The following is a 56,798-nucleotide window of genomic DNA, read 5'->3' on the forward strand; positions in this document are numbered from 1 at the left end:
CTCGTGGTCGCCTTCGGCTCCATCGCCGCCTGGCAGATGACCGAGCGCGCGGCCGCAGCCGACGACGTCCTCAACCGCAGCCAGCCCCTCACCTCCGACGCGGCCGACATCTACCGCTCCCTGGCGGACGCCAACACCGCGGCAGCCAGCGGCTACCTCGCCGGCCTCCAGGAGAAGCCGGCCATGCGCGAGGGCTACGAGCGCGACATCCGCACGGCCGCCGCCAAGCTCGTCACCGCCGCCGCGAACTCCGAGTCGGGCTCCACCTCGGCGAAGACGATCGCCGAACTCAGCAGACTCCTACCGGAGTACAAGGGCCTGGTCGAGACGGCACGGGCCAACAACCGCCAGGGCTACCCCGTCGGCGGCGCCTACCTGCGCGCCGCGAACGAGATGATGCAGCAGCGGATGCTCCCCGCGGCCCAGAAGCTCCACGAGACGGAGAACGAACACCTGCGCGACGACTACGCGGACGCGAAGTCGTTCCCGTGGGCGGCCGCCGGCCTCGGCGCCCTCGCCCTGGCCGCCCTCGCCTGGGCCCAGCGCCGCAACTACCGGCGCACCAACAGGGTCCTGAACCACGGCTTGGTCACCGCCACGGCCGCCTCCACGGTCGTCCTGCTGTGGCTCGCCGTGGGACAGGTCGTGGCACGCGCCGGCCTCAACGACTCCTACGACCACGGCGTGCGCTCGCTGAACGTCCTGCACGAGGCCCGCATCGCCTCCCTCACCGCCCGCAGCGACGAGAACCTCACCCTGGTCCGCCGCGGCGCCGACACCAAGAGGCTGGCCGACGACACGGTCGTCGACGCGTACGAGTGGGGCTACGACAAGGAGATCGACGCGCTCGCCAAGGCACTCACCCGGGCCGAGGACCTCGCCGACGACACGGCGGGCAAGAAGCCCGTGCAGGACGCCAACGGCTTCATGAAGATCTGGAGGGACCGCCACGACCTGGCCCGCGACGACAACGACTCGGGCAACTACCAGGCCGCCCGCGACCGGGTCATCGGCGCCGCGGAGGAGCCCACGAGCGTGTGCTTCGACAACGTCGACAAGGCCCTGGCGACCGCGCTCGCCCACGAGCAGAACGAGTTCAGGCAGGCCGCCGGCGACGGCCGTGACTCGCTGACCGGCCTGCCGACCGGCGCCGCGGTCCTCGCGGTCCTGGGCGCGGCCGGCGCGGTCCTCGGCATCGGCCGCAGGCTGTCGGAGTACCGGTGAGAGGGGGCACGACGATGAACGCACGCTCCACGACGAACGAGGGCGACACCCCGGTCCGCCTCCGGGGCGCGGCCGGCGCATGGCGCCGGCTGCGGGCCGGCGTGCGCGGCTGGGGCGGGGTGGGCGCGATGGCCGTCGTCTGCGCTCTGGCGCTGGCCTTCGCGCTGCTGCTGCCGCTGTCCCAGGAGGGCGGCCCCGGGGACGCCTCCGGTGCGGGCCGGGGTCTCGCCCACGGCAGCCAGATGCGGGCCGAGGAGTGCGAGAACCCCGAGGACCAGTCCCTGTCGCCGTCCGGCGGCGACGGCGGGACGCCGGCCCTGGATGCCATCAAGGGCCGCAAGGACCGGCGTCTGATCGTCGGCGTCGACACCAACAGCTACCGCTGGGGCTACCTCGACCCGAACAACCCCTCCGGCGAACTGGAGGGGTTCGACATCGACCTGGTCCACCGGATCGCCGAGGACATCCTCGGCGACCGTGACGACGTGCGGTTCAAGGCGATCCCGACGAGCCGCCGGATCGAGGCGATCCAGAAGGGCGAGGTCGACATGGTGGTGCGCACCATGACGATCAACTGCGACCGCATCGGCCAAGTCGCCTTCTCCGCCCCGTACTTCGTCACCGGCCAGCAGGTCCTGGCCCCCAGGACCTCGAAGATCACCGGGTTCGACAAGACCCTGGCCGGCCGCAAGGTGTGCTCGGCGGAGGGCTCCACCGCGTACGACAGCCTCGAAGCGGGCAGGAGGAACGGCGGCCTTCCGGCCTCCACCGACATCAGCGCCACCGTCCCCAACCAGCTCGACTGCCTGGTGAAGTTGCAGCTCGGAGAGGTCGACGCGGTCGTCACGGACGGCGCGCTCGCGGCGAGTCAGGCGGCGCAGGATCCGACCGTGGAACTCAAGGGCAGCCTGTTCACGGACGAGTACTACGGCGTGGCGATGAAACTGGGCTCGGACGATCTGGTACGCCAGGTCAACCGGACCCTGGAGAACTACGTCAAGGACGGCGGCTGGGAGGCGTCGTACGAGAAGTGGCTCCACCCGACCATGGACCAGGGCGACAAGAAGTCGGCGTCGGCGACCCCTCCCGAGGCCGACTACAAGTAGCCGGCCGTCAACTGACGGACGGCTGACGGAACTCAACGCAGCGAGAGGTGATCGATGGGCGTCACGGACCCCGCCGGGCCGGTGATGGACCGGGACGAGGTGGACCGTGCGCTGGCGCGGCTCGGCGCGGAGCACGAGGCGATCGAGACCTCGCTGCTCGCCCTTCAGGACCACGCGGGCCGCAGACTTCTCGAAGGCGCCGAGCTGACGGGCGTCACCAGGGAACGCTGGACGGCCGCGGAGGCGTCGATCACGCTGCTGTGGGCGTACTTCGACGCGTACACCGACGCGTTGCGCTCCGCCCGCGAGATCCGGGCCCGTCGCCGCTGGTCCAGCCGGGACGACCTGGTGGAACTGACGGAGCTGCTGCGGGGCGAGTCGGTGACCGTCGCGGGTTCGGCGACGGCGACCGCGGCCGCCCCGACGCTCCAGGGGTCCGCGAGCAAGCTCAGCGAGCAGTTCTCACTGGTCACGCTGGTGGACCGGATGAACGAGCTGTACGCGACCTCACTGGACATGGTGGTCGCCGCGGACGCGGTGTGGTCGGCGCTGCCGGCCCGTATCGATTTACTCGCCGCGGAGCTCCAGCGCACCCGCCGCCTCGCCCACTCCGTCGGGGTGCGCCCGGGCGAGCACCCGTCGGGGGACGACCTGGAGCGCATCACTCGCACCCTCACCAACCTGCGCGCGGAGGTGGTGTCCGACCCGCTCGCGTACTGGATCCGGACGCAGGGCAGTTCGGCGCCGGGCGGCGGCAGGCCGGACACCACGGTCTACGACCGCGAGGCGCGCGCCCTGGAGGACGTACGGCGTGAGATCGACGCGGTCCTGACGGTCCGTCAGGACGCCGAGCAGCGGCTGGTCAAGTTGCGGGACGTGCTCTCCCGCGCGGACCGTACGCTCGCCGAGGCCCGCACCGCGCGCGGCGAGGTGCTGGCGAAGATCGCCGCCACGGAGGTGCCGGTCGTCAGCGGCCCGCCGACCGTGCTCCAGGAGCAGCTGGCGACGGCAGCGGAGTACCGCAGATCGGCCCAGTGGCACCGCCTGTCCCCGCTCCTGGAGTCGCTGGAGCAGAAGGCGGAGGACGAACTGCTGCGCGCCCGCGAGTCGTTGACCGCGGTCACCGCGCCCCTGGCGGTCCGCGCCGAGTTGCGCGGCCGCCTCGACGCGTACAAGGCGAAGGTCGCCCGGCACGGCCTCGCGGAGGACCCGTTCCTCATCGAGCGCTACGACGCGGCCCGCCGCATGCTGTGGAGCGCGCCCTGCGACCTGCGGGTCGCCGAGCAGGCGGTGCTGCGCTACCAGCACGCGGCGGCCGACCTGCTCGGCGGCGGCCGGGTACCGGGGCCGCGCGGGCCCGAGGATCGCGGGGGAGCATGAGGGTGAGGGGGGAGTCGTGAGTCAGGCACAGCGCACCTGTCAGCGGCCGGACTGCGACGGGGCGTACGAGGACGTGGGCGGCGGCGAGCTGTACTGCGACACCTGCGGCCTGGCCCCGGTCGTGTCGGCGTCCGGCGTGGTCGGCTCGCCGCCCACCGGGATGACCGGCGGCAAGGAAGCGCGCGGCTCGACGGGCAGCGGCAGTTCCCGCTCCACCGGCCGCGGGAGCTCCCGTACGTCGTCGCAGTCGTCGAAGTCCCGGCGCTCGGTGTCGGGACGGCTCTCGCGCTCGCTGTCGGGCCGTTCCACGGGCCGCTCGGTGTCGGTGCGCAGCTCGGGTTCGTCCACCGGATCCAGCGGGCGCGGCCGGCTCGGCGTCGGTCTGGTCCAGGTCCCGGACGTGCCGCGGCCCGATCCGCGCGCGATGGTCCTTGAGAACCCGGAGGTGCCCGAGCGCAAGCGGTTCTGCTCGCGTTCGGACTGCGGCGCGCCCGTCGGCCGGGCCCGCGGGGAGCGCCCGGGCCGCACCGAGGGATTCTGCACGAAGTGCGGGCACCCGTACTCCTTCGTCCCGAAGCTGAAGTCCGCCGACATCGTGCACGGCCAGTACGAGGTCGTGGGCTGCCTGGCGCACGGCGGGCTCGGCTGGATATATCTCGCCGTGGACCGCGCGGTCTCCGACCGCTGGGTGGTGCTCAAGGGTCTGCTGGACACCGGCGACCAGGACGCGATGGCGGCGGCGATCTCCGAGCGGCGCTTCCTCGCGGAGATCGAGCACGCCAACATCGTGCGGATCTACAACTTCGTCGAGCATCTCGACCAGCGCACCGGCTCCCTCGACGGCTACATCGTCATGGAGTACGTCGGCGGCAAGTCCCTGAAGGAGATCGCGAACGCCCGGCGCACGGAGACCGGCAGGCGCGATCCGCTGCCCGTCGAGCAGGCGTGCGCGTACGGCATCGAGGCCCTGGAGGCGCTCGGCCATCTGCACAACCGCAACCTGCTGTACTGCGACTTCAAGGTCGACAACGCCATCCAGACCGAGGATCAGCTCAAGCTGATCGACATGGGCGCGGTGCGCAGGATGGACGACGACGAGTCGGCCATCTACGGCACGGTGGGCTACCAGGCGCCGGAGGTCGCGGACGTCGGCCCGTCGGTCGCCTCCGACCTGTACACGGTCGCGCGCACCCTGGCCGTGCTGTCCTTCGACTTCCAGGGCTACACGAACGTCTACGTCGACTCGCTGCCCGATCCCGACCACATCGAGGTCTTCCGCCAGTACGAGTCCTTCTACCGCCTCCTGGTCCGCGCCACCGACCCCGACCCGGCCCGCCGCTTCGCCTCCGCGCAGGAGATGTCGGAGCAGCTGACGGGCGTGCTGCGCGAGGTCGTGTCCTTGCAGACGGGGCGCGCGCGGCCGTCGCTGTCGACGCTGTTCGGGCCCGAAGTGCGTGTGTCGGACACGGAGTTGTTCCCGAAGCTGGACGGTGAGGTCTCGCGGCTGGGGGCCCGCGTGGCACCCGCCGGCAAGCAGCTCACGGCGGGCAACGGGCAGCCGGGCGGTGCCGCCGCCTCGAGTGCCGCCGGTTCCGGCGGCATCGTCAAGCCTGCCTCCGCCTCCGTCGCGGCGCTCGCCCTGCCGGTCCCGCGGGTCGACCCGTCCGACCCCAACGCCGGTTTCCTCGCGGGTCTGATGACGACCGCGGCGGCCGAGCTGCTGGGCGCCCTCGCCGCCGCGCCCGCGCCGTCGACCGAGACCCGGCTGCGGCAGGTGCGGGCCTGGCTGGAGAACGGCGACACCGGCACCGCGCACGAGACGCTGCTGAAGCTGGAGGACGAACGGCCCGACGACTGGCGGGTGGTCTGGTACCGCGGGGTCGCCGCGCTCGTCACCGGCGACCACGAGGGCGCCGCGCTCGCGTTCGACGCCGTCTACGACGCCTTCCCGGGCGAGCCGGCCCCCAAGCTGGCCCTCGGCCTCTGTGCCGAGGTACTGGGTCAGCTGGACAACGCCGCCGAGTACTACCGCCTGGTGTGGTCCACCGACCCCAGCTACGTCAGCGCCGCCTTCGGTCTGGCGCGCGTGCAGCTGGCGACCGGTGACCGCCGCAGCGCCGTGCGGACCCTGGAGTCGGTGCCGGAGAGCTCCATCCACTACACGGCCGCACGCGTGGCGGCCGTCCGCGCCCGGCTGCGTCAACGCACCGCGATCGCCTCCGACGTACCGTTCCTGGACGACCTGACCGCCGCCGCGGGGCAGGTCGAGGCGCTCGACGCGTACGGCCTGGACCCGGCGCGCCGGGAGCAGTTGTCGACGGAAGTCCTCGGCTGCGCGCTGGACTGGATACTCTCCGGGGGCCAGGGTTCCGCCCCTGGCAGCGCCGGAGGACGGACGCTGCTCGGCAGCGGCCTGGACGAGCGGGGACTGCGTTTCGGTCTGGAGCGTTCGTACCGCATGCTGGCCCGTCTCGCACGGGGCGGCGAGGAGAGGATCGACCTGGTGGAACGTGCCAACCGTTACCGCCCCCGGACGTGGGTGTAGTTGATGTCGCAGATGCCCCAGTTGTCCGCCTGCCCGAGCTGCGAATGGCCGCTTGAGTCGGGTGACCGTTTCTGCGGTGCGTGTGGATACGACCTGTCCGCCGTGCCCGTACGGCCGGACGACCACCCCACCATCGCCCTGAACGGCTCGGTGCCGCCCCCGGCCCCGGGTGCGCCCGGCGCGGACTGGCCCGTGGCCCCCACGCCGCAAGGCCCAGCCGTCCCGGCGCCCGCGCATCTGCCGGCGGACCCGACCGGCACGGACCCCGGCGGCGCCGCGCTGCCCCCGGGCACTCCCCCGCCCCCGCAGGCACCGCCGCCGCCCGGACCGCCGCCGCCACTGGCCGGTGCTCCCGGGGCGCCGCAGCGCCACCCCGGCATCCCGGCACCGGGCGGCCCCGCCGGACCGGCCGCCCCGCTGCCGCATCCGGCCGCCGCCCCCGCCGCTCACGCCCCGACCGGCTCCCCCGTGTCCCCGGCGTCCGGCGTGCGGTTCGACCGGCCGCCGGAGCCCGACGACTACCCCTTGCAGGCGCCCGACCCGCGGGTCACGGCCGACCTGCCGACCCCGCCGGAGGGCACCAAGGTGTGCGTGGCGTGCCGTGCCGGCCGTGTCGACCACGACGGCTACTGCGAGAACTGCGGGCACGCGCAGCCCCGCGAGCGCGACCACATGGAGCAGGACGCGGGCCCCGTGGCCGCCGTCAGCGACCGGGGTCTGCGCCACCACCGCAACGAGGACGCGTTCGCCGTCTCCTGCACCGCGCTGCCCGACGGCCGGCCCGCGGTCGTGGCGATCGTCTGCGACGGCGTGTCCTCGGCCACCCGCCCGGACGACGCCTCGATGGCCGCGTCCCGGGCCGCGAGCGAGTCGCTGCTGGCCGCACTGCCGCGCGGCACCCACCCGCAGCAGGCCATGCACGACGCGATCGTCGCCGCCTCCAACGCGGTCAACGCCCTGGCCGCCGAGCCCGCCACGGCCCGCGAGCAGGCCCCCCACCAGAACGCGCCCGCCTGCACGTTCGTCGGCTCCGTGGTGACGCGCGAGCTGCTGATCGTCGGCTGGGTCGGCGACAGCCGCGCCTACTGGGTCCCGGTGGACCGCGGCACTCCCCCGGCCCGGCTCACCGAGGACGACTCCTGGGCGGCGCAGATGGTCGCCGCGGGCCTGATGAACGAGGCCGAGGCCTACGCCGACGAGCGCGCCCACGCGATCACCGGCTGGCTCGGCGCGGACGCCTACGAACTGGAGCCGCACACCGCTTCCTTCAAGCCGGACCGGCCGGGTGTGGTGGTGGTGTGCACGGACGGTCTGTGGAACTACGCGGAGGCGGCCGAGGACATGGCCGACGTCGTCCCCCTCGACGCCGCCGCGCGCCCCCTGCACAGCGCCCAGGTGCTCGTCGGTCACGCGCTCGACGGTGGGGGCCACGACAACGTAACAGTGGCCGTCCTGCCGTTCCCGGCACCCCCGATGGGGGCAGGATCGGCCTGAGGCCCTGCTGCGGGGACGGCCTCATCGGACCGGAGGGGACCGGTCCGTCGACAGCCATGACCCCACCGCGGGGTTCTTTAGGGGGATTTGAGAACGTATGGCCAACTTCTCGAAATCAAACGTGCCGCAGTTCTCGGTGGACGTGTACCAGAACGAGTACCTGCCGGAGGGCGGCCGGGACGTCAACGCGATCGTCACCGTGACCGCGACCGGCGGCGGCACGGTCGGCAGCGCGGTCGCCGCGCCCCACCTCTACTCTCCGGGGCAGGGCCCGTCCGCCGCCGTGGCGATCATGGTGGACTGCTCGGGCTCGATGGACTACCCGCCGACCAAGATGCGCAACGCCCGCGACGCCACGGCCGCGGCGATCGACACCCTGCGCGACGGCGTGCACTTCGCCGTGATCGGCGGCACGCACGTGGCCAAGGAGGTGTATCCGGGCGGCGGACGCCTCGCCGTGGCCGACGCCACCACCCGCGATCAGGCCAAGCAGGCGCTGCGCCGGCTCAGCGCGGGCGGCGGCACGGCGATCGGCACCTGGCTGCGGCTCGCCGACCGGCTGCTGTCCTCGGACGACGTCGACATCCGGCACGGCATCCTGCTCACCGACGGCCGCAATGAACACGAGTCACCGGAAGACCTCAGGGCGGCGCTCGACTCCTGCGCCGGACGCTTCACCTGTGACGCCCGCGGCGTGGGCACGGACTGGGAAGTGAAAGAAGTCACAGGGATCGCCTCGGCACTGCTCGGCAGCGCCGACATCGTCGCCGATCCGGCCGGCCTCGCCGCCGACTTCACACAGATGATGGAGACGGCGATGGGCAAGGAGGTCGCGGACGTCGCCCTGCGGCTGTGGACGCCGGTCGGCACGGCCATCAAGTTCGTCAAGCAGGTCGCGCCCACGGTCGAGGAGCTGACCGACCGGCGCACCGAGGCCGGCCCGCGCGCCGGGGACTACCCCACGGGTTCCTGGGGCGACGAGTCCCGTGACTACCACGTCTGCGTCGAGGTCCCGGCCGCGGGCCTGGGCCAGGAGATGCTCGCCGCCAGGGTCTCGCTGGTCGTACCGCAGTCCGACGGGGGCGCGCACAACTTGGGCGCACAGGGGCTGGTACGGGCCGTGTGGACCGACGACATGGTCGCCTCGACGTCGATCAACCCTCAGGTCGCCCACTACACCGGCCAGGCAGAACTGGCACAAGCCATTCAACAAGGGCTCGATCTCCGCAAAGCGGGCGATATGGATGGAGCAACGGCCAAACTGGGCCGCGCCGTTCAGCTCGCCAGCGCCTCCGGAAATGCGGATACCGCGAAACTCCTTGCGAAGGTGGTGGACGTGGTCGACGCCGCGGCGGGTACTGTGCGACTGAAGGCGAAGGTCGCGGAGGCCGACGAGATGACTCTCGAGACACGGTCCACAAAGACTGTTCGTGTAAAGAAGTGACCTAGCAGGACCCGGAAAAGATCGAGCCTGGCCCCTCGGGGTTGGAGAAATCCGGTCGAGAGCGACCGGAAAAGGAGAGGGGGAAGCGCCGACATGCCGACCTGCCCGAACGGACACCAGTCGGGTTCCGACGACTGGTGCGAGGTCTGCGGTCACCGCATGGCCGGTGCCGTACCTCCGCCCCCTCCGCCACCGCCCCCGCCCGGCGGCGGCTACGGCTTCCCGCCTCCCGGCGGCCCCGGTCCCGGCCCCGGTCCGTCCGGTGGCCCGAACATCGGTCAGCAGGGCGGCCCGCCGCCCATGCCCGGTGCACGGGAGCCGGAGCTCTGCCCGCAGTGCCGCACGCCCCGTGAGGGCGGTGCGCCGTTCTGCGAGGAGTGCCGGTGGAACTTCCTGACCAACACGGCGACGTCGTACACGCCCGCGGCCCCGCGCCCGTCGGCGCCCGGCGGTCCCGGCCTGCCGTCCCACTTCCAGCAGCAGTCGGGTCCCCCGCCGTCGTTCGGCGGCGGTGACTCGTACGAATACCAGGGCTCGCGCCCGTCCCAGGTGAACCGGCCCGCGGAACCGATCCCGCCGTTCGGCGCGGACCCGCACGGCCCGGGCGGCCCGGGCGGCCCGGGTCAGGGTCCTGGCGGTCCGGGCGGCCCCGGTCCCGGCGGCCCCGGCGGTCCGGGTGGTCCCGGCGGCTTCGGCCCCGGCGGCCCCGGCGGTCCGGGTGCCACCAACCCCGGCGCACCGGGTGGCCCCGGCGGCCCCGGCTTCCCCGGTCAGGGCCCTGGCGGTCCGGGCGGCCCCGGTCCCGGCGGCCCCGGCGGTCCTGGGATGAACGCTCCCTCCGCCTTCGGCGGCGACCCCTCGCGGCCCGGTCCGCCTCCGCCGCCCGGCCCCGGCGCGACCGGCGGTGCCCCGCAGGCGTTCCACCCGGCCGGCCCCGGCCCCTCCGCGCCGCCGGCCCCGCCCGGATTCGGGCAGGACCCGAACCGCCCGCCGCAGGGCGGCCCGTCCTTCGGCGGCGGTGACGACGACTGGGTGATCTCCCCGCCGTCGTCCGGCCCCGGCGGCCCGGGTGCCCCCGGCGCTCCCCCGCAGGGCGGCTACGGCTATCCCCAGCCCGGCGCGACCCAGGCCCCGCCGCCCGGCCCCGGCTACCAGCAGCAGCCGGCTACCTGGCTGGCGACCATCGGTCCGGACCGTGAGTACTTCATGGCGATGATGCACCGCTCCGGCCCCGAGGCCGCCGGCCTGAACCTGCCCGCGTACTCGCCCGAGCAGCAGCGCACGCTCACCGGCAACCAGGTCACCATCGGCCGCCGCCGCCACTCCACCGGCGACACCCCCGACATCGACCTCTCGGTGCCGCCGGAGGACCCGGGCGTCTCGCACCAGCACGCGGTCCTGGTCCAGCAGCCGGACGGCACCTGGGCGGTCGTCGACCAGAACTCGACGAACGGCACGACGGTGAACGGCTCCGAGGAGCCCATCCAGCCCTTCGTACCGGTACCGCTCCAGGACGGCGACCGGGTGCACGTGGGCGCCTGGACGACGATCACGATCCGGCGCGGCTAGCAGTCCACACCCGGGAGGGGTCGGTCGTACGGCGGTGCAGCCCGTACGGCCGGCCCCTTCCGGCGTTTCAGCCGGGCAGGGGCCAGGCGTACGGGCCCTCGGGGTCGTCCAGCCACGCCCACTGGTGTTCGCCGCGCACGGTGATGCCGTACCGCTCCCGCCGGGGCTGTCCCTCGTGCTCCCACAGCGTGTACGCCTCCTGCGGGTCGAGGCTGCCGCGGGTGAGGGCGAGCAGGAAGCGGAACAGTTCGTGCTCCCTGGCCCGGCGCGGCAGCCCCGCCGCCGGCGGGAGCTCCGGTTCGCTCCTGCTGCCGCCGCGCAGCGGCACGAAATAGGCGGGGGTGTGCAGGAAGCGCCCTTCCGCGTGCTCGGCGTCCTGGACGGCGAGGGTGACCAGGCCGGTGGCGAGCGGGGTCAGGATCCGGGCGTCCGGTCGGCACTGGGCGAGCCAGGCGCGCGGGATCGACGGCAGGGTGCAGGTCGCGACGATGCGGTCGAAGGGGGCGCGCTGGGGGACGCCGCGTGCGCCGTCGCCGGTGACGACGGCGGGGTGGTACCCGGCGGCGGCCAGATGCCCTCGCGCCGACTCGGTGATCTCCGGTTCCAGGTCGACGGTGGTGACGAGGCCGTCGTCGCCGAGCCGGCGGGCGAGCAGGGCGGCGTTGTAGCCGGTGCCCGCGCCGATCTCCAGGACCCGGTGGCCCTCCGCCAGCTCCAGCGCGACCAGCATCATCGCCATCAGGGACGGCTGGCTGCTGGAGGAGAGCAGTTCGCCGTCGCGCAGTCTGGTGGCCAGCGGGGTGTCGGCGTAGGCGCCGCGCACCCAGCGCTCGCGGGCGGCGGGATCCGGGCTCTGGCCCCAGCGCCGCTCGTAGCCGCCGACGACGCCGACGTAGTAGTACGGCACGAACAGATGGCGTGGCACGGCGTCGAAGACGTCCCGCCACACGGGGTCGCCGGCCCACGCCCCGCTCACGTCGATCTCACGCACCAGCGCGGCCCGCGCCGAGGTGGCGAGGTCCTCAAGGTCCCTGTCGAGAGCGTGCGCGCTCATACGTCCACTGTCCTGCGGGAAGCCGTGCGGGGCGAGCGCCTGACCGGACGATCCGGAACGGGCCGTTCGGCCAGGGGCGGCAGCCGCGACCGCTGCTCACGCTGCTTCCCGGTCGGCTGGTCCTAAGCCTTCGGTCCTCGGTCGCCGCGTCTGAGACCATGGACGACGTGAAAGAGATTCGGCGCGGCACGCTTCAGGAGCAGACCTTCTACGAGCAGGTCGGCGGGGAGGAGACCTTCCGCCGCCTCGTCCACCGCTTCTACGAGGGTGTCGCCGAGGACCCGCTGCTGCGGCCCATGTACCCCGAGGAGGACCTGGGCCCGGCCGAGGAGCGCCTGACCTTCTTCCTCATCCAGTACTGGGGCGGCCCGACGACGTACAGCGAGAACCGCGGCCACCCCCGCCTGCGGATGCGCCACGCCCCCTTCACCGTCGACCGCGCGGCGCACGACGCCTGGCTGAAGCACATGCGGGTCGCCGTCGACGAGCTGGGCCTCTCCGAGGAGCACGAGCGGACGCTGTGGAACTACCTGACGTACGCGGCGGCGTCCATGGTGAACACGGCGGGCTGAGCCTGCCGCGGGCCGAGCGACGCGGACGTCGTCCTCCTCGCCGTCCGTGACCGGCAGCGGGACGGCGCTGACGGGCCCCTCCGCCCCGGCGCCGCCGTCGTCCTCACCAGCACCGTCGGCCCGGACGCCGCCCGCACCACGGCCGCCCGCACCCTGGCCGCCCGTCTCGCGGACCTCGGCGTCCTCACGGTCGGCGCCCCCGTCGGCGGCGGCCCCCGTCCGGGCCGGCGACGGCGACCTGCTGATCGTCGTCGGCGCCGACGACAAGGCCCTCGGCCCGGCCCGCCCGGTTCTGGACCTGCCGGCGTCGGCCCTCACCGTCGTGGCGAAGAACCCCGGCGACGGACAGTGCCTGAAGGCGATCAGCCAGCTCCTCGCGGGCGTCCTGGATGTCCACCAAGCCGGCCGGCCTGGACGGGGCGAGCGGCCTGCGCACCCGGGCGGTCCTGGCGGCCGCGATGGGCGTCATCGGCTTCGGTCTGACGGCCGCGCTCTGGCCGACGGTCTGACGGCGGCCGGCCCCGCGAGCGCACTGCCCGCAGGCCGGACCGGGTGCGTCAACGGACGCTGACGTCGAGCGCGCCGAGTCCCGCACGCCGTACGGCGATCGACCCGTACGGCGTACGCAGGCGCAGCCACGCGCCCGACGAGAGCAGCGCCGGCTCCCCGCCGGCGCGCAGGAATCCCAGCGACTGGGCCGCGTGCACGGCCCGCACCGGCAGAGGGGTGTCCCCGACGGTCCGGGACCAGATCTCCCGCCCGATCCGGTCGAGTTCGGCGCGGGTGCGCCGCTCCTCCGCCAGCTCCTGTGTGCGCGACCGGAATTCGGCGACGCCCGAACCGATCATTGTCCGCAGGACGTCGGGCGCCGGCAGCCCCGGCACCGGCCGCCATCCGCCGCGCGGCGGGAGCACCCCGGCCCACGGCGGCCCGGTCACGGCATCCGGCACGACGGCGGTGGCCGCCGACTCGTCGACGGACTCCAGGAGTTCACCCGCGGAGACGGTCACATCGAGCGTGACGTCGAGTCCGTTCTCGTACGGCTTCGCCAGGCGCACCGCGCGGATCGCCAGCACCTCGAAGGACGGCGGACGGCCGAAGACGGCGAGCGCGGTGCCGGCCGCCTGGAGGCGGACGGCGGCACCGCGGTCGTAGTGCAGCAGCCGGGAGAGGAAGGCGGCGAGATCCGCCGCCTCCCCCTCGTCGGCGAGGTGGAGCACCGTCATGCGGCGACGGCCTCCTCCTCTTCGGTCCCGCCGGCTTTGCCGGCCTTGCCGGGCTCGTCGTCCATGTACTCGCGGAGGAACTCCTTCTCCTCCGCGGTGATCCGGCGCGGCCGCTCCGCCTCGAAGTCGAACGGGACGACCACCGTCGAGGCCCGGACGTAGACGACGTCGTCGTCCTTCACCTCACAGGTGATGGTGAAGGACGCGGCCCTGATCTCGGTGATCCACAGCTCTATGTCCACCGGGTGGTGCCGGTGGACGAGCTGCCTCTTGTAGTCGATCTCGTGGCGCGCCACCACCGACCCCTGCCGGAAGTCCTTCTCCGGACGGAACAGGAAGTCGATACGGGCTTCCTCCAGGTAGCGGACGAAGACCGCGTTGTTGACGTGCCCGTACGCGTCCATGTCGGACCAGCGCAGGGGGCAGCGGTAGATGTGGCGCAAGATCGATCAGCCCCGGGTCAGCTTCTTGTAGGTGGCACGGTGCGGACGGGCGGCGTCCGGGCCGAGACGCTCGATCTTGTTCTTCTCGTACGACTCGAAGTTGCCCTCGAACCAGAACCACTTGGAGTCACCCTCGTAGGCGAGGATGTGCGTGGCGACCCGGTCGAGGAACCACCGGTCGTGGGAGACGACCACGGCGCAGCCCGGGAACTCCAGCAGCGCGTTCTCCAGGCTGCTGAGGGTCTCGACGTCCAGGTCGTTGGTGGGCTCGTCGAGGAGCAGCAGGTTGCCGCCCTGCTTGAGGGTGAGCGCGAGGTTGAGACGGTTGCGCTCACCGCCGGAGAGCACACCGGCCGGCTTCTGCTGGTCGGGGCCCTTGAAGCCGAAGGCGGAGACGTACGCCCGGCTCGGCATCTCGACCTGACCGACGTTGATGTAGTCCAGCTCGTCGGAGACGACGGCCCACAGGGTCTTCTTCGGGTCGATGTTCTCGCGGCTCTGGTCGACGTACGAGATCTTGACGGTCTCGCCGACCTTGATGGCGCCCGAGTCGGGCGTCTCCAGACCCTGGATCATCTTGAACAGGGTCGTCTTGCCGGCGCCGTTCGGGCCGATGACACCGACGATGCCGTTGCGCGGCAGGGTGAAGCTGAGGTCGTCGATGAGGAGCTTCTCGCCGAAGCCCTTGCTGAGGTTGTTGACCTCGACGACGACGTTGCCCAGACGCGGGCCCGGCGGGATCTGGATCTCCTCGAAGTCCAGCTTCCGCATCTTGTCGGCCTCGGCGGCCATCTCCTCGTAGCGGGCGAGGCGGGCCTTGGACTTGGCCTGACGCCCCTTGGCGTTGGACCGCACCCACTCCAGCTCTTCCTTGAGCCGCTTGGCGCGCTTGGCGTCCTTCTGCCCCTCGACCTTGAGACGGGTCTGCTTGGTCTCGAGGTACTTGGAGTAGTTGCCCTCGTAGCCGTGCAGGCGGCCGCGGTCGACCTCGCAGATCCAGCCGGCGACGTTGTCCAGGAAGTACCGGTCGTGGGTCACGGCCACGATGGTGCCCTCGTACTTGGCGAGGTGCTGCTCCAGCCAGTTCACCGACTCGGCGTCGAGGTGGTTGGTGGGCTCGTCGAGGAGCAGCAGGTCGGGGGCCTCCAGCAGCAGCTTGCACAGCGCGACGCGGCGCTTCTCACCGCCGGAGAGGTTGACGACGGGCCAGTCGCCGGGCGGGCACCCGAGCGCGTCCATGGCCTGTTCGAGCTGGGCGTCGAGGTCCCAGGCGTTTGCGTGGTCGAGGTCCTCCTGGAGCTTGCCCATCTCTTCGAGCAGCGCGTCGGAGTAGTCGGTGGCCATCAGCTCGGCGATCTCGTTGAACCGGTCGAGCTTGCCCTTGACCTCGGCGACGCCGTCCTGGACGTTCTCCAGGACGGTCTTCGCCTCGTCCAGCTTGGGCTCCTGCATCAGGATGCCGACGGTGTACCCGGGCGACAGGTACGCGTCACCGTTCGACGGCTGCTCAAGGCCCGCCATGATCTTCAGAACGGTCGACTTACCGGCACCGTTCGGGCCGACGACGCCGATCTTCGCTCCGGGGAGGAAGTTCAGGGTGACGTCGTCGAGGATCACCTTGTCGCCGTGCGCCTTGCGCGCCTTGCGCATGGTGTAAATGAACTCAGCCAAGAGAAACCGTCCGGCAGCTTGAAATCTGGCAGTGGGCAGATACACCCCATCTTGCCCGACGTCCAGCCCGCGATGGAAACCCGTATACCGGAACGCCCCTCACCTGGGGTTTCTCCGGCCGTGCGGTGGCATGCCCGTCACTGTCGGTCGCGTTCGCCCGGCACGGCAACAGCGTGACTCCCGGCGCGTCGTACGGACATATCGGCATTCTTCACATTAACCTCCCGTAACTGTACGGAGACGATCTGTCACGGATCGCACCCACCTCACTCCATCGGAGATGACATGCACAAGCTTCAGAAGGCTGCCGTCGTGGTCGTCGCCCTTGGCAGCGTCGGCCTGCTGGGCACCGGCACTGCGACCGCCCAGGGCCTCGACGGGCACGGCGGCAAGGGCGGGGACAAGGTCAGCGTGCTGCAGAGCTCCAACTGCAAGTCGCACGACCTGAACCTCGACGTCCTCGGCCAGGTCGGCATCCTCAACGGCGCCCTGGGCAACGCGCTCAACGGCGAGGGCAACACCGGCGCGCAGGACACCCACCTCGGCTCGAGGATGGGCTGCGACAACAGCGCATTCTGAGTCACCGCCTTGGTACGGGGCTTCTGACCACGTCTCGTGCCGTGCCGAACTCGGCACGAGGCGTGGACAGGTGAGGTCCGGCGCACCAAGGCGCGACCTACCGGTGGAGTATGGGCCGCGACAGCCGGCCCATGGGTTGTTCCGCCGACAACGGTGCACCGGCTCCGAGCGTCCCGGAAAAGCGGCCGGGGGCCTGATCCGAGCAACGGATCGGGCCCCCGGCCGCATGTATGACTTCGCCGACAGGGCTCAGTCGTCCTGGGCCGACGCTTCCCTCTTGCGCACGATCACCAGCGCCGCCCCGCCGAGCACGACGAAACCGATCGCGACGCCCGCGATGAGGGGGGTCATGGCGGAACCGCCGGTCGCGGCGAGGTTGGTGTCGTCGGACGCCGAGCCCACCGTCGCGGGGCTCGGTTCGTCGAGGGTCTGGGTGACGGTGCCGGCCGCCTCGGCCTCGCTCGCCTGCGTCATGCAGTCCAGCACGCCGGTGAACCGCTTCTCGAAGCCGCCCGGCCCCTCGATGGTGAAGTCGTACGCCTGGTCCTCCTGGAGCGGGACCGTCACCGTGCGGGACTCGCCCGCGGCGATGCTGTACTCGATGCCGAGCAACTCGAAGGTGAACGGTGCGTCGCCCTCGTTGGCGGCGGTGATGTCGACGCCGCCCTTGTCGCAGTTCTCCGCCGCGGACAGGGCCGGTATCGCGCCGGTCTCCGCCCAGCTCGCGCTCGCCGTCGCCGAGACGGTCGACTCGCTGGAGCCGGCCAGGATCTGGGTCTGGCTGCGGCTCTCGGCGGCGAAGGCCCGCCCCACCGGCACGGTCGTGGAGGCCTGCACGGTCAGTTCCGCCTGACCGTCCGGGGCGTCCTCGGGGACGTCGAAGAACACCTGGGAGCCGTTCGCGGCGCTGGTGACGACCTTGCCGTCCTTGTCGACGATCCGCACCCCGCTGGTCGCGGCGTCGGCGGGCGGGGTCAGGGTCACGCCGTCCGCGTCGGTGCGCACCGTCACCGGGCCGAGCCGCTCACCGGCATGCCCGGAGACCGCGGGCGGTTCCAGCGTCAGCGACGCCTCGGGCTCGGCGACGCTGCGCGCGCTCTTCTCCAGGTAGTCCGCGAGCTTCTCCGCCTGCGGGTCGACGGCGTCGACCTCGACCCCGTCCGAGTAGCGCCAGATGGCCACCTGGGTGCCGGCCGCCGCGTCCTGCTCGGTGAGGCCGCCCTTGAAGCCGGCCTTGGCGGCGAGTGCGGCGAGGTCGTTCACCTGCGGGTAGGAGTTCTGGAGGATCCAGCGGATCTTGCCCGCGTCCTCGTTGGCGCCCAGCGAGGTCCCGCTCCACGGTGTCTCGTGGTACTTGGCGTCGCGCTGGGTGGGGTTGTGGATGTCGACGCAGTACGTCTGGAGCATGCCGCCGCCGTCGACGGACATCTGGAACAGACCCGCCGAGATCTCCTGGTCGCCGGAGTCGGTGTGGACGACCGCGCCGCCGTAGGTCTTCAGGCCGCCTATGGTGGCGGTCGCCCCGCCCTGGCTCGGCGCTGTCGTGTCGGCAGCGGGCGCCGCCGCGGCGGTGCCGGCCAGCACCGTGGCGGCGGCGAGCCCGGACGCCAGGGCCGCGGCGGCCAGACGCGCCGCCCCTCGCCCACGCGCCGACAGCGCTGAGAACGCAGCAAACACAGAATTCCCCTTCGCGCAGGACCCGTTGACGTGGGGGAAGGTCCCACCAGCAGACTCGTAAGCCCCGAGAGCCATGCCCGGCATCCTAAGTACGCCGCGCACCGCGCTTCCCGGGGATCCCGCCGTCGGGCCGATCCGACTCGGAATCGTTATCGCCAAGATCCCTCGCGAGCAGGGCTTATCGACAAATCCACCGGGGCCGTTCGGCGCGCATTCATCGATAAGCCGCAGTTCGGTCAGGCCTCCACAGTGACTGACGTCACGTCACCATCGCTGGTTCCACGCCCTGTTGGGGATCGGAGTCGGCCGGGGCCGGCGTCTCCCAGTCCGGCTCGGGTTGCGCGGGTGCCGCGCCGGCCGCCGTTTCCGGCCTCGACGCACGTCGGAAGGCCGAGGTGCCACGCGCCAGATCGTGGCCGATGGCCAGCGCGTCGATGTCCGCCGAGGTCCAGCTCTGCCCCTCGCGCACGTCCGAGCGCACCTTCAGCCTGCCCTGCACCACCACCGGGTCGCCGACGTTCAGCGAGGCGGCGGTGTTCGTGGCGAGCTGGCGATTGGCCCACACCGTGAAGAAGTTGGTGTGGCCGTCGGTCCACTCGTTCTTCCCGCGGTCCAGGTAGCGCGAGGTCACCGCCAGCCGGAAGCGGGCGGACGGTCCCGTCGCCAGCTCCCGGTACACCGGCTGCGTCGCCACGTTCCCCACCGCGCAGACGATCGTCTCGTTCATCGCGAACCCCTCCCTCACCCGGCCGCTCGCACCGGGCGGATACGCCGACGGGCCCGTCCCGTACGGCTGCGTCCGACCCGACGGCGGCGCACCGGGACGTACCGGGTGTGCCGCCGTCACCGCGGTCGACCGCATCCGTCGCGATCGCCGCGAAACCAGACTGCCTCCGTCGGGCCGAGCCCGCGGAGCCCTGTGGATCACCGCCCGCCTGTGGATATCTCCGTCACCCACACGGGTGTCCGCACACATCCACGCCCGGCGGCGCCCAGGCTCACCTCCCGGTGGACCCCACCCCCATGACCCGCCCGTACTGCTCCCGGACCTCCCGGTACCGCAGCAGCTCCGCCGCCACCGGATCCAGCACCCGGGCCCGACCGCAGCCGGCCGCCGCCTCCCTGAGCCGTCGTTCCGCGTCCGTGCCGTACCGTCGCGCCGGTCCTCGTGCCGCCATCCGGCAGCCCCACTCGACGAACGGGCCGCCGACGATGCCGGCCACCATCAGCAGCACCGGCACGCCCAGGTTGGGCTCCATGACGCCGACGATCTGCGCCACCAGCCACAGCCCGCCGACGATCTGCAGGATCGTCATCGAGGCCTGCACCAGAACGGCCGCCGGCCACCAGCCGGGACGCGGCGGGCGCCCCGGCGGCAGCCCCGCGCGCGCGGCCAGGTCGTCCAGCGCCTCGGGCAGCCCCTGAGCGCCCCGTACGGCCGCCTCGCGCACCGCCTGCGCCCACGGCGCGGGCAGCCCGGCGGACGCCCGGTCGGCGACCGTGCGCACCGCCTGCTCGACGCGCTGGCGCGCGGTGGCCTCCTCGTCCGTCTGCGTCCGCAGGGACAGCCGTCCCGTCGGCGGTTCGCTCCGGTCCTGGTACCAGCGGTACAGCCGCAGCCAGGGCGTCCCGCACGCGCGGTTGGCGTTGCGCAGCCACGCCCGCTCGGCGGCCTCGCCCGCGGCGGTGGCGCCGATCGCGTCCGCGAGCCGGGCCGAGAACTCGTCCCGGGCCTCCTCGCTGAGCCCGGTCCGGCGCCGCGCGGCGTACACGGGCCGCAGTCCCAGCCCGGCGGAGTCCACGTCGGCGGAGATCCGGCGGGCCGCGGCGCCACGCTCGGTCACGAACTCGCCGAGCGCCTCCCGCAGGTCGCCGACGCCGTCGCCGGTCAGCGCGGACAGCGCGAGCACGACGGCACCCGGTTCGCCGTGCTCGCCCAGCGCGATGCCGTCCTCGTCGAGGAGCCGCCGCAGGTCGTCGAGGACCTGGTCGGTGGCCTCACCGGGGAGCCGGTCGGTCTGGTTGAGGACGACGAACATGATCTCGGCGTGCCCGGCCATGGGCCGCAGGTAGCGCTCGTGCAGCACGGCGTCGGCGTACTTCTCCGGATCGACGACCCAGATCACCGCGTCGACGAGCGCCAGGACGCGGTCCACCTGCTCGCGGTGCTGTACGGCCGCCGAGTCGTGGTCGGGCAGGTCGACCAGGACGAGCCCGCGCAGCTGCCCGTCCGAGGCCGCGTTCTGCGCGGGGCGGCGCCGCAGGCGGGGCGGGATGCCGAGCCGGTCGATGAGGCCCGCCGCGCCGTCGCTCCAGCTGCACGCGAGGGGCGAGGAGGTCGTCGGCCGCCGTACGCCCGTCTCCGAGATGGTCACCCCGGCGAGCGCGTTGAACAGCTGCGACTTGCCGCTGCCCGTGGCGCCCGCGATGGCGACGACCGTGTGCTGCCCGGAGAGCCTGCGCCGCGCGGCGGCCTCGTCCAGCACCCGGCCCGCCTCGGCGAGCGTCTTGCCGTCGAGCCGGGTGCGCGAGAGCCCGACCAGCTCGCGCAGCGCGTCGAGCCGCGACCGCAGCGCCCCGTCGTAGGCGAGGGGCGTCACGGACTGCTGCGGCCCGGAGGAGGCCCGCGCCTCCACGACGGGAGGCTGCTCCACGGGGGCGGCCTCGTTGACCCGCCGGGCGATCAGGCCGTCGTCCCAGGGGGTCGAGGACTCCACGCCGGTGGAGGGGTCCGTACGGGGCGAGGAATCCGTACGGGAGGCGGGTTCCGTACGGGATGGGGAATCCGTACGGGATGGGGAATCCGTACGGGATGGGGAATCCGTACGGGAAGCGGGTTCCCTACGGGACGAGGCACCCGTACGAGGGGCGGGTTCCGTACGGGAAACGGGCTCCCTGCGACGGGCGGTCCCGCCCTCCCTGCGAGCCTCCTTGCGGGCGCCCGGGTCGGTGGCGCTCCCCCGCGAGGGCGTGTCGCCGTCGGCCTTGGGGCTGTCGGCCTTGGGGCTGTCGGGCTTGGGGCCGCCGGGCTCGGGCACGGCCGGGCGCGCGGCGGCGTCGGCTTCGCTCTTCCGGGCGTCGCCCGAGTCGGGGACGTCCTCACGCGCGGGCGGGTCGTCGGCCTCCACGCGTGCGTGGACGTCGTTCGGCCGGCCCTCCCGCTTCGCCGACCTTCTCCAGAGCTTGCGTCTGTCCTGCTCGTCGGCGGCCACGGAGCCCTCGCTCTCGACTGGCTGCTCCGCCTCCGTGCGGGGTGCCCGCACGGGGAGGGGGTTCTCGGCGGCGCCTTCCATGGGGGTGTCGTTCACGCGCTCGTCGTCCTTGGTGAGGCCGTCCTCCTGCTGATCGGCGTGTTCCGTGTGGTCATGGTCAGTGACGGCGGTCACCGGTCACCTCTCCTTCTGCAGTACGGACAGCGCAGCGATGAGTTCGGCCTGGGGGTCCGGGTGGACCTCCAGGGAGTCGAGCGGGGCGAGCCGTCGCTCGCGTTCGTTGTGCATGACCCGGTCCAGATGCTCGGTGAGCAGCCGCCCGGCCCGGTCGCGCAGCCGCAGCGCCCCGTGCGCCCCGATCCGCTCGGCGAGCCCCTCCCCCGCGGACCGCGCCCGCCGGCTGCCCAGCAGGGCGGTGGCGACGAGGGCGGTGACCACCTCGGGGTCCGGGGCGACGCTGCGGTCGAGGTAACTCACCTCGTCCTCGGCGTACTCCTCGAGCTCGCGGCGCCAGCGCCGTACCGCCATGCCGATGCGGTGCTCGACACTCGTCGGCCTGGGGTCACGGTCGGTCAGCTCGGGCGCGGCGGCCGCCGGTTCGCGCTGCCAGGCGTCGTCGACGCGCTCGTCGGCGGCGGTGACCGCGCACAGCAGAAGCGTGCTCAGACTCTCCACCAGCGAGTCGAGGAGTTCCCCTGCGGTGCAGTCGAGCGGGAAGGCCCGCCAGCGCTTGAGAGCGTCCCCGGCGAGCACGGCGCCCGCCTGGAGGCGGCCACGCACGCGTGCGTACTCGCTGTCGTAGGCGCTGTCCACGGCGGCGGTGAGCCGCAGGGCCGCCGAGTACTGGGCGGCGGCCGCGCTGGCGAGCTCGGGCATGCGGGACTTGAGGGAGTCCAGGAGGCCGTACGCCGTGCGGGCCATGACGTGATCGCGTGCCGCGGGGTCCTGGGCCTGGTGGACGAGCCAGGTGCGCAGCCCCGCCACCGCCGTGGCCGGCAGCAGCCCGCCGCCCCAGGCCGACTCGGGCAGCTCGGGCACGGTGAAGCGGGGCACCTCGCCGAGGCCGGCCTTGGTGAGGAGGGCGCCGTACTGGCGCGAGACCTCGGAGACGACCTGGTGGGGCACCCGGTCGAGGACGCTAACGAGGGTGGCGTCGTACTCCTTGGCGGTGCGCAGCAGATGCCAGGGGACGGCGTCTGCGTACCGGGCCGCCGTGGTAACCATCACCCAGATGTCGGCGGCGCAGATCAGTTCGGCGGCGAGGGCACGGTTGTCGGCGATGAGGGAGTCGATGTCGGGCGCGTCGAGGAGGGCGAGGCCGGCCGGCAGCGTGTCGGCGGTCTCGATCCGCAGCACGCGTTCGCTGTCCTCGCCGGGCAGCATCAGCTCCTCGGCCGGGTCGGGTTCGGGCACCCACACGCGTGTGAGGTCGGGCAGTACGCGCATCCCGCTGAACCAGTGATGGTCCTCGGGATGACAGACCAGCACCGGGTTCCGCGTCGTCGGGCGCAGCACGCCCGCCTCGGTCACGCGCCTGCCCACCAGGGAGTTGACGAGCGTCGACTTGCCGGCGCCGGTGGAACCGCCCACCACGGCAAGCAAGGGTGCTTCAGGCTCCTTCAGGCGGGGCACCAAGTAGTCGTCGAGCTGCGCGAGCAGTTCGTCGCGGTTGGCACGCGCGCGTGGCGCTCCCGCGAGGGGCAGCGGGAAGCGTGCGGCCGCGACACGGTCGCGCAGGGCGGAAAGTGCGTCGAGCAGCTGAGGCCGTACGTCCAAGGTCACCACATGCGAAGAATGCCCAATTTTAGGGGAATTCTGAAGCATATGAGCATGTCTGCGCGCCGACAGGACACAAGGGACGGAAGGGGCGACTGGGGCACGGGCACAGTCCAGGCATAACGAGTGCACAACACCCGGTGCGCGAGAGGCCAAAAGCGGTGCACGATTCGTACCTGCCTGCGATTATCAGGACCGCTTCACCGAACCTCCACATCGAGCCACGGAGGCGAAGCAACAGGGACACGGATGCGGGAGCCCTATCCTTGTCCCCGGCAACGTCACGGATCGGCCCACACCCGGGCACCACGAACGAGGCCACCACACCGGCCCCCGTAGCTCAGTGGATAGAGCAGGCGCCTTCTAAGCGCTTGGCCGCAGGTTCGAGTCCTGCCGGGGGCGCCCAGTCTCCGCCCTCCTTCGGGAGGGCGTTTTTGCTGGTCAGGGCATATCCTGGGGGTCTCAGCGAAGCCCCGGACGCCCTCTTGACGATCAAGGGCACAATCCGGGGCTGTCCGGCTGTCACCGGGTTGTCGCGGCCGGCCGTGTCGAATACGCGTCGAAGATCCAGTCCTCGGCGTCAGCCAGTGGACGGCCGCTCGCCCTGACCGCATCCTTCGGCAGCACATCGAGGACGACGGCCTCAAGCCGGGTGACCTGCTGTTCCAGGGAGAGTCGGGCGGCGTCCTCGCCGGCTCCGTCATCCGTAGGGCGTGGCGCAGCGCGCGTAAGGCGGTACTGCCCCCGCACGTCTTCGAGTCGCCCACCGGACGGCGTGTCCACGACAACCGAAACGCGCGCCTGACGAAGTGGCTGAACGACGGGATCCCGCCCGCTCAGGTGGCTGACCGGGCCGGAAACAGCGTGACGCGCAAATGACGTCGTTTTCGCGCGACTTCGCAGGCCGAAGGCGCCTTCCCGGTCGCCGGACTGGAGGCTGACAAACCGTCAGAACGGTTTGTTATGATCCATCACCCCTCTTCACCCGGATAGGAACGGGAGGAGCCGGAAGTGAGCATCAGGGAAATCGCGGTGCGGCTGAGAGGCCGACGATGATCAAGCAGGAACGAGCCGCCCGCACCCGTGACGCGCTGCTGCTCGCGGCGGCCGGGGAGTTCCTGCGGCACGGCTACGACAAGGCGAAGCTGTCCGTCATCAGCGCCGAGGCCGGGGTCAGTTCCGGCGCGCTGCACTTCCACTTCGAGAACAAGGCCGCTCTGGCCGAGGCCCTGCGCAACGAGGCCTCGCACTCGCTGCGCCGAGCCGCCCGCCTCGTCCACGGCCGGCGCACCAGCGCGCTCCAGGCCCTGGTCGACGTCTCGCACGCGCTGGCCGATCTGCTCCGCCGCAGCACCGTCGTACGCGCCGGTTTCGTCCTCGGCTGCGAGACCGAGCCGGACACGGGGCTCGATCTGCGTCAGGAGTGGCAGTGCTGTGTGCAGCAGCTCCTGACCGAGGCCGGAGACGGGCGCACCCTCGCCCAGGGCGTGGCCCAGCAGCACATGGCGGCTGCCCTGGTGGCCTCGACGGTCGGGTACGAGGTGTTGAGCAGGTCCGATCCGGAGTGGCTGTCCCGCGCCACCCTCACGGCGTTCTGGGAACTGCTGCTGCCCACGCTCGCAACGGCCAGGACCCTGCCGAGGCTGGACCCGGCGGGCACGGACGCGGCGCACCGGGCCTCGGCGACGGCCACGGCGACGGCCACGGCCACGGCCACGGCCACGGCCCTGCACACGGGCTGCGTCCCGGCCCCCGCCGGCCCGCCCACCCCCGCCGGCCCGTCCGCGCCGTGAGGTCCGGGCCGCCGTCACAGATCGGTGCCCCCGCTGACGTCGAGGTACTGGCCGGTGATCCACCGGGAGTCGTCGGAGGCGAGGAAGGCGACCACGTCCGCCACGTCCGAGGGGCGGCCGATCCGGTCGAAGGCGGAGCGCGCGGCCAGGGTGGCCCGCGCCTCGGGGGTCGCCCGGCGCCGGGCGTTCATGTCCGTCTCGATGAACCCGGGCGAGACGGTGTTGACGGTGATGCCGCGCCCGGCGAGTTCCTTCGCCAGAGCCAGGGTCATCGTGTCCAGCGCCCCCTTGGACATGGCGTACGCGACGGACTCCGGGAAGGCGCGTCGTGAGGCGAGCGAGGAGATGTTGACGACCCGCCCGCCGTCCCGCATCCGCGTCAGCGCCCCCTGCACGAGGAAGAAGGGAGCCTTGGCGTTCACGGCGATCATGCGGTCGAAGACCTCCGGGTCCGCTTTCCCGATCGGTCCCGAACCGCTCACGCCCGCGTTGTTCACGAGGATGTCGAGCGTGCCCTCGGCGCCGCCCGCCGCCCCCGTCTGCTCCCGTACACCGGCGTCGAAGGCCGCGAAGACGGCGTCCACGTCACCGGGCACCCCGAGCTCCGCCCCGACCGGGAAGGCCCGGCCGCCGCTGTCGCGTATGCCCGCGATCACGTCCAGTGCGGCGGCCTCGCTGCGGCCGTAGTGGACGCCGACCAGCGCCCCGTCGTCCGCGAGCCGCTCGGCGATGCCTCTGCCGATCCCCCGGCCGGCTCCGGTGACCAGTGCGATCTTGTCCGTCAGTGCGCGTTTGGTGTTCACGAAGACCTTGCGTGTCGAGGAGGAAGGGGAGGTCGGGAAATACGGAACGAGGGTTCAAGGAAGAGGGAAGCGCATGATCCCCGGCTCAGCCGGCCAGGAACTTCCGGTACCACGGCGCGTGTTCGGCCAGGCTCTCCGCGAACCCCGCTCCGGGGTCGACGCCGACGCCGGCCCAGAAGCCGTCGTCCGCGAACCAGTGGTCCACGGCGAGCATGCCGAGGTGGTGCAGTGCGCGCGGCTGCCCGGCGAGCCGGTCCCGCGCCTCGTCGATGTCCACGGCGGCACCCGGCAGCCGCAGCCCGAGCCGGCCCGCCACGGTGTCGAGGAGTTCCGAACAGTCCACCGGCTGCGAGTGGTTGACGTGGTGTACGCCCACGAGGTCCCGGTCCGACAGCCCGGCGGCGACCACCGCGCGCCCCAACGCCCGCACGTCGACCGCGGAATGCCGGGCCGCGCACTCCTTGAGCCCCGCCGACAGCACGCCCAGCAGCGCGGCGAGCCCGGGAACCACCCAGTGGTCGCCGGCCCCGAGGACGAGGTGCGGGCGCAGCACGGCCCCGCCCGCGTCCAGCACATGCCGCTCGGCGGCGGCACGGGAACGGCTGGTCGGCGAGGCCGGCGCGAGCGGCAACTCCCCCGGCAGGGCACCGGTGAAGGGCCCGCGGCCGTACACCGCGGCCGTGCTCACGTACACGACCCGGCCCGCCCCGGCACGCGCCGCCTCCTCGACGAGGGCGCGGGTGCCGTGGTCGTTGACGGTCTCGTTGCGCCGCTCGTCGTCACCGATGTACGAGGCACAGTGCAGGACGACGTCGACGCCGTCGCAGACCCCGCGCAGCGACTCCGGGTCGGCGAGGTCCCCCCGTACGACGTCCGCCTGAGGGGCGCCGCCCGCCGACGGGCGGGCGGGATCGCGCAGCAGCAGCCGGACCCGGGACGGCGTGACACCGCTCGACTCCCCGAGGGCGGCGAGGACATGCCGGCCGATGAAGCCGCTTCCTCCGGTGACGAGGATGCGTGCTGACACGGTGGGTTCCTCCCTCTCGGCCGACGGTCCGTTCGTCACCGTCAGCGCTCGGCGCCGGGCCCGCCGCGAAAGCCGCAGCGGTCGAGGGGCGGTACGGCGGACTCCGACGCCGCGACCGTCACGGTACAGCGGAAGACCTCGCCCTCGTCCTGGAGGCCGCGCACCCTGACCGTGCTCGGGTCGGGGTCGCCCTCGGTCAGGGCGTCGGCCTCGATCCAGCAGGGGCTGTCGAGTTCGGCGTACCGGGAGAAGACCATGTCCATGTCGGTGACGACCATCCGGCCGGGGAAGAGCGAGAAAGCCGTCGCGGCCTGCCGGGCCGCCTCCAGCAGGACGAAGCCCGGCACATGGTCGTCGGGCCGCCGGAACAGGGTGGGATGCGCGGTGTTGACCCGGAGCTGCCAGGCCCCGGGGCGCGGGGACGGGGCCAGGACGACGGCGGCGGCGTCCTCACGACCGACCGCCTGCGGCGGCAGGCCCGGCAGCAGCGGCACCGGACAGCCGGTCAGGAACAGCCGCTCACCGCGCAGTCGGCGGTAGGCCCGTTCCGAGACGCAGTCGAGCCGTCCGTCGGCGGTGGCGACGACCCGGCCCTTCCGGCGCAGCACCATGGCGCACCGCATGCCCGCCAGCCGCCGGCCCCGGCGCCGTACGTCGCCGCAGGTGATGTCGGCGACGACGTCCTCGGACGCGTCGTCGAGCAGCATCCTGGCCGGCGAGGTCGAGTACCGGATGCGCTGCATCACGAACCGGTCCCCGACGGGCACCGCGAACGCGGCGTGGGCCAGCAGCATCGAGCCCTGCCGCAGGGTCTCCGGTATCAGCAGCGGGTCCTGGAAGCGCCCGGCCACCTCGGAGAAGAACCGGTGCCTGCGCGGCCATCGTGCCCTGACCTGGAAGTGGGTGTCGTCCAGCCGGCGCCAGGCCACCGGGAAGGCGTCCCGCGGGTCCGGCCGGTGCACCTGCTCGCCGGTAACCCCCGTGTGCCATGCGACCGTTGCAGGGACGGGCCGGACAGCCTCTGTGGTTTGCTCGTCCCGTGCGGTTCCGTCGAGAGATCGCACCCGGTCCATGGCTCCCCCCGAGCTCATTCGCCAGAGCGAGTCACCCCCGCCCGACGAGTAACATACGTGTGATCCGGTTTTCTTTTCAATACGCGGCGTAATGCGCTTCATGCACACGGTGGAGGGACCCATGGCCCAGCAGGACCGTGCGATCAGGACCCGGCGTTCGATCCTCGAAGCGGCCGCGAGGGTGTTCGGCGAGCGCGGCTACGCCTCGGCCACGGTGGAGGAGATCCTCAACCGCGCGGGCGTCACCCGGGGCGCCCTGTACTTCCACTTCTCCTCCAAGGAGGAGGTCGCGCTGGGCGTACTGGAGGCCCAACTGCCCCTCGACCGGCTCCCCGAGAGATCCAGCAAGCTCCAGAAGCTCGTCGACCACGGCATGGTCATGGCCCACCGGCTGCAGCACGATCCGCTGGTGCAGGCGGGCGTCTCCCTCGCCCTTGACCAGGGCGCACGCGAACTGGACCGCGACGCCGCGTTCCGTGCCTGGACCGAACAGCTGGAGCAGATCCTCACCGAGGCACGGTCCCAGGGCGAACTCCTGCCGCACATCGACGTGACCGACACCGCCGAGTTCCTCACCGGCGCCTTCGCCGGCGTCCAGGCGATGAGCCAGGCCGGCTGCAACCGCGCCGATCTCGGCCGCCGCGTCTCCGTCCTGCTGCGGCACGTCCTGCCGAGCATCTCCACGCCGGCCCTGCTGGCCGCCCTCGACCTCTCGCCGGACCGGGGCGAGCGCGTCTTCGAGGAGTACGAGGCGAACTCCCCGGCACCCGCCGCGTCCGTGACGCAGGGTTAGCGAACGCACACCGGTGACCAAACCGATCGGTCTGGTCGCTCGGAACTCCCCTCTCACGACTCACCGGCCCGAATCGGCCGTACCCGCCCCGCTTCCGTACAGTCGTTCCAGTTCGGTCGTCCGCCCCGGCCACGAAAGGAACCACCGTGCGGCTGCGCTGTGCTGTGCTCGACGACTTCCAGGACGCGGCGACGAGAGCCGCCGACTGGTCGCCGCTCGCGGACGACGTGGAGGTCGTCCCCTTCACCACCCACCTCCCCGACGAGGACGCGCTGGCCGCGGCCCTCGCCGACTTCGACATCGTGGTCACACTGCGCGAACGTGTCGCCTTCCCCGCCGCACTGCTGGCCCGGCTCCCCCGGCTGCGGCTGCTGATCGCCTCCGGCATGCGCAACACCGTCATCGACTACGCCGCCGCCGAGGCGCACGGCGTCACCGTCTGCGGCACGGCCAGCTCCTCCGCACCGCCCGTCGAACTCACCTGGGCCCTGCTGCTGGGCCTCGCCCGCGGCCTCGTCCAGGAGAACGACGCGCTGCGCTCGGGCGGCCCCTGGCAGAGCACGGTCGGCGCCGACCTGCACGGCCGCCGCCTGGGCCTGCTCGGCCTGGGCAAGATCGGCAGCCGGGTCGCACACATCGGCCTCGCGTTCGGCATGCACGTCAGCGCGTGGAGCCAGAACCTCACCAAGGAGTACGCCGACGAGGTGGGCGTCCATCTGGCTTCCTCCAAGGAGGAGTTGCTCGCCGAGAGCGACTTCGTCTCCGTCCACCTCGCCCTCGGCGACCGCACCCGCGGCCTGCTCGGCGCACCCGAACTCGCCCTGCTCAAGCCGACGGCGTATCTGATCAACACCTCACGCGCGGCGATCGTCGACCAGGACGCCCTGCTGGCCGCCCTCGACGAGGCCCGGATCGCGGGAGCCGGGGTGGACGTCTTCGACGTCGAGCCGTTGCCCGCCGACCACCCGATGCGCACGGCCCCCCGCCTGCTGGCCACCCCTCACCTGGGCTATGTCTCGCAGGCCAACTACGCGACGTACTACGGCCAGGCGGTCGAGGACATCCAGGCCTACCTGGCGGGTTCGCCGGTACGCCGGCTGCCCTGACACCCGGGTCAGGCGCTCTCGGCGCCGGTCGACAGGGCTCGGCCCGACCGGCGTGCGAGGACGAGGCCCGTTCAGGACCGAAGCGCTCGGCGAACAGCCGGACCGGTTGTTTTGTGGGACCGGTTGCCGTGCGCGGAGGCTGATCGACCCGGGCGCCGGTCGCGGAGCGGCTTTCTCCTACGCGTACCGGTAGATCCGGGACACGTCCTCCAGGTCGTCCGGTGTCACGTCCCACGGCGGGAGCCGTTCGTGCCGGGCGACGATCCGCCGGTACTGGACGCTGCCGCGGCCGGGCGGCCTGTCCGGCAGGTAGCGGTGGTTGCGATGGCGTTGCTGCCACCGGGTCCACTGCATGTCGATGAAGGCGTGGTGCAGCCAGAACACCGGGTCGTTGACGGAGGCGCCGCCGAGCATGGCGCCCCCCACCCAGCGGTGCACCCGGTTGTGGTTGCGCCAGGACTCCGGGCCGCGGCCCCAGCCCTCCAGCTTGTTGCGGAATCCCCTGCTCACCGTCGAGTTCCAGGGCTCGACGTCGTACACGGGGTCGTCCAGCGCCTGCTTCAGATCGGCCTTGGTGGGCAGGCCGATCGGGCTGCGGGAGCGGCCCAGGTCCCGGGTGAGGAAGTCGCCCGCGGTGACGCTGGCCCTGATGGTCCAGTCGCCCGTCGCCCGGGCGAACGGCCCGGTCATCACCTGCCGGTCGCCGGGCCGCCCGTTGCCGCCGAGCAGATCGTCGGTCCAGGGCAGCGAGTTGGTCCCGCGGTCCTTCGTCCAGTCCCAGTACGGCACCGTCACCGAGTCGTCGACGCGGCGCAGCGCGTCCTCCAGGTCCAGCAGGAACATGCGGTGCCAGGGCAGGAAGGAGGGCGTCATGTGCGCGGCCCGCAGGCCCCGGTCGCCGTCCCCGACGAAGTGCGCGATGTGCAGCCGTACGAACTCGTCGTACTCGCCCCGCCGCTTGACCGTCAGCATTGCCTCGACGAACCGCCGGCGCTCGGTGCGCGTCAGCTTGCTCACGTTCTTACGCACGTACACCATGCTGTGCCTCCCTGTGCGGATGTCCGCCGCCGAACGGCCCGGGAGCCAGCTGGCGCAGCTGTCCGCGGGGCCCGAGCTCGTCGACGGCCGCACGGGTCGCCTCCAGCGGGGTCCCGTACCAGCTGTAGTGGTCGACCATGCTCAGCCAGGTGCCGTCGGCCCGGCGCATCAGATGCAGCGGCCGGCCGTCCACCGTGACGTGCCAGGCGACATCGAGGGCGCTGAGGCCGCCGTGGGAGACCGGACTGCCCTGGATACGGCGGCCCCGGTAGGTCTCGTCGAAGGGACCGCCGCCGGGCGGCCGGTCGGCGGAACGGGAGGGCCGGGAGGCGGTGATGACGGGGGCCAGCGCCAGGGCGGACGAGGCCAGCAGCAGCCGCGCCGCCTCCCGCCGCGTCCAGGCCCGTGACCCGCTGCCCGCGGGGGCGTTGGAGCCCGGGACCCCGCCCACCGGAACCCCACCTGCGCTGACGGCCATCGCTCACTCCTCGTACGGTTCGGTCTTCGTACGAGTAGCAGTTCCGGGCGCCGAGCCGTCCGCACCGAGGCATCCGTACGGCCGTGTCGCCCCGGCTGCAGCAATGGTCAGCTTGTCCAGAAGTCCCACCACCGGGTCAGGATCAGCATGCCGACGACGCCGATGTGCAGCACCGGCAGCACCCAGGTGAACTCCTCGAAGAAGGCCCGCACCGGACGCGGCGCGGGCAGGAAACCGGCCCGCACGACGAGGGACGTCACGTACCAGAACAGCGGGATCGTCGCGAGCCAGGCCAGAGCGCACCACAGGCACAGGGCGTTGATGCGGTACAGGGACTCGAACTGGAGCCAGGAGACGAACCCGACCCCGAACAGACAGCCGGCCGCGAAGGTCAGCCAGTACCAGCGCGGGAAGGTGACCCCGGTCAGCAGGCTCACACCGACGCAGATCACGATGCCGTAGGCCACCAGGCCGAGCATCGGGTTGGGGAACCCGAAGGCCTCGGCCTGGTCGCTCTCCAGCACGCTGCCGCAGGACACCACCGGGTTCAGACTGCAGCCCGGGGTGAAGTCGGGGTCCTCCAGCAGCTTGAACCTGTCGAGGGTGATGACCCAGGAGGCCACCAGTCCGGCCGCCCCGCAGATCACCACCAGCAGGGCGAACGCCCGGCCGGCACCGGCACGTGAGTTAGGGACCACCGCGCGACCTTATCGGCGGCCCGCGGCACCTTCCGGCACGCTCGCACCCGACCGGCCGACGACCATCGGGCCCGCCGCCCGAACGGGGGATCGTGGCGACGCGGTCAGCGGTAGACCCGCAGATGGTCCACGTCGAAGGTGACCGGGTCCGGGCCGCAGGGCGCCGGGTGATGCTCGCCGGCGCTCAGCGACAGGTTCAGGATCAGATACGCCGACCAGTCATGGCCGACGCCGGTGTCGTCGGCGAAGACCCGCTCGCCGTTGACGAACCACTCGACGCACCGTGCGCCGTAGCGGGTGCCGATGGTCACCCAGCGGCCGGGGGCGACCGCGTCCGCGTCGGTGAAGTACGTCGCCGCGTGGTTGACGTGGTTGGACAGCTCCAGCAGGTGCGGGTTGTCCGGGTGGTACTCGAAGCTGTCGACCTCGTTCTCGCCGTCCTTCCAGGTCCACAGCGCGGGCCAGGCCCCCATGCCCGAGGGCAGCCGGACGCGGGTCTCGACGAGGTCGCCGGTGCGCACCCGGAAGCCCTCGTCGGAGTACTCGGTGGTGAGCAGCCCGGTGCGCCAGGCCGGTCGGCCGTTCTCGAGGGGGCGGCCGTCGGGGGTGGCGGTGAAGGTGGCCACGCCGTCCGAGACGGTGATGCAGGCGGGGTCGAGCCAGTCGAGCTTGTTGTCGTCCGGGTTGTGGTCGCAGTAGCGGAACGCGCTGGTGCGGTCGCCGACCCAGCGGGCGCCCCAGGCGATGGGCGCGTCGAACTCCTCCGCCCAGATCAGCGATCCGGGCGGGGTCCGGGGCGGCGTAGATTTATCGCCGCCGGTGAACATGTCGAGGAGAGCGCTGAATTTCATATTTCCGATCATGCAGGTGGTCCCGCCGATCCGGAAGCACCATAGGATGAATTACTCCGAGGACCAGACGCCAATCCCTCCGAATGCCTCTGCACATTACATTCTTCACCTCGCCGACTTTCACGCGTATGGAGTAACGCGTCGCTTTTGCAGTGCCGATGGACTGCTATGTTCTCCAACCGTCGGATCAGAGGTACTTTCAAGCGAGGTGAATCATGAAGAAGGCAGTTTTCACCACTGCGGCGTTGGCGATCGGTGCGGGTCTTGTGGGCGGTTCCGCTGTCGCGGCGTCGGCCGCCGTCGGCGGTGGTTCGGGACTTCCCAGCAGCCCGCTCGGGCTCATGTCCCCGACCAAGGTCACCCCGGCGGTCGTGCCGGCCGCCGACACGGTGACGCGGCTCGCCCGTGACGGCGGGGTCGCCAAGGGCAGCGCGTTCGACAAGAACAGCACGAGCCCGATGTCCGGCATCTACCTGGACGGCATGGACCCGGGCGCCGTCAAGAAGCCCACGATTCCGGTGAAGAACCCGGCCGGCAGCGGCTCCGTGCAGGTCCGCCCGCTGAAGGCGCCGACCGCCGCCGGTCTCGGCACCCTGCTCCCCGGCAAGTGACGGCCCGGCATCCTTACGAGTCGGCCGTACCGGCGAAGGCCGGACCCGGAATTCCCCATCTCTGATCCGGTTCTCGGCGGCCGGAGACCGTCGGCAGGCCCGGACGCTGGATCCGGACCCGCAGTTCCAGATCCGCGCGCGGCGGGCCCGCCGGCCCACCGGCACCCGTGAACCATCGTCCGGCCCACCGGCCTTCCCCTCGCCGGTGGGCCGGACGTATGTCGGCGGCCGTCCTGAATCTATTCGGATGCACCGGCCGCCATTCTTGGGGAGAGCCCGTTCCGGCAATGGACGGAAACCCGTGTCCACCGCATGGCACACCACGTTGCGCCATCCGATGGAATCTGCCCGCGTTTGAATGTTCCCGCCGTGACTTATGCATGCATATACGGGTTTCCTTTTCGTAAGCGTGCGCAACCGTGAATTCAGGAAGGAACCGAGTTGCCCAAGAAGTTCGCGGTCATCACGGCCCTCGCCCTCAGCACCGTCGTCAGCACCGCCGGCATCGCCTCCGCGGGCGGCTACGGCAACGGCGACAGCAGCAACGGCACCAGCGGCACCACCACTACGGTCAAGGGCGGCAGCGGCTTCTCCGCCTCCCCCGTCGTCGTGAACGAGCCGCAGCAGGGTGTCCTCGTCATCAACGGCACCTTCATCGACGGCCGCTGCGTCGCCCCGTGGTCCAACGGAGCCGTCCTCGGTGGCGTCGCGGCGCCGAACTCGCACTACGCCGCCTGCAACACGGAGAAGGTCGACCAGCAGCAGAAGGCCCCGTACGTCGCGGGCTTCCTGTTCTGAGCATCGCCCCGAGCATTAGCAGGTGAATCCCCCAACGCAGCCCCGAAAGGCGCTCCCCATGCGTAACAAGGTTACGGCCATTTCCGCCCTCGCGGCAGGCATCGCCCTCGCGGCAGGCGGCACCGCCGCGGCCGACACCAACGTCACCCGGGTCGAGGGTGGCAGCGGCTTCTCGGCGTCCCCGGTCGTCGTGAACGCCCCGCAGCAGGGCCTTGTGATCGTCAATGGCACCGTGGCCGACCTCCGCTGTGTCGCCCCGTGGTCGAACGGTGCCGTGCTGGCCGGCGTCCCCGCGCCGAACTCGCACTACGCCGCCTGCAACACGGCGACGGTCGACCAGCAGCAGAAGGCCGCCTACAAGGGCGGACTGCTGTTCTGACTCCTGCTTCGAGCAATTCGAAGCAGGTACCCCCCATCGCAGCCCGGAAAGGCTCAACTCATGCGCAACAAGGTTATGGCTGTTTCCGCCATTGCCGCAGGCATTGTCCTCGCGACCGGTGGCGCCGCCGCGGCCGACACCGAGACCACCACCGTCAAGGGCGGTAGCGGCTTCTCGGGGTCCCCGGTCGTCGTGAACGACCCGCAGCAGGGGCTCGCCATCGTCAACGGTGCCGTCATCGACGGCCGTTGCCTCGCCCCGTGGTCGAACGGCGCCGTCCTCGGTGGCGTCGTGGCGCCGAACTCGCACTACGCCGCCTGCAACACGGCCAAGATCGACCAGCAGCAGAAGGCCCCGTACATCGGCGGCTTCCTGTTCTGATCAGTCCTTCACTCGATGGCGGTCCGCCGGATTCCCGGTGGGCCGCCATCGGCGTTCCTCGCCGCGTTCCAGGCAAAAGCTGTGGGCCCCGTCCGCCTCGGAGAGCGGACAGGGCCCACAGACATTTCGAGAGCGCCGGCAAGGAGGAAAGAGCGCCCATTCACATGGACCAACGCGACCATCTCACCCGTGGTCACCCGGAGTCGTCCGTTCGGCCCAACGAGGCCGCCGAAAATCACACTCCGTCACATCCGGCGGGCCGGACATGGCGAAGGGCCGGCTCCGCGGGATGCGGAGCCGGCCCCGAGCGCGAGCCGATGGGCCGCGAACTCACCTGTTGAGCGGAAGTCCACCGAGCAGCTGGCCGTCGACGGGGTTCGGCAGCGTGCCGCCGAAGACGGGGGTCTTCACCATGCCCGAATCCTTCACGCCGGTCTTCACCTTGTCCGCCGTGCGCTTGACGTTGTTGCCGACGTAGCCGGTCGGCAGCTTGGCGGCGGTGGGGAGGCTACGGGCGACCGTCTTACCGTTGTCGACGAGGCCCTGCCCCGACATGTCCACCGCGGAGGCGGGGACAGCGGCGCCGGCAATGGCAATGGAGCCGGCGACTACGGCAGCAGCCTTCAGGTTCTTCATCGTGGTCCTTTCCAGGTAAAACCGGTCCTCGTTCTCCCGGGCTAACGAGAGGGGGACCCCCCGGGAAACTCTGCGCTCTCAAGTTGCAGGAACTCATACGAAAAGACCCGTTGCGCCGGGCATTGCCGGCACAACGGGTCACAAGGTTCAGGCTACGGGCAGTTCGCGGTCGAGCTGCGTGGCGACCTTGACGTTCACGAGGGACGTGAGCACGTTGTCGGCGCTGGTGTCGACCTCTTCCTGGGAGCCGAGGGAGGTGAGCGCGCTCAGCAGGTCGCTGAGCGTCTTGCCGAGCACGCCGAGGGCGTCCGAGGTGAAGTTCGTCGTCTGGGAGGCCGACTCACTGGTCTGCGTGGTCGTCGTACCGGTCGATGTCCCGGTGGCCGTCTCGGTCGTGGCCACGGTCGTCGTCTCCGCCGTGGCCTCCGCGATTGCCGCTGCCGCCTCGGCGAGCGCCTCCTTCTTGGCCGCCTCGACCTCCTTCAGGGCCGCGTCGATCTCTTTCTGGGCCTCGGCGAGGGCGTCCGTTCTGGCCTGCTCGGCATCCTTGCGGGCCTGCTCGGCCTCCTTCAGGGCCGCGTCGATCTCCTTCCGGGCCTCCGCGAGGGCGTCCATTCTGGCCTGCTCGGCATCCTTGCGGGCCTGCTCGGCCTCCTTCAGGGCCGCGTCGATCTCCTTCCGGGCCTCCGCGACGGCGTCCGCGAGCTCCTTCGCCTCCGCCTCGGTGAGCGGGTCGTCGTCGGCGTAGACCGAGCTGTTCAGCAGGTGCGTCACCGGGGTCAGTGCGGTGCCGAGGCCGGCCAGGGCCGGGGTCTGACTTCGGACGGCCGTACGCCCGGAGTCCGGTGGGGCGGCGAGCGCCGGTGCGGCCGCCGTGCCCAGCAGGAGTGCCGCGCACAGGGCGGAAGTGGCGAGGTGCCGGGTGTTCGTTGAAGGCATGGAGTTCACCTCGAAGTGAGTTTTCGGATCGTGCGATCACCGTTAAACCGGCACGGCGCGCCCGCAACCGCTCACCACTCCGAACAGACCATTCTGAAAACCACACCGGACGACGACTCCGAACGGGTGGTCCCGCACGGGAAACAACCCGGAAAACGCTGCCGCTCCAACACTGTTGACCGGATAGAAGATAAATATGGATAAGTGGCTGGTACTGCTTATCTGCTGAACCCACGAAGCCGGTTGAAGCGCAGACCCTCTCGAACAGGCGCGGGATCTTACATCGGGAACGCGAGCCACACATCGTGTTACTGGTTCGGACTCATTTCTTCGGAAGGGCAGCTTCGGTCATGCGCATCGCGCCGCACATCCTGCATGTCGCCCAGCCCGTCGAGGGGGGTGTGGCGCGGGTCGTGACGGACCTGGCCGCGGCACAACTCGCCGCGGGGCTGCGGGTGAGCGTGGTCTGTCCGAGGGGCGGCACGCTGGCCTACGACGTACGCGCGCTGGGCTGCCGGGTCCTGCGCTGGGACGCGACCCGCTCGCCGGGGCTCCGGCTGCCGGGCGAGGTACGGCGGCTGTCGCGGCTGGTGCGCGACGTGCGGCCGGACCTGGTGCACGCGCACAGCGCGAAGGCCGGGCTCGCGGCGAGGCTCGCGGTGCGCGGCGCCCTGCCCACCGTCTTCCAGCCGCACGCCTGGTCGTTCGAGGCCGCCGACGGAGCCGTCGCCCGGGTGGCGCTGGCCTGGGAACGGTTCGGGGCGCGCTGGGCGAAGCGGGTGCTGTGTGTGAGCGAGGCCGAGCGGCGTACCGGATACCGGGCCGGCATCTCCGCCCGCTGGCAGGTGGTCCCCAACGGCGTCGACACCGACCGGTTCCGGCCGGAGGGGGAGAGCGCGCGCTCCGGTGCGGGGCCGCTCGTGGTGTGCGTGGGGCGGCTGTGCCGCCAAAAGGGTCAGGACGTGCTCCTTCGGGCCTGGCCCGAGGTCGAGCAACAGGTCCCCGGGGCACGGCTGGTGCTCGTGGGTGACGGCCCGGACACCGGGCGGCTGCGCGCGTCGGCGCCCGCGTCGGTGCGGTTCGCCGGCGGGACGCCGGACGTCGCCGTCTGGTACCGGGCCGCCGATGTCGTGGTCCTGCCGTCCCGCTGGGAGGGCATGGCGCTCGCCCCGTTGGAGGCCATGGCGTGCGGCCGGCCGGTCGTCGTCACGGACGTGGACGGGGCCGCCGAGAGCCTGCCCGCCGCCCATCGGCCGGACTGCCTGGTGCCGTCCGAGGACCCCGGGGCGCTGGCGCGGGCGCTCACGACGCTGCTGCGGGACGAGCCGCTGCGCTCGGCGCTCGGCGCGCAGGGCCGCTCGCACGTGCTGCGCGCGCACGATCTGCGCCAGACCACGGACGCGGTGACCGACGTGTACCGCGAGCTGCTCGGTCTCACCGCCACGCAGATGTCCGGATCCGACGAGGGCAGAAAGTGCATCACCACATGACCGCGGAAAGTACTGTCGCCTCGCCCGCGGGGCCGCAGGCCCCCGGGGGCGCCGTCTCCGTCCTCGCCCCCCGTGGCCAGGCCGCCGGACGCCGGGGCGGCGCCGGGCGGGGAGCCCGCCGTCCGCGCCCCGCCGCCCGCAGCTTCCGGACGGCCCTGTGGCTCGTCGACGGGGGCGCGGCCCTCCTGGGGGCCCTGATGCTGCCGGCGCCGCACAGATATCCGCTGGTCGTCGCCCTGCTCGCGCTCGGTGTGCTGTGCCTGAACCGGCGGGCGTGCCTCTACGACACCTCCGCCGTCACCGGCGTGCTCGACGAACTGCCCGCCGTCTGCGCCCGGATCGCCGTGGGATGGGCCGCCGTAGCGGCGCTCTCCCCGCTGCGGTCCGTCCCGTTGGCGGTGCTGGCCGCCGCGGTCGCCGTGCACTGCGCGGCCGCCGTCGCGGGGCGCGCGGCCGTGCACGGGCTGCGACGCCGGGCGTTGCGGCGGCGGCCCGGCCCGGTGCTGGTGGTCGGCCCGCTCGCGGCGACGCGGCGGGTGTCGGCCGCGCTGCTGCGCCGACCGGCCTGCGGTGTGAGGCCGGTCGGCCTCGTCGCCGACGACCCGGAGGTCCTCGGCGAGAGCGACGACGAGCTCGGGCCGCCGGTGCTGACGACCGCGCTGGAGGCGCGGCGGGCGCTGGTCCGCAACGGTGTGCGCACGGTCCTCGTGGTGGGGGCCGCGACCCGGGTGGAGAAGGCGGCCGTACTGCGGGCGCTGGCCGCGCACGGGTGCGCGCTGTGGGAGCTGGACGCCGATCCGCCGTCGTACGGCGTGAGCGGGAACCGGGCGGGGGCCGGTCATCTGGCGGGGTTCTCCGTCCGGTTGCTGCGGCCGCAGGGTGCGCGGCGGCACGGCAGCGCGGGCAAGCGGGCACTGGACGTGCTGCTGTCCGGTGCGCTGCTGGTGCTGGTCGCGCCGGTCCTGCTGACCTGTGCGCTGGTGCTGCGGGTCCTGGACGGGCCGGGTGTGGTGTTCCGGCAGGAGCGGATCGGCAAGGACGGGCGGCCGTTCACGATGCTGAAGCTGCGCACCCACCGGCCCGCCAGCGCGCACGAGGCGGCGACCCGCTGGAGCGTGGCCGACGAGCAGGACATGAGCCGCTTCTGCCACTTCCTGCGCCGCACCTCGCTGGACGAACTGCTCCAGCTGTGGAACGTCTTCCGCGGCGACATGAGCCTGGTCGGGCCCCGGCCCGAACGGCCCTTCTTTGTCGCCGAGTTCAGCCAGGCGCATCCCGGCTATCCGGCGCGGCACCGGATGCGGACGGGGATCACCGGGCTGGCGCAGGTCCACGGGCTGCGCGGGAACACCTCGATCGAGGACCGGTGCCGCTACGACAACGCCTACATCGACAACTGGTCGCTGTGGCAGGACATCTGCATCCTGCTGCGCACGGCGGCCCAGTTCGTACGGCCGACGGGGAGCTGAGCCACGGTGAGCACTTCCACGACGGCCCCGGTCCGCCCCGCGCCCGCGCTGCCGCCCTCGGTGCGGCGCCGGGTGCGCTCCCTGCGGCCCGTCCTGTCCGTGCTGCCGGTCGTGGCGGTGGTCGTCCTGCTGGGGCTGCCGGTCGTGCCGGGCGGCTCCGCGACGCCCGCCGACGCGGCCTCCGCGCTCGTCGTGCTGTGGGCCGTCGTCGACACCGTGCTGCGGGCGCGGCGGCCGCTGACGCGGACCGCGGCGGTCGTGTTCGGGCTGCCGGTGGTGGGCATCGCGGTCGCCGCGGCGGGTGCCGCGACCGCCGCCGACGCGGTGACCGGACTGGCCCGGTACCTCCAGGTGTTCGTGCTCATCCCGCTCGCCGTGCTGGTGCTGGTGCGCGACCGGCGCGGAGCCCGGCTGCTGATGTGGTCGCTGGTCGGGCTCGCCCTGTGGCAGGGGGCGATCGGCGTCAAGCAGTACCTCACCGGGACCGGGGCGTCGTATCAGGGGGCGTTCATCCGGGCGGTGGGCACGTTCGGGCCGTCCGACGTGATGGGCATGGCCACCGTCGTCGCGCTCGGCACGGTCGCCGCGACCGGGCTCGCGCTCGCGGCGCGGGACCGGCGGCAGCAGCTCGTGGCGACCGGATGCGCGCTGGTGCTGACGGTGCCGCTCGCGCTGTCCTTCAGCCGGGGCGCCTGGATCGCCACGGCGCTGGCCTGCGGGGCGCAGCTGCTGATGGCCGGGGTGCGGCGGGCGGCGAAGGTGTTCGCGGCGGTCACCGCGGCCTCGGTGCTGCTGGTCGGCGGGCTCGGGTTGGGCGCGACGGCGTTGGAGGAGCGGCTGACCAGCATCACCCAGGTCACCGACGCGCCGGACCAGTCGGTGATCGACCGCTACACCATGTGGGCGGCGGCGGCCGGCATGTGGCGCGAGCACCCGGTGGCCGGCGTGGGACTGAAGGCGTTCCCGGCGCACCGGGACGGCCATGCCTCGCTCGCGCTGTCCTCGGGCAGCGACACGGAGGGGGCGGGCCAGGCCTACCGGCGCCAGCCGCTGCTGTCCCCGCACAACATGTATCTGCTGCTCCTCGGTGAGCAGGGCATGCTGGGCCTGATCACGGTCGCCGGCAGCTGGCTGGCGCTGCTGGTGGCCGCCCTGCGCCGGCTGCGGCGCGGCGGGAGCCCCGCCCCGGACTGCGCGCTGCCGGTCTGCGGCCTGCTGCTCTGGCAGCTCGTCAACTTCCTCTACGCCGACATCGGCGGCCCCTCCACGGTCCTCACGGCCATCTCCTTCGGCCTGGCGGCGTGGTGGGCACTGACCCCCACCGCAGCCAGGGAACCGGCCAGGACGCCCGCCCCGCAACCGGCCCCGACCGCCGAACCGGCGGCACGATGACCCCCGGCCCGGCGACGACCGACGGCGCCCGTGCCCGTGCCGCCACCTCGACCGGCGGTTTGAGGGCCGACGCGGCGGCCTGCACGTCCCCGGCCGATCCGTGCACCCCGAGTGCCCGGGTACGCACCCCGCGCCCGGTCCACGACCTCCCCGACCTCACGGCCACCGCGAACGGCCTGCCCCCGCTGCGGGACGGCGCCGATCGCACGGTCGGCGCCCCCCGCCCACGTCCCGTCAAGCCCCCTCCTCCACCCGCCTCCACCCGCCGGCCCCCGGCCCCCCGGCGCCCCAGCGCCCCCACCCGGCGCTTCCTCGCGCGGGCGACCCTCTTGTCCGCCGCGCTGTCGATGGCCGGGGCGTTGCTCGGGCTCGGGCGGGATCAGGCGTTGGCGCATCTGTTCGGGGCCGGGGCCGAGAGCGATGCGTTCCTGGTGGCCTGGACGGTGCCGGAGATGGCGTCGACGCTGCTGATCGAGGACGGGATGGCGTTCGTGCTGGTGCCGGCGTTCAGCGTGGCGCTGGCTCGCCGCGCGGCCCGCGGGCCCGGTTCCCCCGACCCCGTACGGGCCCTGGTCTCCTCCTCACTGCCGCGGCTGTGTCTGGCCCTGGCCGGTACGGCGGCGCTGCTCGCGGCCGGTGCGCCGATGCTGGTCTCGCTCCTCGCGCCCGGCCTCTCCGACCCGTCGCCGGCCGTGTCCTGCACCCGGCTCACCGCGACCTGCGTGCTGAGCTTCGGCGTCGCCGGCTACTTCAGCGCAGCCCTTCGGGCCCACCGCAGCTATCTCGCGCCGGGCGCCATCTACATCGCCTACAACCTCGCGATCATCACCGCGATGTTCGCCCTCGGCGCCCGGTGGGGCGTACAGGCCGCCGCGCTCGGCGTCGCGCTCGGCGGGTGCCTGATGGCCGCCGTACAGGCACCGCCGTTGTGGCGGCGCATCGCACGGCGGCCCGGGCAGTCGGCCGAGGTTCAGGTCCCGGCGTCCCCGCACGACGGGGACGGCGGCCGGACCGTGGCGTTCGGGCTGGTCTGCGCCGTGCTGCTGTTCGCGCTGTGCCGGCAGTCGCAGGTGCTCGTCGAGCGGTACTTCGCCTCCGGGCTGCCCGCCGGGTCGATCTCGCATCTCAACTACGCCCAGAAGGTAGCCCAGTTGCCGATGTCGCTGTCGATGATGGTGTGCGTCGTCACCTTCCCGGTGGTGGCGCGGGCCATCGCCGAGGGCGACACCAAGCGGGCGACGGAACGGGTCGAGCGGGATCTGGCGCTGATGGCCTGTCTGGTGCTGGTCGGTGCCGCCGTCGTCGTCGCCGGTGCGCCGCAGCTCGTCCGGCTGCTGTTCCAGCGCGGCGCGTTCACCGCCGAGGACACCGCCGCCACCGCCGCCGTCATGCGGGTGTACGCGCTCGGGCTGCTCGGCCAGACGCTGGTGGGGGCGCTCGTGCGGTCGTACTTCTCCACGGGCCGCACCACCTGGTTCCCGCTGGGCGCGATGGGCGCCGGGGCGCTCGCGACCGCCGGCATCAGCCTGTGGGCCGTGGACCCCTGGGGCGCGCGCGGCATCGCCGCGGCCAACGCGGCCGGCATCACCCTCACCGCGCTGCTCCTGCTGCTCGGCCTGGGCCCGCGTGCCGTGCCGGTGTGCGTGCGCCGGGTCGTCGCCGAACTGTCCCGGCCGGTGCGCGCTGCCGTCTGCGCCACCGGCGCCGGGCTGCTGTGCGTGCGGCAGTTCGACTCCCCCGCGGCCGCCGTCGCCGCCTGCTGTCTGTGCGTGAGCGCCGTCTTCCTGCTGCTGGCCTGGGCCCTCGACGCGGCCGGTGCCCGCTCCCTCCTGCTTCCTGTCACGCAATCCGTCCGTAGCTCCGTCACACGAAGGCTCCGCCATGGTCGCTGACATCACCGCCGCGCCACCCGCGGCCGAACCCCTCCCCGCCCCCGTCACCGGGGGACGCCCGAAGCGGCGGCCCGCCGCCTGGGTGGCCATGTACCACTCCGTCTCGAACTGCCCGGAGGACCCGTACGACATCACCGTCACCCCCGGGCGCCTGGAGCGGCAGTTCGCCTGGATGGCCGCCCGCGGCCTGCGCGGGGTGAGCGTGCGCGAGCTGCTCGACGCGCGCGCCCTCGGCCTGGAGCGCGGCCTGGTGGGGCTCACCTTCGACGACGGGTACACCGACTTCGTCACCACCGCCCTGCCCGTGCTGCACCGCTGGGGCTTCACGGCGACCGTGTTCGTGCTGCCGGGGCTGCTCGACGGCGAGAACTCCTGGGAGCAGAGCGGCCCCCGCAAGGCCCTGCTCGACGCGGACGGCATCCGCTTCGCCGCGGACGCGGGCATGGAGATCGCCTCGCACGGTCTGACCCACATCGACCTGACCCGGGCCCACGACGACGAACTGCACGCCGAGGTCGCCGAGAGCCGGTACCGGCTCGCCGACATCACCGGCGAGGACGTCGAGGGCTTCTGCTACCCGTACGGCCATCTCGACGAGCGGGCCATCGACGCCGTGCGCCACGCCGGGTACCGCTACGGCTGCGCGATCACCCCCGGCCCGGCCGGCTCCGGCGACCTCGCGCTGCCGCGCATCCACATCGGCGAGGCCGACTCCTCCGTCCGGCTGGAGCTGAAGCGCCGCCTCGCCTGGGTCTACGGCCGTGCGCTGGAGTCCGTGTGAAGGCCCTGCACGTCATCACCGGCCTCGGCGTCGGCGGCGCCGAGCAGCAGCTGCGGCTGTTGCTGCGGCACCTGCCCGCGCAGTGCGACGTGGTGACGCTGACCAACCCGGGCCCGGTCGCCGACGGCCTGACCGCCGACGGGGTGCGCGTCACCCACCTCGGCATGACCGGCAACCGCGACCTGGCCGCCCTCCCCCGGCTGACCCGGCTGATCCGCGACGGCGGCTACGACCTGGTGCACACCCACCTGTACCGGGCCTGTCTGTACGGGCGGGTCGCGGCGCGGCTCGCGAAGGTACGGGCCGTCGTCGCCACCGAGCACTCGATCGGCGCGACCCGGCTGGAGGGCCGGCCGCGCACCGCGGGCGTACGCGGGCTGTACCTGGCCGGCGAGCGCCTCGGCCACGCCACGGTGGCCGTCTCCCCGACGGTGGCCGAGCGGCTGCGGCACTGGGGCGTGCCCGGGCAGCGCATCCGCGTCATCCCGAACGGCATCGACGCGCCCCGCTTCCGCTACGACGCCGCGCGCCGCGAGGTGGCCCGCACGTTCCTCGGGCTGCCCGAGGACGCGTTCGTCGTCGGCGGAGTGGGACGCATGACCCCGGGCAAGCGCTTCGACCTGCTGGTGCGGGCGCTTGCGCTGCTGCCCGGTGACGTATGGCTGTTGCTGGTCGGCGGCGGTCCCGAGGAGGACGTGCTGCGGCGCACCGCACGGGACCTGGGCGTCTCCAACCGGGTCCTGATGACGGGCGAGCGCCCCGGCCTGCCCGGCCCCCACGACGAGGCGCCCGGCCTGGTCGACCTGCTCGCCGCGATGGACGTGCTCGCCTCGCCGTCGCCGGAGGAGTCCTTCGGACTGGCCGTGGTGGAGGCGCTGGCGGCCGGGCTCCCCGTGCTGTACGCGAGCTGCCCCGCCGTCGAGGACCTGCCGCCGGGTGCGGCGCCCGGTGCCCGGCGGGTCGCGGGCGGCGCCGGGGCGTACGCGCGGGAACTGCTGCGGCTGCGGGCGGCGGGACCGGGCGAGCGCAGCGCCCCGGACGCCGTACGCCGCTACGACATCGCGGCCACCGCACGACAGCTGATGGATCTGTACACGGCCGCTCTGTCCGGCTCGAACCTGGAAGTGAGTTCCTCATGACGGACAACCCCGCTGGGCGTGACCAGCTCTTCGACCGTTCACGGATGAGGCGGCTGCCGTCGTGGTGGTGGCTGCCGGCCGGCGCGCTGATCGGTGTCGTGGCCGGTGGTGCCTACGGCCAGCTGCGGCCGCCGCAGTACACGGCGACGAGTTCCGTCGTCGCGGTGCCCAACGGCAGGACCGACGCCGACTGCACCGACGCGCTCGGTTTCGCGCAGGCCTACGGCCGGGTGGCCAAGCAGCTCGCGGTGCTCGGCGACGCACAGGTGTGGGCGGGCGTGCCGGCGTCCACGCTGCGCGAGAGCGTCGACGTAGCGACCTCCCCGGACGCGCCGATGGTCGCGGTCTCGGCGACCTCGACGAACCCCGGCCAGGCGGTGGACATGGCCAACGCGGTGTCCCGGGCCCTGCTGACGCACGCGGACAACACCAAGGACGACACCGGCATCAAGCTGGAGCGCCTGTCCCGTGCCGCGCGGCCCACCGAGCCGTCGTCCGCGTCCCCGGCGCTGACCGCGCTCGTCGGCGCGAGCGCGGGCGGTCTGCTGGGCGGCCTCTCGCTGCTGGTCCGGCCGCGGCGGACGGAGGACGACGACGACACCGGCCGGGCGTCGGTGCCCGGTCCGGCCAACGCCGCCGACACCCACGGAACACTCGGGTGACGGCGCCCGTCATCGCGCTCTCGGTGGAGGTGTGCACCGAGGAGCGCGCGTTCGCGGAGCTGGCCGGAGAGTGGGAGCGCCTGTACCGGGCGTGCCCGTCGGCGACGCCGTTCCAGAGTCACGCGTGGCTGCACTCGTGGTGGCTGTCGTACGGCACGCCGGGCCGGCTGCGGCTCGTCCTGGTGCGCAGGGGCGAGGAGTTGGTGGCGGCGGCCCCGATGATGCGGGTGCATCATCCGCTGCCGGCGCTGGTGCCGATCGGCGGCGCCATCACCGACCTGTGCGACGTGCTCATCGACGACGCGGTGGCCGCGCCGGCCGCCGAGGCGCTCGCGGACGCGCTGGGCGAGCTGGCCCGCTCGGCGCTGGTCGACTTCCGCGAGGTGCGGCCCGGGGGTGCCATGGAGCAGGTCTACCGGTGCTGGCGCGGCCCGCGGCAGCGGGTGCGTGACTCCATCTGCCTGGAGCTGCCCGCGCTGCCCATGACGGACCTGGTGGGACGGCTGCCGACGGGGCGTGCCCGGCGCATCCGCAGCAAGATCAACCAGCTCGGCCGGATCGGCGTCGAGTGGCGTTTCGTGGAGCCCGACGAGACCGGGCCCGCGCTCGGCCGGCTCCTCGAACTGCACCGGCTGCAGTGGGAGGGCCGGCAGGTGTCGGCCGAGCATCTGCGGCCGCGGTTCCTGGAGCACCTGGTGCGGGCGGCGGCTCCGCTGACGCGGACCGGTGAGGCCGCGACGTCGGAGTTCCGGCTCGACGGCTCGGTGGTGGCGGTCAACATCACGCTGCTGTCCGGGGCGTTGGCGGGGATGTACATGTACGGCTTCGATCCGCAGCTGCGGCAGCGCCGGGTGGACGTGGCGACGATGCTGCTGCGCGCGTCCGCCGACCACGCCGCCGCCGACGGACGCCGGTCGCTGAGCCTGCTGCGCGGCGACGAGCCCTACAAGTACCGCTGGTGCCCCGAGCCGGTCGTCAACCAGCGCTTCCTGCTGGCCCGGCGCCGCACCCTGCCGCTGCTGGCGGCGGCCGCGGCCGAGGACGCCGCCCGGCGCCGGGCCAAGAAGATCCTGCGCCGGGGCGCGGTCACCGACGGCTCCGCGCCCGCTGAAGGCACACGGTGAGGCTGTCGCCGAGCCGCTGCTTCAGCCCCTTGTCCAGGTCCACCGGCGTGCACTGCGGCAGCTCGGAGGGCAGCGCGGCCGGAGTGGCCGGCTTCGGGTCGGACGGCGGCTTCGGGTCGGTGTCCGGCTCGGCGGGGGCCGACGGCCCCGGCTTCGGCCGCGGCAGGTAGGGGGTGGACAGCAGCACGCGGTACAGGGCGGCGGCGCGGGGGTTGTCGGAGCACAGCCACACGCCGTGCGGGCAGTAGTCGGTGATGGTGTTGTACAGCGGCTTGTGCTCGTCCATCCAGGCGAGCATGCGCAGCATGTACCTGATGTTGTCGCCGTTGCGGAACAGGCCCCACTCGGGGTACGAGATCGGCTTGCCGTGCCTGCGCGCGAAGTCCACGTGGTACCGCAGGCCGTAGGGCTCGGAGACCTGCTCGTCGAAGCCGAGGCCCCGCGGCTGGTCGTAGGCGTCCATGCCGATGATGTCGACGACGTCGTCGCCGGGGTAGCACTCGGGCCAGGGGATCGCGTCCATGCCCCGGCTCGGGGCGAAGTCGAAGCGGAACTTCTGTCCCTCGACGGAGCGCATGACCTTCACGATGCGCCGCCAGTACCGCTTCCAGCTGTCCGGGTCGGGGCCGCAGCGGTGGGTGTAGGTGATGCCGTTCATCTCCCAGCCGAGCACGATGACCGTGTCCGGCACACCCAGGTCGACCAGCCGCGCGGCCAGCACCTCGAAGTGCTCGTCGAAGGCGCCGGACGCCGCGCGCCGCAGCAGCCGGCGCACGGCCCGGTCCGGGAGGTGCTCCTCGTTGCGTTCCATCATGGGCACGTTCAGCACGAGCATCCGGTCGGCCTTGGCGCGCCGCCACTTCGCCCAGCTGTCGAGGAAGCCGTGCCCGCCCTCGATGTTGTCCCACAGGTCGCCCGGCAGGTAGGTGTGCCCCACGCGCGGCTCCTGGCCGCCCAGCCAGCGACTGAGCTCCTGCATCCGCTTCACCCCGAGCGGGCCGTAGTGCAGGTAGGCGCCGAAGGCGGGGCTGTGCGCGGGCGCGCCGTTGGGTGAGTGGGCGCCGCCGGGGGGTGCCGGGGACGCCGTGGGTGCGGGTCGGCGCGGGTCGGGCCGGGACGCGGCGTCGGCCGCGAGGGCCGTACCGGGTGCGAGGGCCGCCACGGCGACCACGGAGGCGGTGAGGAACGCCAGCCCTCGGGGGGCGGACCTGCGACGGTCAGGGGACATACGTGATAGGTAGTCATATCCGCGTCGGTCGCACCATCCGAGCGCGGCCGAACGGGCCGTCAGCTGCCGTACAGCGTCTCGATCTCGTCGGCGTAGGCCTTGGTCACCGCGTGCCGTTTGACCTTCAGGGACGGGGTGAGCATGCCGTTGTCCTCGTTGAACTCGCCTTCGACCAGGACGAACGCGCGGATCGACTCGGCCCGGGAGACGGCCTCGTTGGCGTAGTCGACGGCCCTCTGCACGTCGGCGCGCATCCGCGGGTCCCGGATCACCTCGGCCGGCGGGGTGTCCGCGGGCATCCTGCGTACGGCGAGCCAGTGCGTGAGGGCCTCCGGGTCGAGGGTGATCAGGGCGCCGACGAAGGGCCGGTTGTCGCCGACGACGAGGCACTGCCCGACCGGCGAGCGGCTGCGCAGGCGGTCCTCCAGGACGGCCGGGGAGACGTTCTTGCCGCCGGAGGTGACGAGGATGTCCTTCTTGCGGCCGGTGATGGTGAGGTAGCCGTCCTCGTCGAGGGCGCCGAGGTCACCGGTGGCGAACCAGTCGCCCCGGAGCACGGCGTCGGTGGCGTCCGGGTTGTTCCAGTACGAGCCGAAGACGATGCCGCCCTTGATGAGGACCTCCCCGTCGTCGGCGATGCGGACCGCCGTGCCGGGGACGGGCCGGCCGACGGTGCCCGGGCGGGGCCTCAGCGGCGGGACGATGGCGGCGGCGGCTGTCGTCTCGGTCAGGCCGTAGCCCTCGTACACGATGATGCCGGCGGCGTAGAAGAACAGGTTGAGGTCGCGGTCCAGGGGGGAGCCGCCGCTGATGGCGTAGCTCATGCGGCCGCCGAGTTCCTTGCGGACGCGGCGGTAGACCAGCAGGTCGTACAGGGCCCAGGCGGCGTAGAGGCCGGGGCCGGGGCCCTTGCCCGTGCCGAGGAACTTGTCGAGGTAGGCCTTGCCGAAGCGGACGGCGACGCGGTCGGCGCGGTCGAAGGAGGCGGCGCGGCCCATCTTCTCGGCGGTCGCGCGGCCGGTGTCGTGGATCTTCTCGAACAGATACGGGACGCCGACGAGGAAGGTGGGGCGGAACTCCTTCAGGGCCGGACGGAGTTCGTCGGGCTTGATGCTCGGGCAGTGGCCGATCTCGATGCGGGCCATCAGGCAGGCGATCTGGAGGCTGCGGCCGAGGATGTGGGCCAGGGGCAGGAACAGCAGGGTCGAGGCGGTCCGGCGGGTGACCTCCTTGAAGACCGGGTGCAGCAGCTCGACCGTGTTGGCGGCCTCGGCGTGGAGGTTGGCGTGGGTGAGGACGCAGCCCTTGGGCCTGCCGGTGGTGCCGGAGGTGTAGCAGACGGTCGCGATGGTGTCCGAGGTGAGGGCCGTGCGGCGCTCGGTGACCTCGTCGTCGGGCAGGTTCCGTCCGAGGGCGGTGAGGGCGCCGAGGGCGTCCTCCTCGTCCAACTGCCACACCCGCGGCCGCTGTTCGTGTCCCGCGGTGCCCGCCGCGACCGTCTCGGAGTTCTCCTTCGTCTCCGTGACGACATGACTTGCGCCCGAGTCGCGGACGATCCACTCGACCTGGTCGGCGGAGGAGGTGGCGTAGACCGGGACGGTCTGGCCGCCGGCGGCCCAGATGGCGAAGTCCAGGACCGTCCACTCGTAGCGGGTGCGCGACATCACGGCGACCCGGCCGCCGGGTTCGAGCCCGGCGGCGATCAGCCCCTTGGCCACGGCGGTGACTTCGCGGGCGAAGGCGGCGGCGGTGACCGGATGCCAGGTCGGGTCGCCGCCCTGCCTGCGCCGCAGCACGACGGCGTCGGGCTCCTCGGCGGCATTGACGTACGGGAGATCGGCGGTGGTCCCGGAGGCCGACGGCGGTGCGAGCGGCGGCGTACGGGCCTCACGGACGATCCCCCGCTCGTCCTTGACGACCTCGACCGCGGCGCGTTCCATCAGGTCGCCCCGCCGCTTCGCCCGCTTCAGGTCCTTGCGTACGCCCATGTCGGCTCCCGGTGCCCGTCGTACTTACCGGGGAGTCAACTTACTCACGCGTAGTCGAAGGTCAATGCCTGTGACAGCGCTCAGCCCCGGCCCGTGAGGTCGCTCGCCCGGTGGATGGCGTCGGCCAGGCCGCGTACGTCCTTGTCCTCGGTCCTGCTCGCCAACCCGTCGGCGCGCTCGGCCAGGTCGCCGAGGTGTGCCGAGCCGGGCAGGGCGCTCCAGCGGTCGTCCCCGAGCCGCAGCGCGTCGGCGAAGTACGCGGCCGTGGCCGTGACCTGGAACCGGGGGCTCGCGCTCCAGACGGAGTCCTCGAGGGACCCGCTCTCCAGCCGCCCGGACTCCTCGTGCGGAGCCCGCGTCCTCGGGTCCAGCCAGCGGACGCTCGCCGTGGCGAGGTGCCCCTCGGTCCCGGGCTTGGTGCGCACCGCGTACAGGGCCGTCACCGTGTGGCCGGGACCGACCTCGCCGCCGTCGACACTGTCGTCGCGGAAGTCCTCGTCGGCGACCTGCCGGTTGTCGTAGCCGATCAGCCGGAACTCGGAGACCGTCGCCGGGTCGAAGGCGACCTGGGCCTTGGCGTCCCGGGCGGTGAGGTCGATGTTGCGCGGCAGGTCCTCGCAGAAGACCTCGCGGCCGTCCTCGGAGGAGGAGACGTAGGCCGTGTGCCCGTCGCCCTTGTCGGCGAGGCGCTCCATCAGGGCGTCGCCGTAGTCGCTGCCGACGCCCACGCCGAAGAGGGTGATGCCGTGTTCGCGGCGTTCGGACGCGATGCGTTCGAGGATGGTGTCCGCGTCGGTGTCGCCCGTGTTGGCCAGGGCGTCGGAGACCAGGACGACGCGGTTGGTGGCGCCCTCGCGCAGACCGTCCTGAGCCGTTTCGTAGCCCGTCTCCACGCCCGCGCCGAGGTTGGTGGAGTCCGTGGGTTCCAGGCTGTCGATCGCGTCGTGGACCTCGCCCCGCCCGCCGCCCAGCCGGGTCATCGGCAGCACCCGCTCCGCCTCCTCGCTGAAGGTGACGATCGCGACCGAGTCGTCGTCGCGCAGCCGGTCCGTCATCACGCCGAGGGACTCCTTGGCGAGGTCGAGGCGGCCGGGCTCGGCCATGGAGCCGGAGATGTCGATGACGAAGGTCAGGGCGGCGGGCGGGCGTTCGCCGGTGTCGGCGGCGGGCCGGGTGGCCAGGCCCACGCGGACCAGCGACCAGTCCTCGCGGTCGGTGCGGGCACCGTCGACGCTCACCGAGAAGCCGTTGCCGTCGGGACGGTCGTAGTCCTGGCGGAAGCTGTTGACGAACTCCTCGGGGCGGACCGTCGAGGGGTCGGGCAGACGGCCGTCGGCGAGGGTGCGGCGGGCGTAGCCGTAGGAGGCGGTGTCGACGTCCAGGGCGAAGGTGGAGAGGTGGTCGGGGGCCGGCGCGAACTCCCGGGACTCGGAGTCGTCGCCGTTCTTCTGCTCGCCCGTGCCGCCGGTGCTGCCGCCGTCGGCGTAACCGGGGGCGGGGGCCGGCCGGCCGGTGGGGTAGCTGCTTTTGTCCGCGGAGGAGTTGTCGCCGTCGCCCGCGCCGCAGCCGGTGAGCAGCAGACCGGCCGCCGCGGTCAGCGCGAGCAGGGTGCCCCGCAGGTTTCGTATGCGGTCTCGCTCCATCTTCCGTGCCCCCTGGGTCCGTTGACGTCGGCTTTCTGTGACTGTGACGGGCCAGGGGGCCGGAACGTGCGCTACGGAGCGTTGCGGATGAGTCTCGAATGGGGCACGGGGGACACCTGTCGAGACCGGTGGGTGATCTTCCGTTGACCTAGGACACGACGTCCTTGCGGGCGAAACCGCGGAAGGCCAGCGCGAACAGCACCAGGGCGTACGTTACGGAAATCGCGGTGCCCTGGATCATGCCGGACCACTCGGGAGTGGGCTGCACGGCGTCCGCCCAGGCGAACTGCCAGTGCGCGGGCAGGAAGTGCCGCCAGTCGCCGAGCGCGGTCACCGCGTCCAGGACGTTGCCGACGATGGTCAGGCCGACCGCGCCGCCGACCGCGCCGAGCGCGGCGTCCGTCTTGGTGGACAGCCAGAACGCCAGCCCCGCGGTGACCAGTTGGGACACGAAGATGAACGCCACTATCACCACCAGGCGCTGCGCCGCCGTGCCCGTGTCGATCGAGCCGCCGGTGGGGATCTGCAGGGGACCCCAGCCGTAGGCCGCCGTGCCGACGGCCAGCGCGACCACCGGCAGCAGGATCATGGCCGCCAGGCTGAGCCCGAGGCCCACCACGAGCTTGGACCACAGCAGCCGGGCCCGGGGCACGGGCGCCGCGAGCAGATAGCGCAGGGAGGACCAGCCGGCCTCCGAGGCGACCGTGTCCCCGCAGAACAGGGCGACGGGGATGACCAGCAGGAAGCCCGCGGAGACGAACAGGTTCACGGCGGCGAAGTTGGCGCCGGACGCGGTGGCCGTGTCCATCAGGGTGATCCGGTTGCCGCCGCCGTCCGGCTCGCCGCCGATCGCGAACGCGGCGACCAGCACGAACGGCAGCACGGCCAGGATGCCGAACATGACCAGCGTGCGGCGCCGCTTCAGCTGGCGGATCAGCTCGACCCGCAGCGGCAGCGTGCGGCCCGCCCGGTAGCCGGAGGCGACCTCGGTGCGCTCGGTGAGCGTGCTCATGCGGAGCCTCCGATCAGGGTGAGGAAGGCGTCTTCCAGCCGGCGGTGCGGGCCGACCGACTGGACGGGCACTTCGAGGCGGACGAGTTCGGCGACCAGGCGCGTCGCGCTGCCGTCGGCGTCGAGACGGACGAGCAGCCCGTCGTCGGTGGGCACGGCCGAGGCCACGCCCGGCAGGGCGGCGATCTTCTCGACGACCGGCTCCTCCAGGGCGGCCGGCGTGCCGACGAGCAGCGTGTCGCCGGAGCCGATGATCTCGCTGACCGGACCGGCCTGCACGAGGCGGCCGCGGTCCATCACCACGAGGTGGGTGCAGGACTGCTCGACCTCCGCCAGGAGATGGCTGGAGACGATGACCGTGCGGCCGGCCGCCGCGTAGCGGATCATCACCTGGCGCATCTCGCGGATCTGCGGCGGGTCGAGGCCGTTGGTGGGCTCGTCCAGGATCAGCAGGTCCGGCAGGCCGAGCATGGCCTGGGCGATGGCCAGGCGCTGGCGCATGCCCTGGGAGTAGGTGCGCACCGCGCGGGCCAGGGCGTCGCCGAGGCCGGCGATCTCCAGGGCCTCGTCGAGGTGGGCGTCCTCGGCCGGGCGGCCGGTGGCCTGCCAGTACAGCTCCAGGTTCTCCCGGCCCGACAGGTGCGGCAGGAAGCCCGCGCCCTCGACGAAGGCGCCGACCCGGGACAGGACGGGCGCGCCGGGGCGGATGGCGTGGCCGAAGACCCTGATCTCACCGGCATCCGGTTTGATCAGGCCCATCAGCATGCGCAGGGTCGTCGTCTTGCCGGCGCCGTTGGGGCCGAGCAGACCGAGGACCTGGCCCTTCTCGACGCGGAACGACACGTCACGTACGGCGTACCGGTCCTGCGAGCCGGCGTACCGCTTGCTCAGGTCGGTGATCTGCAGCGGGACGTCGGCCAGCGCGGGGTCGGGAGCGGGGGTGGCGGTGCGGCGGCGGGCCGTCAGCAGCAGGGCGAGGGCGACGCCCGCGCCCGCGAGGGGCAGCCACCACACCCAGGCCGGGAGCGGGGCGGCGGCGGTGTCCACGCCGGGCGCCGTCGGGACCGTCAGATCGCCCTTCAGGGAGACGGTGTACGTCGCCGGGGAGAGGGGCGAGGCGTAGCCGAGGTCCGTGGAGGAGACGACCAGGCGCAGCCGGTGGCCGCTCTCGATGTCGTGGTCGATGGCCGGGAGCGTGATCGTCACGTCCCGGCCGGCCTGGGCGTCCTCGACACGCAGCGGTGTGACCAGCTGGGACGGCAGCACCTGCTGCCTGCCGCCGGGGCCGACGTCGTAGACCTTGGCGAAGAGCACCGCGTCCTTACTGGTCGACCTCACGTGCACGGTGGCCTTCGGGGAGCCGGTGATGCGCAGGTCGCCGGTGACCGGCGCCGACTCGAAGGCGGCGAACTGGCCCGGGAAGTCCAGGGACACCCCGACGCCGAACGAGGACAGCTGGGAGAGACCGCCGGAGCCGCCGAGTCCGGGCAGGGCGGACACGGCGGGCGGGGCGGCGCCGGCCGGGTTGGCGAAGCTCTGCTCGCCGCCGCTGAGGCGGAAGGACTTCGGGCCGCTCTCCAGGCCGGGGTAGGAGTCGGCGCTCGCGCCCCGCAGCAGGGCCTGGCCGTCGGTGGAGTCGACGCCTCCGGTGCGGGTGACGCGGAAGGCCGGGTCGGTGTCGGCGCCCTTGTCGTCCTTGAGGTAGCGGTCGAACCAGGACTTCACCCGGGCCTGGACGCGGCCCGTCTCCATGTCGCCGCCGTCGTGGCCGCCGGAGATCCAGTCGACGTCGACGGGGGCGCCGTTGGCCTTGATCGCCTCGGCCGCCCGGTCGGCCTGGCCGAGCGGGAAGAGGGAGTCGGACTGCCCCTGCATCAGCAGGGTCGGCACCTTGATGCGGTCGCCGACGGCCGACGGCGAGCGCTCCTCCAGCATGCTGCGGGCCTGCGCGTCCGGAACGCCGGACTCGGCGACCCGGTCGTACATCGCGCAGACCTGCTTCTCGAACTTCTGGCAGCCGCCCGCCGAGTTGACGAAGATGCCCGCCCAGAGCTTCTTGAACACGCCGTTCGGGAACAGCGCGTCCGCGAGGTTCCAGTAGGTGATCGCCGGGGCGATGGCGTCCACACGGTCGTCGTGTCCCGCGGCCAGCAGGGAGATCGCGCCGCCGTAGGAGCCGCCTGCCATGCCGACGCGCGGGTCGCCGGCCTTGTCGAGTTCGACCTGGGGCTGCTTCGCCAGCCAGTCGAGCAGCCGGGAGACGTCGGCGACCTCGCCCTTCGGGTCGTTCAGCCCGACCTTGCCGGTGGACCTCCCGAAGCCGCGGGCGGACCAGGTCAGCACCGCGTACCCGTCGCGGGCGAGGTCCTCGGCCTGCTGCCCTACGTCGTCCTTGCTGCCGCCGAAGCCGTGCGCGAGCAGGACGGCGGGGCGGCGGCCGCTCTCGGCGGCGGTGAAGTACGAGGTGTCGACGCGCACCCCGTCGCCCATGTCCATGACCCGGTCGGCGCGGCGCACCGCGGGCGCGTCGTCGTCGGCCGACGCGGCTGTCCACGTACCGGCACCGGCTATGACGACGACAGCGGCCGCGGCGGCAAGCAGCCGCCGCGGCCCCCGTAGCGCGCGGAGCCCGGGCAATCGAAGATCCATGGTTCAACGGTACGGGGCGAACCTGTCGGCAGGTTGTCTACCGGAGGCCGAACCGCCACCCCTACCACGGAAGTACGAGCCGGCTCCCGTGTACACCAGCCGTGGTACGAAGGCCCATGGACATCCGCCGGGCCACGACCCCTGCCGAAGTCGCCGCCGCAGAGCACCTTTTCGATCACCCGGTGCGCCCCGAGTGGGCCGAGCGCTTCCTCGGGACCGGGGGTCACCACCTCCTCGTGGCCTACGTCGACGGCGAGCCGGTGGGTTTCGTCAGCGGTGTCGAGACCGTGCACCCCGACAAGGGCGCCGAGATGTTCCTGTACGAACTGGGGGTGGCCGGGCCGTACCGGCGGCGGGGCATCGGGCGGGCCCTGGTGCGGCGGCTGGACGCGCTGGGCCGACGGCTCGGGTGCTACGGGATGTGGGTGCTGATCGAGGCCGGGGACGAGGTCGCCCTCGCCACCTACCGCAGTGCGGGTGGCAAGGGCGACGGGGCGTGCTCGGTCGTCACGTGGGACTTCCACTGACGGTCAGGTGCGCGCGTCCTCCGGGAGCGTCACCAGCCAGCGGGTGTCGCGGCGCGGGCGCAGGTACAGGGCCCAGTAGAGGGTGGCGGCGGCGGTGATGCCCCCGGTCCACAGCAGATGCGCGGTCTCCTGCTGGGTGAGGATGTAGCCGAGGACCACGATGAGCAGGACGGGCATCGCGGGCCACAGCGGCATCCGCCAGGCGCGGATGTGCCGGTGCGAGCCGCGCCGGGCGAGCAGGGCGGCGACCGCGACGAGCAGGTACATGCCGGTCACGGAGACGCCCGTGACGCCGTACAGGGTGTCGAGGTTGACGAAGCACAGGGCCGCGCCGGGCACCCCGACCGCGAGGGTGGCGACCCAGGGGGAGCCGAAGCGGCCGAGCCTGGCGAGGACGTCGCTGACCGGCCGGGGCCAGGCCTTGTCACGGGCCGAGGCGTACAGCACGCGGGAGTTCTGGATGACCATGACGATGCCCGCGTTGATGATCGCGAGGGCCACGCAGAGGCTGACGAAGGTGCCGACCGCGGAGTTGGACCAGGCGGTGACCATGGCGGAGAGGTCGCCGCCGGTCAGCTCCTGGAGGTCCGAGGCTCCGAGGGTGATGGCGACGACCGGGACCAGGATGATCACCGCGGAGATCGCGAGGGTGGCCAGCACCGTGCGGGCGACGTTGCGGCGGGGGTTCTCCAACTCCTCGGAGAGGTAGACGGCGGTGGAGAAGCCCTGGGTGACGAACAGGGCGATGGCGAGCCCGGAGACGACCAGCAGGGCCGTCACGGTATCGGCGTGCCCGTCGGCGCCGGCCACCTCCATCGAGACCAGGCTCGCGGGGCCGCGCTCGGCGTGGGCGAAGCCCAGCACCGCCACGACGGCCGCGGCGATGACCTCAAGGACCAGGAAGACGCCGGTGATCCAGGCATTGGCGCGCAGGTCGAGCAGACCGGCGAGGGTGGCGAGCAGCATGACGCCGGCGCCGGTCATGGCGGGGTCGAGGTGGACGATCGGGGCGAGGTAGTCGGCGGTGCCCATCGCGATCACCGGCGGGACGACCATGACGACCAGCAGGGAGAGCACGAACACGAGCCAGCCGGCGAGGCGTCCGGCCAGCGTGGAGACCATCGCGTACTCGCCGCCCGCGCTGGGGACGAGGGTGCCCAGCTCCGAGTAGCAGAACGCCACGGCGACGCACAGCAGCGAGCCGATGGCGATGGTGAGGGCGGTGGCGGTGCCGAGCGAGCCGAACAGGTCGGGGACGACGACGAAGAGGGTGGAGGCGGGGGTCACGCAGGAGAGCGTGAGCAGGGTGCCGCCGACCACGCCGATGGAGCGCTTGAGCTTCTGGGGGCCGTCCGACGCCTCGACTGCGGCGCCCTCGACGGGGGTGAGGGTGTCGGTCACGAGGGGGATGCAACATCGACGGAAAC

At 72.6% G+C, this 56,798-nt stretch carries 49 protein-coding genes and 1 tRNA gene (1 of these 50 only partly in view); 26 read left to right on the forward strand and 24 right to left on the reverse strand.

The window, feature by feature from the left end:
- The 7 genes from AC3ETA_RS02525 to AC3ETA_RS02555 form a co-directional block, all read left to right on the forward strand.
- Nucleotides 1-1,224 carry the 3' portion of a hypothetical protein gene (locus tag AC3ETA_RS02525; protein WP_432191144.1) on the forward strand. 252 nt of this gene lie to the left of the window's left edge, so 1,224 of the gene's 1,476 nt are visible here — the last part of the coding sequence; its start codon lies beyond the left edge, outside the window; it ends in the stop codon at nt 1,222-1,224.
- Nucleotides 1,225-1,238: 14 nt separating this feature from the next.
- Nucleotides 1,239-2,330, forward strand: a complete 1,092-nt coding sequence (locus AC3ETA_RS02530) for a glutamate ABC transporter substrate-binding protein (protein WP_432191145.1) — start codon at nt 1,239-1,241, stop codon at nt 2,328-2,330.
- A gap of 54 nt (nt 2,331-2,384) precedes the next feature.
- Complete coding sequence (locus tag AC3ETA_RS02535; RefSeq protein WP_432191146.1) at nt 2,385-3,710, forward strand: hypothetical protein; 1,326 nt, start codon at nt 2,385-2,387, stop codon at nt 3,708-3,710.
- Nucleotides 3,711-3,726: 16 nt separating this feature from the next.
- A complete protein-coding gene (locus AC3ETA_RS02540; RefSeq protein WP_432191147.1) occupies nt 3,727-6,255 on the forward strand; it encodes a serine/threonine-protein kinase in 2,529 nt (842 codons plus the stop codon).
- 3 nt (nt 6,256-6,258) lie between these two features.
- Complete coding sequence (locus AC3ETA_RS02545) at nt 6,259-7,749, forward strand: PP2C family protein-serine/threonine phosphatase (protein WP_432191148.1); 1,491 nt, start codon at nt 6,259-6,261, stop codon at nt 7,747-7,749.
- Nucleotides 7,750-7,846: 97 nt separating this feature from the next.
- Nucleotides 7,847-9,193 carry a vWA domain-containing protein gene (locus AC3ETA_RS02550; RefSeq protein WP_432191149.1) on the forward strand — a complete coding sequence of 449 codons (1,347 nt, stop codon included), beginning with the start codon at nt 7,847-7,849 and terminating at the stop codon, nt 9,191-9,193.
- Nucleotides 9,194-9,286: 93 nt separating this feature from the next.
- On the forward strand, nt 9,287-10,762 hold the full coding sequence (locus tag AC3ETA_RS02555) for an FHA domain-containing protein (protein WP_432191150.1): 1,476 nt from the start codon (nt 9,287-9,289) through the stop codon (nt 10,760-10,762).
- A gap of 67 nt (nt 10,763-10,829) precedes the next feature.
- On the opposite strand, the gene AC3ETA_RS02560 is transcribed toward AC3ETA_RS02555, so the two are convergent.
- On the reverse strand, nt 10,830-11,816 hold the full coding sequence (locus tag AC3ETA_RS02560) for a methyltransferase domain-containing protein (RefSeq protein WP_432191151.1): 987 nt from the start codon (nt 11,814-11,816) through the stop codon (nt 10,830-10,832).
- Between the two features lie 158 nt (nt 11,817-11,974).
- Between AC3ETA_RS02560 and AC3ETA_RS02565 the strand changes: the two genes are divergently transcribed.
- Entirely contained in the window at nt 11,975-12,388 is a 414-nt protein-coding gene (locus tag AC3ETA_RS02565; protein ID WP_030959324.1) for a globin, read from the forward strand.
- 184 nt (nt 12,389-12,572) lie between these two features.
- On the opposite strand, the gene AC3ETA_RS02570 is transcribed toward AC3ETA_RS02565, so the two are convergent.
- From AC3ETA_RS02570 to ettA, 4 genes are all read right to left on the reverse strand, one after another.
- Entirely contained in the window at nt 12,573-12,788 is a 216-nt protein-coding gene (locus AC3ETA_RS02570) for a hypothetical protein (protein WP_432191152.1), read from the reverse strand.
- A 157-nt stretch (nt 12,789-12,945) separates the two neighbouring features.
- Nucleotides 12,946-13,614 carry a DUF8185 domain-containing protein gene (locus tag AC3ETA_RS02575; RefSeq protein ID WP_432191153.1) on the reverse strand — a complete coding sequence of 223 codons (669 nt, stop codon included), beginning with the start codon at nt 13,612-13,614 and terminating at the stop codon, nt 12,946-12,948.
- Entirely contained in the window at nt 13,611-14,057 is a 447-nt protein-coding gene (locus tag AC3ETA_RS02580) for an acyl-CoA thioesterase (RefSeq protein ID WP_330354274.1), read from the reverse strand. Before AC3ETA_RS02580 ends, AC3ETA_RS02575 begins: the two co-directional genes overlap by 4 nt.
- Before the next feature lie 6 nt (nt 14,058-14,063).
- Entirely contained in the window at nt 14,064-15,728 is a 1,665-nt protein-coding gene (gene ettA / locus AC3ETA_RS02585; RefSeq protein WP_432191154.1) for an energy-dependent translational throttle protein EttA, read from the reverse strand.
- A 285-nt stretch (nt 15,729-16,013) separates the two neighbouring features.
- On the opposite strand from ettA, the gene AC3ETA_RS02590 reads away from it, so the two are divergent.
- Nucleotides 16,014-16,307, forward strand: coding sequence for a hypothetical protein (locus AC3ETA_RS02590; RefSeq protein ID WP_432191155.1), 294 nt, complete (start codon nt 16,014-16,016; stop codon nt 16,305-16,307).
- Between the two features lie 249 nt (nt 16,308-16,556).
- Here the strand turns inward: AC3ETA_RS02590 and AC3ETA_RS02595 are convergent, their stop codons facing one another.
- The 4 genes from AC3ETA_RS02595 to AC3ETA_RS02610 form a co-directional block, all read right to left on the reverse strand.
- Entirely contained in the window at nt 16,557-17,984 is a 1,428-nt protein-coding gene (locus tag AC3ETA_RS02595) for a Cys-Gln thioester bond-forming surface protein (protein WP_432191156.1), read from the reverse strand.
- Nucleotides 17,985-18,243: 259 nt separating this feature from the next.
- Complete coding sequence (locus AC3ETA_RS02600; protein WP_432191157.1) at nt 18,244-18,711, reverse strand: single-stranded DNA-binding protein; 468 nt, start codon at nt 18,709-18,711, stop codon at nt 18,244-18,246.
- Between the two features lie 271 nt (nt 18,712-18,982).
- Nucleotides 18,983-21,370 (reverse strand): YfjP family GTPase, encoded by a 2,388-nt coding sequence (locus AC3ETA_RS02605; RefSeq protein ID WP_432191158.1) that lies wholly within the window; start codon nt 21,368-21,370, stop codon nt 18,983-18,985.
- Between the two features lie 3 nt (nt 21,371-21,373).
- Entirely contained in the window at nt 21,374-22,981 is a 1,608-nt protein-coding gene (locus tag AC3ETA_RS02610; protein ID WP_432191159.1) for a dynamin family protein, read from the reverse strand.
- A 320-nt stretch (nt 22,982-23,301) separates the two neighbouring features.
- Between AC3ETA_RS02610 and AC3ETA_RS02615 the strand changes: the two genes are divergently transcribed.
- A tRNA-Arg gene (locus AC3ETA_RS02615) sits at nt 23,302-23,374 on the forward strand.
- Between the two features lie 650 nt (nt 23,375-24,024).
- The gene (locus AC3ETA_RS02620; RefSeq protein ID WP_432191160.1) at nt 24,025-24,765 is read left to right on the forward strand and encodes a ScbR family autoregulator-binding transcription factor; all 741 of its coding nucleotides are present in this window, start codon (nt 24,025-24,027) and stop codon (nt 24,763-24,765) included.
- Between the two features lie 14 nt (nt 24,766-24,779).
- Here AC3ETA_RS02620 and AC3ETA_RS02625 read toward each other — a convergent pair whose 3' ends face one another.
- The 3 genes from AC3ETA_RS02625 to AC3ETA_RS02635 form a co-directional block, all read right to left on the reverse strand.
- Nucleotides 24,780-25,568 carry an SDR family NAD(P)-dependent oxidoreductase gene (locus tag AC3ETA_RS02625; protein ID WP_432191161.1) on the reverse strand — a complete coding sequence of 263 codons (789 nt, stop codon included), beginning with the start codon at nt 25,566-25,568 and terminating at the stop codon, nt 24,780-24,782.
- Nucleotides 25,569-25,653: 85 nt separating this feature from the next.
- Nucleotides 25,654-26,595, reverse strand: coding sequence for an NAD-dependent epimerase/dehydratase family protein (locus AC3ETA_RS02630; protein WP_432191162.1), 942 nt, complete (start codon nt 26,593-26,595; stop codon nt 25,654-25,656).
- Nucleotides 26,596-26,636: 41 nt separating this feature from the next.
- A complete protein-coding gene (locus tag AC3ETA_RS02635; protein WP_432191163.1) occupies nt 26,637-27,668 on the reverse strand; it encodes a ScbA/BarX family gamma-butyrolactone biosynthesis protein in 1,032 nt (343 codons plus the stop codon).
- 121 nt (nt 27,669-27,789) lie between these two features.
- Between AC3ETA_RS02635 and AC3ETA_RS02640 the strand changes: the two genes are divergently transcribed.
- Complete coding sequence (locus AC3ETA_RS02640; protein WP_432191164.1) at nt 27,790-28,461, forward strand: ScbR family autoregulator-binding transcription factor; 672 nt, start codon at nt 27,790-27,792, stop codon at nt 28,459-28,461.
- 146 nt (nt 28,462-28,607) lie between these two features.
- Nucleotides 28,608-29,567 carry a D-2-hydroxyacid dehydrogenase family protein gene (locus AC3ETA_RS02645; RefSeq protein WP_432191165.1) on the forward strand — a complete coding sequence of 320 codons (960 nt, stop codon included), beginning with the start codon at nt 28,608-28,610 and terminating at the stop codon, nt 29,565-29,567.
- A 177-nt stretch (nt 29,568-29,744) separates the two neighbouring features.
- On the opposite strand, the gene AC3ETA_RS02650 is transcribed toward AC3ETA_RS02645, so the two are convergent.
- From AC3ETA_RS02650 to AC3ETA_RS02665, 4 genes are all read right to left on the reverse strand, one after another.
- Nucleotides 29,745-30,605 carry a tyrosinase family protein gene (locus AC3ETA_RS02650; RefSeq protein WP_432191166.1) on the reverse strand — a complete coding sequence of 287 codons (861 nt, stop codon included), beginning with the start codon at nt 30,603-30,605 and terminating at the stop codon, nt 29,745-29,747.
- Nucleotides 30,589-31,083 carry a tyrosinase family oxidase copper chaperone gene (locus tag AC3ETA_RS02655; RefSeq protein ID WP_432191167.1) on the reverse strand — a complete coding sequence of 165 codons (495 nt, stop codon included), beginning with the start codon at nt 31,081-31,083 and terminating at the stop codon, nt 30,589-30,591. Before AC3ETA_RS02655 ends, AC3ETA_RS02650 begins: the two co-directional genes overlap by 17 nt.
- Before the next feature lie 107 nt (nt 31,084-31,190).
- Entirely contained in the window at nt 31,191-31,781 is a 591-nt protein-coding gene (locus AC3ETA_RS02660) for a vitamin K epoxide reductase family protein (protein ID WP_432191168.1), read from the reverse strand.
- A gap of 104 nt (nt 31,782-31,885) precedes the next feature.
- Nucleotides 31,886-32,632, reverse strand: coding sequence for a glycoside hydrolase family 16 protein (locus tag AC3ETA_RS02665; protein ID WP_432191169.1), 747 nt, complete (start codon nt 32,630-32,632; stop codon nt 31,886-31,888).
- 215 nt (nt 32,633-32,847) lie between these two features.
- On the opposite strand from AC3ETA_RS02665, the gene AC3ETA_RS02670 reads away from it, so the two are divergent.
- The 4 genes from AC3ETA_RS02670 (at nt 32,848) to AC3ETA_RS02685 (ending at nt 34,801) form a co-directional block, all read left to right on the forward strand.
- A complete protein-coding gene (locus tag AC3ETA_RS02670) occupies nt 32,848-33,243 on the forward strand; it encodes a hypothetical protein (protein WP_432191170.1) in 396 nt (131 codons plus the stop codon).
- Nucleotides 33,244-33,684: 441 nt separating this feature from the next.
- On the forward strand, nt 33,685-34,041 hold the full coding sequence (locus AC3ETA_RS02675) for a hypothetical protein (protein WP_432191171.1): 357 nt from the start codon (nt 33,685-33,687) through the stop codon (nt 34,039-34,041).
- 58 nt (nt 34,042-34,099) lie between these two features.
- Nucleotides 34,100-34,420, forward strand: a complete 321-nt coding sequence (locus tag AC3ETA_RS02680; protein ID WP_432191172.1) for a hypothetical protein — start codon at nt 34,100-34,102, stop codon at nt 34,418-34,420.
- 60 nt (nt 34,421-34,480) lie between these two features.
- Nucleotides 34,481-34,801: a hypothetical protein gene (locus AC3ETA_RS02685; RefSeq protein ID WP_432191173.1), complete on the forward strand. Its 321-nt coding sequence runs from the start codon at nt 34,481-34,483 to the stop codon at nt 34,799-34,801.
- Nucleotides 34,802-35,131: 330 nt separating this feature from the next.
- Here AC3ETA_RS02685 and AC3ETA_RS02690 read toward each other — a convergent pair whose 3' ends face one another.
- Both AC3ETA_RS02690 and AC3ETA_RS02695 read right to left on the reverse strand, forming a co-directional pair.
- The gene (locus AC3ETA_RS02690) at nt 35,132-35,437 is read right to left on the reverse strand and encodes a hypothetical protein (protein WP_030949944.1); all 306 of its coding nucleotides are present in this window, start codon (nt 35,435-35,437) and stop codon (nt 35,132-35,134) included.
- A 147-nt stretch (nt 35,438-35,584) separates the two neighbouring features.
- Entirely contained in the window at nt 35,585-36,376 is a 792-nt protein-coding gene (locus tag AC3ETA_RS02695; RefSeq protein WP_432191174.1) for a F0F1 ATP synthase subunit B, read from the reverse strand.
- Between the two features lie 350 nt (nt 36,377-36,726).
- On the opposite strand from AC3ETA_RS02695, the gene AC3ETA_RS02700 reads away from it, so the two are divergent.
- The 8 genes from AC3ETA_RS02700 to AC3ETA_RS02735 are packed head-to-tail and all read left to right on the forward strand — an operon-like array spanning nt 36,727 to nt 46,325.
- The gene (locus AC3ETA_RS02700; RefSeq protein WP_432191175.1) at nt 36,727-37,866 is read left to right on the forward strand and encodes a glycosyltransferase; all 1,140 of its coding nucleotides are present in this window, start codon (nt 36,727-36,729) and stop codon (nt 37,864-37,866) included.
- Complete coding sequence (locus tag AC3ETA_RS02705; protein ID WP_432191176.1) at nt 37,863-39,335, forward strand: exopolysaccharide biosynthesis polyprenyl glycosylphosphotransferase; 1,473 nt, start codon at nt 37,863-37,865, stop codon at nt 39,333-39,335. The genes AC3ETA_RS02700 and AC3ETA_RS02705 overlap by 4 nt, the downstream gene beginning before the upstream one ends.
- Nucleotides 39,336-39,395: 60 nt before the next feature.
- Entirely contained in the window at nt 39,396-40,727 is a 1,332-nt protein-coding gene (locus tag AC3ETA_RS02710) for an O-antigen ligase family protein (RefSeq protein WP_432191357.1), read from the forward strand.
- The gene (locus AC3ETA_RS02715) at nt 40,637-42,619 is read left to right on the forward strand and encodes a lipid II flippase MurJ (protein ID WP_432191177.1); all 1,983 of its coding nucleotides are present in this window, start codon (nt 40,637-40,639) and stop codon (nt 42,617-42,619) included. Before AC3ETA_RS02710 ends, AC3ETA_RS02715 begins: the two co-directional genes overlap by 91 nt.
- Nucleotides 42,609-43,400, forward strand: a complete 792-nt coding sequence (locus AC3ETA_RS02720; protein WP_432191178.1) for a polysaccharide deacetylase family protein — start codon at nt 42,609-42,611, stop codon at nt 43,398-43,400. Before AC3ETA_RS02715 ends, AC3ETA_RS02720 begins: the two co-directional genes overlap by 11 nt.
- Nucleotides 43,397-44,539, forward strand: coding sequence for a glycosyltransferase (locus AC3ETA_RS02725; RefSeq protein ID WP_432191179.1), 1,143 nt, complete (start codon nt 43,397-43,399; stop codon nt 44,537-44,539). The genes AC3ETA_RS02720 and AC3ETA_RS02725 overlap by 4 nt, the downstream gene beginning before the upstream one ends.
- Nucleotides 44,536-45,201 carry a YveK family protein gene (locus tag AC3ETA_RS02730; RefSeq protein ID WP_432191180.1) on the forward strand — a complete coding sequence of 222 codons (666 nt, stop codon included), beginning with the start codon at nt 44,536-44,538 and terminating at the stop codon, nt 45,199-45,201. Before AC3ETA_RS02725 ends, AC3ETA_RS02730 begins: the two co-directional genes overlap by 4 nt.
- On the forward strand, nt 45,198-46,325 hold the full coding sequence (locus AC3ETA_RS02735; RefSeq protein ID WP_432191181.1) for a GNAT family N-acetyltransferase: 1,128 nt from the start codon (nt 45,198-45,200) through the stop codon (nt 46,323-46,325). The genes AC3ETA_RS02730 and AC3ETA_RS02735 overlap by 4 nt, the downstream gene beginning before the upstream one ends.
- On the opposite strand, the gene AC3ETA_RS02740 is transcribed toward AC3ETA_RS02735, so the two are convergent.
- The 5 genes from AC3ETA_RS02740 to AC3ETA_RS02760 all read right to left on the reverse strand — a co-directional run bounded on the left by AC3ETA_RS02740 (nt 46,288) and on the right by AC3ETA_RS02760 (nt 54,844).
- On the reverse strand, nt 46,288-47,553 hold the full coding sequence (locus tag AC3ETA_RS02740; protein WP_432191182.1) for a glycoside hydrolase family 26 protein: 1,266 nt from the start codon (nt 47,551-47,553) through the stop codon (nt 46,288-46,290). The two genes, AC3ETA_RS02735 and AC3ETA_RS02740, sit on opposite strands and share 38 nt — an antisense overlap.
- 59 nt (nt 47,554-47,612) lie before the next feature.
- Nucleotides 47,613-49,541, reverse strand: coding sequence for an AMP-dependent synthetase/ligase (locus AC3ETA_RS02745; RefSeq protein ID WP_432191183.1), 1,929 nt, complete (start codon nt 49,539-49,541; stop codon nt 47,613-47,615).
- Nucleotides 49,542-49,621: 80 nt separating this feature from the next.
- Nucleotides 49,622-51,184, reverse strand: coding sequence for a vWA domain-containing protein (locus AC3ETA_RS02750; RefSeq protein ID WP_432191184.1), 1,563 nt, complete (start codon nt 51,182-51,184; stop codon nt 49,622-49,624).
- Between the two features lie 148 nt (nt 51,185-51,332).
- Nucleotides 51,333-52,196 (reverse strand): ABC transporter permease, encoded by an 864-nt coding sequence (locus tag AC3ETA_RS02755; RefSeq protein WP_432191185.1) that lies wholly within the window; start codon nt 52,194-52,196, stop codon nt 51,333-51,335.
- The gene (locus AC3ETA_RS02760) at nt 52,193-54,844 is read right to left on the reverse strand and encodes a CocE/NonD family hydrolase (RefSeq protein WP_432191186.1); all 2,652 of its coding nucleotides are present in this window, start codon (nt 54,842-54,844) and stop codon (nt 52,193-52,195) included. Before AC3ETA_RS02760 ends, AC3ETA_RS02755 begins: the two co-directional genes overlap by 4 nt.
- A 116-nt stretch (nt 54,845-54,960) precedes the next feature.
- Between AC3ETA_RS02760 and AC3ETA_RS02765 the strand changes: the two genes are divergently transcribed.
- Entirely contained in the window at nt 54,961-55,371 is a 411-nt protein-coding gene (locus AC3ETA_RS02765; RefSeq protein ID WP_432191187.1) for a GNAT family N-acetyltransferase, read from the forward strand.
- Between the two features lie 3 nt (nt 55,372-55,374).
- On the opposite strand, the gene AC3ETA_RS02770 is transcribed toward AC3ETA_RS02765, so the two are convergent.
- On the reverse strand, nt 55,375-56,772 hold the full coding sequence (locus AC3ETA_RS02770; protein WP_432191188.1) for an APC family permease: 1,398 nt from the start codon (nt 56,770-56,772) through the stop codon (nt 55,375-55,377).
- Nucleotides 56,773-56,798 lie beyond the last annotated feature (26 nt).

Source organism: Streptomyces sp. bgisy027 (assembly GCF_057710365.1).

Excerpts from the sequence above, each read along its gene's own strand:
- AC3ETA_RS02530 (WP_432191145.1), top strand. The coding sequence starts at position 1,239 with ATGAACGCACGCTCCACGACGAACGAGGGCGACACCCCGGTCCGCCTC.
- AC3ETA_RS02535 (WP_432191146.1), top strand. The coding sequence starts at position 2,385 with ATGGGCGTCACGGACCCCGCCGGGCCGGTGATGGACCGGGACGAGGTG.
- AC3ETA_RS02545 (WP_432191148.1), top strand. The coding sequence starts at position 6,259 with ATGTCGCAGATGCCCCAGTTGTCCGCCTGCCCGAGCTGCGAATGGCCG.
- AC3ETA_RS02550 (WP_432191149.1), top strand. The coding sequence starts at position 7,847 with ATGGCCAACTTCTCGAAATCAAACGTGCCGCAGTTCTCGGTGGACGTG.
- AC3ETA_RS02555 (WP_432191150.1), top strand. The coding sequence starts at position 9,287 with ATGCCGACCTGCCCGAACGGACACCAGTCGGGTTCCGACGACTGGTGC.
- AC3ETA_RS02560 (WP_432191151.1), bottom strand. The coding sequence starts at position 11,816 with ATGAGCGCGCACGCTCTCGACAGGGACCTTGAGGACCTCGCCACCTCG.
- AC3ETA_RS02565 (WP_030959324.1), top strand. The coding sequence starts at position 11,975 with ATGGACGACGTGAAAGAGATTCGGCGCGGCACGCTTCAGGAGCAGACC.
- AC3ETA_RS02575 (WP_432191153.1), bottom strand. The coding sequence starts at position 13,614 with ATGACGGTGCTCCACCTCGCCGACGAGGGGGAGGCGGCGGATCTCGCC.
- AC3ETA_RS02590 (WP_432191155.1), top strand. The coding sequence starts at position 16,014 with ATGCACAAGCTTCAGAAGGCTGCCGTCGTGGTCGTCGCCCTTGGCAGC.
- AC3ETA_RS02600 (WP_432191157.1), bottom strand. The coding sequence starts at position 18,711 with ATGAACGAGACGATCGTCTGCGCGGTGGGGAACGTGGCGACGCAGCCG.
- AC3ETA_RS02620 (WP_432191160.1), top strand. The coding sequence starts at position 24,025 with ATGATCAAGCAGGAACGAGCCGCCCGCACCCGTGACGCGCTGCTGCTC.
- AC3ETA_RS02635 (WP_432191163.1), bottom strand. The coding sequence starts at position 27,668 with ATGGACCGGGTGCGATCTCTCGACGGAACCGCACGGGACGAGCAAACC.
- AC3ETA_RS02640 (WP_432191164.1), top strand. The coding sequence starts at position 27,790 with ATGGCCCAGCAGGACCGTGCGATCAGGACCCGGCGTTCGATCCTCGAA.
- AC3ETA_RS02650 (WP_432191166.1), bottom strand. The coding sequence starts at position 30,605 with ATGGTGTACGTGCGTAAGAACGTGAGCAAGCTGACGCGCACCGAGCGC.
- AC3ETA_RS02655 (WP_432191167.1), bottom strand. The coding sequence starts at position 31,083 with ATGGCCGTCAGCGCAGGTGGGGTTCCGGTGGGCGGGGTCCCGGGCTCC.
- AC3ETA_RS02665 (WP_432191169.1), bottom strand. The coding sequence starts at position 32,632 with ATGAAATTCAGCGCTCTCCTCGACATGTTCACCGGCGGCGATAAATCT.
- AC3ETA_RS02670 (WP_432191170.1), top strand. The coding sequence starts at position 32,848 with ATGAAGAAGGCAGTTTTCACCACTGCGGCGTTGGCGATCGGTGCGGGT.
- AC3ETA_RS02680 (WP_432191172.1), top strand. The coding sequence starts at position 34,100 with ATGCGTAACAAGGTTACGGCCATTTCCGCCCTCGCGGCAGGCATCGCC.
- AC3ETA_RS02685 (WP_432191173.1), top strand. The coding sequence starts at position 34,481 with ATGCGCAACAAGGTTATGGCTGTTTCCGCCATTGCCGCAGGCATTGTC.
- AC3ETA_RS02690 (WP_030949944.1), bottom strand. The coding sequence starts at position 35,437 with ATGAAGAACCTGAAGGCTGCTGCCGTAGTCGCCGGCTCCATTGCCATT.
- AC3ETA_RS02695 (WP_432191174.1), bottom strand. The coding sequence starts at position 36,376 with ATGCCTTCAACGAACACCCGGCACCTCGCCACTTCCGCCCTGTGCGCG.
- AC3ETA_RS02700 (WP_432191175.1), top strand. The coding sequence starts at position 36,727 with ATGCGCATCGCGCCGCACATCCTGCATGTCGCCCAGCCCGTCGAGGGG.
- AC3ETA_RS02705 (WP_432191176.1), top strand. The coding sequence starts at position 37,863 with ATGACCGCGGAAAGTACTGTCGCCTCGCCCGCGGGGCCGCAGGCCCCC.
- AC3ETA_RS02720 (WP_432191178.1), top strand. The coding sequence starts at position 42,609 with ATGGTCGCTGACATCACCGCCGCGCCACCCGCGGCCGAACCCCTCCCC.
- AC3ETA_RS02730 (WP_432191180.1), top strand. The coding sequence starts at position 44,536 with ATGACGGACAACCCCGCTGGGCGTGACCAGCTCTTCGACCGTTCACGG.
- AC3ETA_RS02740 (WP_432191182.1), bottom strand. The coding sequence starts at position 47,553 with ATGTCCCCTGACCGTCGCAGGTCCGCCCCCCGAGGGCTGGCGTTCCTC.
- AC3ETA_RS02745 (WP_432191183.1), bottom strand. The coding sequence starts at position 49,541 with ATGGGCGTACGCAAGGACCTGAAGCGGGCGAAGCGGCGGGGCGACCTG.
- AC3ETA_RS02750 (WP_432191184.1), bottom strand. The coding sequence starts at position 51,184 with ATGGAGCGAGACCGCATACGAAACCTGCGGGGCACCCTGCTCGCGCTG.
- AC3ETA_RS02755 (WP_432191185.1), bottom strand. The coding sequence starts at position 52,196 with ATGAGCACGCTCACCGAGCGCACCGAGGTCGCCTCCGGCTACCGGGCG.
- AC3ETA_RS02760 (WP_432191186.1), bottom strand. The coding sequence starts at position 54,844 with ATGGATCTTCGATTGCCCGGGCTCCGCGCGCTACGGGGGCCGCGGCGG.
- AC3ETA_RS02765 (WP_432191187.1), top strand. The coding sequence starts at position 54,961 with ATGGACATCCGCCGGGCCACGACCCCTGCCGAAGTCGCCGCCGCAGAG.